General features: G+C 65.1%; 29 protein-coding genes and 1 tRNA gene (1 of these 30 only partly in view). 3 read left to right on the top strand and 27 right to left on the bottom strand.

The window, feature by feature from the left end; translation table 11 throughout:
- The 4 genes from ACVOLO_RS03245 to ACVOLO_RS03230 form a co-directional block, all read right to left on the bottom strand.
- Positions 1-18,161 (bottom strand): leukotoxin LktA family filamentous adhesin (locus tag ACVOLO_RS03245; RefSeq protein ID WP_481568838.1); only part of this gene is annotated, 18,161 nt, incomplete at its 3' end.
- A 99-nt stretch (positions 18,162-18,260) separates the two neighbouring features.
- On the bottom strand, positions 18,261-19,016 hold the full coding sequence (locus tag ACVOLO_RS03240; protein ID WP_481568837.1) for a SapC family protein: 756 nt from the start codon (positions 19,014-19,016) through the stop codon (positions 18,261-18,263).
- A gap of 201 nt (positions 19,017-19,217) precedes the next feature.
- Positions 19,218-22,037, bottom strand: a complete 2,820-nt coding sequence (locus tag ACVOLO_RS03235; RefSeq protein WP_481568836.1) for a protein kinase domain-containing protein — start codon at positions 22,035-22,037, stop codon at positions 19,218-19,220.
- Positions 22,013-22,564 carry an ECF-type sigma factor gene (locus ACVOLO_RS03230; RefSeq protein ID WP_481568835.1) on the bottom strand — a complete coding sequence of 184 codons (552 nt, stop codon included), beginning with the start codon at positions 22,562-22,564 and terminating at the stop codon, positions 22,013-22,015. Before ACVOLO_RS03230 ends, ACVOLO_RS03235 begins: the two co-directional genes overlap by 25 nt.
- A 217-nt stretch (positions 22,565-22,781) precedes the next feature.
- Between ACVOLO_RS03230 and ACVOLO_RS03225 the strand changes: the two genes are divergently transcribed.
- The gene (locus ACVOLO_RS03225; protein WP_481568834.1) at positions 22,782-23,498 is read left to right on the top strand and encodes an MgtC/SapB family protein; all 717 of its coding nucleotides are present in this window, start codon (positions 22,782-22,784) and stop codon (positions 23,496-23,498) included.
- Positions 23,499-23,550: 52 nt separating this feature from the next.
- On the opposite strand, the gene ACVOLO_RS03220 is transcribed toward ACVOLO_RS03225, so the two are convergent.
- The 18 genes from ACVOLO_RS03220 to aspS form a co-directional block, all read right to left on the bottom strand.
- Positions 23,551-23,626 (bottom strand) — tRNA-Lys (locus ACVOLO_RS03220).
- 61 nt (positions 23,627-23,687) lie between these two features.
- Positions 23,688-24,353: a 7-cyano-7-deazaguanine synthase QueC gene (gene queC / locus ACVOLO_RS03215; RefSeq protein ID WP_481568833.1), complete on the bottom strand. Its 666-nt coding sequence runs from the start codon at positions 24,351-24,353 to the stop codon at positions 23,688-23,690.
- Positions 24,354-24,537: 184 nt separating this feature from the next.
- A complete protein-coding gene (queE, locus tag ACVOLO_RS03210; RefSeq protein WP_481568832.1) occupies positions 24,538-25,227 on the bottom strand; it encodes a 7-carboxy-7-deazaguanine synthase QueE in 690 nt (229 codons plus the stop codon).
- 41 nt (positions 25,228-25,268) lie between these two features.
- A complete protein-coding gene (gene ybgF / locus ACVOLO_RS03205) occupies positions 25,269-26,075 on the bottom strand; it encodes a tol-pal system protein YbgF (protein WP_481568831.1) in 807 nt (268 codons plus the stop codon).
- Positions 26,076-26,078: 3 nt separating this feature from the next.
- Positions 26,079-26,597, bottom strand: a complete 519-nt coding sequence (gene pal / locus ACVOLO_RS03200; RefSeq protein WP_481568830.1) for a peptidoglycan-associated lipoprotein Pal — start codon at positions 26,595-26,597, stop codon at positions 26,079-26,081.
- Positions 26,598-26,661: 64 nt separating this feature from the next.
- The gene (gene tolB, locus ACVOLO_RS03195) at positions 26,662-27,981 is read right to left on the bottom strand and encodes a Tol-Pal system beta propeller repeat protein TolB (protein ID WP_481568829.1); all 1,320 of its coding nucleotides are present in this window, start codon (positions 27,979-27,981) and stop codon (positions 26,662-26,664) included.
- A gap of 156 nt (positions 27,982-28,137) precedes the next feature.
- Positions 28,138-29,208 (bottom strand): cell envelope integrity protein TolA, encoded by a 1,071-nt coding sequence (gene tolA / locus ACVOLO_RS03190; RefSeq protein WP_481568828.1) that lies wholly within the window; start codon positions 29,206-29,208, stop codon positions 28,138-28,140.
- Complete coding sequence (tolR, locus tag ACVOLO_RS03185; protein WP_481568827.1) at positions 29,198-29,626, bottom strand: protein TolR; 429 nt, start codon at positions 29,624-29,626, stop codon at positions 29,198-29,200. The genes tolA and tolR overlap by 11 nt, the downstream gene beginning before the upstream one ends.
- Before the next feature lie 39 nt (positions 29,627-29,665).
- Entirely contained in the window at positions 29,666-30,445 is a 780-nt protein-coding gene (gene tolQ, locus ACVOLO_RS03180; RefSeq protein WP_481568826.1) for a protein TolQ, read from the bottom strand.
- Between the two features lie 20 nt (positions 30,446-30,465).
- Positions 30,466-30,888: a tol-pal system-associated acyl-CoA thioesterase gene (ybgC, locus tag ACVOLO_RS03175; RefSeq protein ID WP_481568825.1), complete on the bottom strand. Its 423-nt coding sequence runs from the start codon at positions 30,886-30,888 to the stop codon at positions 30,466-30,468.
- Complete coding sequence (ruvB, locus tag ACVOLO_RS03170; RefSeq protein WP_481568824.1) at positions 30,881-31,918, bottom strand: Holliday junction branch migration DNA helicase RuvB; 1,038 nt, start codon at positions 31,916-31,918, stop codon at positions 30,881-30,883. The genes ybgC and ruvB overlap by 8 nt, the downstream gene beginning before the upstream one ends.
- Before the next feature lie 427 nt (positions 31,919-32,345).
- Positions 32,346-34,262: a potassium transporter Kup gene (locus tag ACVOLO_RS03165; protein ID WP_481568823.1), complete on the bottom strand. Its 1,917-nt coding sequence runs from the start codon at positions 34,260-34,262 to the stop codon at positions 32,346-32,348.
- A gap of 39 nt (positions 34,263-34,301) precedes the next feature.
- Complete coding sequence (gene ruvA / locus ACVOLO_RS03160) at positions 34,302-34,889, bottom strand: Holliday junction branch migration protein RuvA (protein ID WP_481568822.1); 588 nt, start codon at positions 34,887-34,889, stop codon at positions 34,302-34,304.
- Positions 34,890-35,022: 133 nt separating this feature from the next.
- A complete protein-coding gene (gene ruvC / locus ACVOLO_RS03155; protein ID WP_481568821.1) occupies positions 35,023-35,544 on the bottom strand; it encodes a crossover junction endodeoxyribonuclease RuvC in 522 nt (173 codons plus the stop codon).
- 67 nt (positions 35,545-35,611) lie between these two features.
- Positions 35,612-36,340, bottom strand: a complete 729-nt coding sequence (locus ACVOLO_RS03150) for a YebC/PmpR family DNA-binding transcriptional regulator (protein WP_481568820.1) — start codon at positions 36,338-36,340, stop codon at positions 35,612-35,614.
- A 65-nt stretch (positions 36,341-36,405) separates the two neighbouring features.
- Complete coding sequence (locus tag ACVOLO_RS03145) at positions 36,406-37,056, bottom strand: esterase/lipase family protein (RefSeq protein WP_481568819.1); 651 nt, start codon at positions 37,054-37,056, stop codon at positions 36,406-36,408.
- A 283-nt stretch (positions 37,057-37,339) separates the two neighbouring features.
- Complete coding sequence (locus ACVOLO_RS03140; protein WP_481568818.1) at positions 37,340-37,870, bottom strand: N-acetyltransferase family protein; 531 nt, start codon at positions 37,868-37,870, stop codon at positions 37,340-37,342.
- Positions 37,871-37,873: 3 nt separating this feature from the next.
- On the bottom strand, positions 37,874-39,631 hold the full coding sequence (gene aspS / locus ACVOLO_RS03135; RefSeq protein ID WP_481568817.1) for an aspartate--tRNA ligase: 1,758 nt from the start codon (positions 39,629-39,631) through the stop codon (positions 37,874-37,876).
- A 186-nt stretch (positions 39,632-39,817) separates the two neighbouring features.
- Here aspS and ACVOLO_RS03130 point away from each other — a divergent pair, with 186 nt between their 5' ends.
- Positions 39,818-40,549, top strand: coding sequence for a DUF3011 domain-containing protein (locus ACVOLO_RS03130; RefSeq protein ID WP_481568816.1), 732 nt, complete (start codon positions 39,818-39,820; stop codon positions 40,547-40,549).
- An 80-nt stretch (positions 40,550-40,629) separates the two neighbouring features.
- On the opposite strand, the gene ACVOLO_RS03125 is transcribed toward ACVOLO_RS03130, so the two are convergent.
- The 5 genes from ACVOLO_RS03125 to blaCESS all read right to left on the bottom strand — a co-directional run bounded on the left by ACVOLO_RS03125 (position 40,630) and on the right by blaCESS (position 46,940).
- The gene (locus ACVOLO_RS03125; protein WP_481568815.1) at positions 40,630-41,256 is read right to left on the bottom strand and encodes a hypothetical protein; all 627 of its coding nucleotides are present in this window, start codon (positions 41,254-41,256) and stop codon (positions 40,630-40,632) included.
- A 101-nt stretch (positions 41,257-41,357) separates the two neighbouring features.
- On the bottom strand, positions 41,358-41,996 hold the full coding sequence (locus ACVOLO_RS03120) for a hypothetical protein (RefSeq protein WP_481568814.1): 639 nt from the start codon (positions 41,994-41,996) through the stop codon (positions 41,358-41,360).
- 42 nt (positions 41,997-42,038) lie between these two features.
- A complete protein-coding gene (locus ACVOLO_RS03115; RefSeq protein ID WP_481568813.1) occupies positions 42,039-44,681 on the bottom strand; it encodes a serine/threonine-protein kinase in 2,643 nt (880 codons plus the stop codon).
- Between the two features lie 72 nt (positions 44,682-44,753).
- A complete protein-coding gene (locus tag ACVOLO_RS03110) occupies positions 44,754-45,980 on the bottom strand; it encodes a cation:proton antiporter (protein WP_481568812.1) in 1,227 nt (408 codons plus the stop codon).
- Between the two features lie 69 nt (positions 45,981-46,049).
- Positions 46,050-46,940 (bottom strand): CESS family extended-spectrum class A beta-lactamase, encoded by an 891-nt coding sequence (blaCESS, locus tag ACVOLO_RS03105; RefSeq protein ID WP_481568811.1) that lies wholly within the window; start codon positions 46,938-46,940, stop codon positions 46,050-46,052.
- Positions 46,941-47,107: 167 nt separating this feature from the next.
- Here blaCESS and ACVOLO_RS03100 point away from each other — a divergent pair, with 167 nt between their 5' ends.
- Positions 47,108-47,895, top strand: partial view of a LysR family transcriptional regulator gene (locus ACVOLO_RS03100; protein WP_481568810.1) — the 5' portion only. It continues 91 nt past the right edge of the window; only the first 788 of its 879 coding nucleotides appear in the window; the start codon lies at positions 47,108-47,110; its stop codon lies beyond the right edge, outside the window.

The following is a 47,895-nucleotide window of genomic DNA, read 5'->3' as shown; positions in this document are numbered from 1 at the left end:
CCGCCGCTGCTCAGCGTGCTGTTGCCTGCGACATCCAGCGTGGTCGCGGTCAGATCATTGGCGGCATTGACTGCCAGCGTCTTGCCCACGGCGGCCTGCCCGATCACCACATCAGACTGGCCGTCGATAGCTGCATTGCCGGTCACCTTTGCGTCGGCGATGGACAAGGTGCCCACCGCATCTGCCGTGAGATCAGCGCCGCTGCTCAGCTGCTGCACATCCAGCGTGCTGCCGGATGCAAGCGTCATCGCCGCACCGGAGGACAACACGCGCGCAGCCAAGGCTGCACCGGAAGCCACATCCAGCGAGCCCTGCACTGCCAGCGAATCAACCGTGGTGCCACCAACGCTCGACAGCGTGGCGTTGCCGCCGACCGTGCCGATATCCAGCACCAGATTTCCGCCAGCGTTCGCCGACAGATCACCCTGGCCGTTGAAGGTGGTCACGGAAGTATTACCGCCGCTGCTCAGCGTGCTGTTGCCTGCGACATCCAGCGTGGTCGCGGTCAGATCGTTGGCGGCGTTGACTGCCAGCGTCTGGCCTACCACCGCTTCACCCAGCACCACATCAGACCGGCCGTCGATGGCCGCATTGCCGGTCACCTTTGCGTCGGCGATGGACAGTACGCCCACCGCACCTGCCGTGAGATCAGCACCACTGCTCAGCTGCTGCACATCCAGCGTGCTGCCGGACGCCAGCGTCATCGCCGCACCGGAGGACAACACACGTGCGGCCAAGGCTGCGCCGGAGGTCACATCCAGCGAGCCCTGCACTGCCAGCGAATCAACCGTGGTGCTGCCAGCGCTCGACAGCGTTGCGCTGCCACCGACCGTGCCGTTGTCCAGCGCGAGGTTCCCGCCGGCGTTCGCCGACAGATCACCCTGGCCGTTGAAGGTGGTGACCGAAGTATTGCCGCCGCTGCTCAGCGTGCTGTTGCCTGCGACATCCAGCGTGGTCGCGGTCAGATCATTGGCGGCATTGACTGCCAGCGCCTTGCCCACGACGGCCTGCCCGATCACCACATCAGACTGGCCGTCGATGACCGCATTGCCAGTCACCTTTGCGTCAGCGATGGACAAGGTGCCCACCGCATCTGCCGTGAGATCAGCACCGCTGCTCAGCTGCTGCACATCCAGCGTGCTGCCGGACGACAGCGTCATCGCTGCGCCGGAGGACAACACGCGTGCGGCCAAGGCTGTACCGGAAGCCACACCCAGCGAGCCCTGCACTGCCAGCGAATCAACCGTGGTGCTGCCAACGCTCGACAGCGTGGCGTTGCCACCGACCGTGCCGCTGTCCAGCACCAGGTTTCCGCCAGCGTTCGCCGACAGATCACCCTGGCCGTTGAAGCTCGTCACCGAAGTATTACCGCCGCTGCTCAGCGTGCTGTTGCCTGCGACATCCAGCGTGGTCGCGGTCAGATCGTTGGCGGCGTTGACTGCCAGCGCCTTGCCCACGACTGCCTTCCCGATCACCACATCAGACTGGCCGTCGATAGCTGCATTGCCGGTCACCTTTGCGTCGGCGATGGACAAGGCGCCCGCCGCATCTGCCGTGAGATCAGCACCGCTGCTCAGCTGCTGCACATCCAGCGTGCTGCCGGACGCCAGCGTCATCGCCGCACCGGAAGACAACACACGTGCGGCCAAGGCTGCGCCGGAAGTCACATCCAGCGAGCCCTGCACTGCCAGCGAATCAACCGTGGTGCTGCCAGCGCTCGACAGCGTGGCGTTGCCACCGACCGTGCCGTTGTCCAGCGCCAGATTTCCGCCGGCCTTCGCCGACAGATCACCCTGGCCGTTGAAGCTCGTCACCGAAGTATTGCCGCCACTGCTCAGCGTGCTGCTGCCTGCGACATCCAGCGTGGTCGCGGTCAGATCATTGGCGGCGTTGACTGCCAGCGCCTTGCCCACGACGGCCTTCCCGATCACCACATCGGACTGGCCGTCGATAGCTGCATTGCCGGTCACCTTTGCGTCGGCGATGGACAAGGTGCCCACCGCATCTGCCGTGAGATCAGAACCGCTGCTCAGCTGCTGCACATCCAGCGTGCTGCCGGACGCCAGCGTCATCGCCGCACCGGAGGACAACACGCGTGCGGCCAAGGCTGCGCCGGAGGTCACATCCAGCGAGCCCTGCACTGCCAGCGAATCAACCGTGGTGCCACCAACGCTCGACAGCGTGGCGTTGCCGCCGACCGTGCCGTTATCCAGCGCCAGGTTTCCACCGGCCTTCGCCGACAGATCACCCTGGCCGTTGAAGGTGGTCACCGAAGTATTGCCGCCGCTGCTCAGCGTGCTGTTGCCTGCGACATCCAGCGTGGTCGCGGTCAGATCATTGGCGGCATTGAATGCCAGCGTCTTGCCTACCACCGCTTCACCCAGCACCACATCAGACTGGCCGTCGATGACCGCATTGCCAGTCACCTTTGCGTCAGCGATGGACAAGGTGCCCACCGCATCTGCGGTGAGATCAGCGCCGCTGCTCAGCTGCTGCACATCCAGCGTGCTGCCGGACGCCAGCGTCATCGCTGCTCCGGAGGACAACACGCGTGCGGCCAAGGCTGCACCGGAGGTCACATCCAGCGAGCCCTGCACTGCCAACGAATCAACCGTGGTGCTGCCAACGCTCGACAGCGTGGCATTGCCGCCGACCGTGCCGTTGTCCAGCACCAGGTTTCCACCGGCGTTCGCCGACAGATCACCCTGGCCGTTGAAGGTGGTCACCGACGTATTGCCGCCGCTGCTCAGCGTGCTGTTGCCTGCGACATCCAGCGTGGTCGCGGTCAGATCGTTGGCGGCATTGACTGCCAGCGCCTTGCCCACGACGGCCTGCCCGATCACCACATCGGACTGACCGTCGACGGCTGCGCTGCCGGTCACCTTTGCGTCGGCGATGGACAAGGTGCCCACCGCATCTGCCGTGAGATCAGCACCGCTGCTCAGCTGCTGCACATCCAGCGTGCTGCCGGATGCAAGCGTCATCGCCGCACCGGAGGACAACATGCGTGCGGCCAAGGCTGCATCGGAAGTCACATCCAGCGAGCCCTGCACTGCCAACGAATCAACCGTGGTGCTGCCAACGCTCGACAGCGTGGCATTGCCGCCGACGTTGCCCGTCGTTAGATCCAGATTGCCGCCACTGACCAGTTGGGCATTGCCCGTCACCTGGACATCGACCACCTCCAGATCACCCGCCGTGCGTGCATCAAGATCACCACCTGCGACGATGGTGTCCACGTTCGCCGAAGCCGCATCCAACTCAACCGCGCCATCCGCACGGATGGCAGCGACCTGGACGTGCTCGTCCGCTGCCAGCACCACATCACCTTCGGTTGCCTCAAGGTGGCCAACAAGGCCGCCCTTGGGCAGGGCCAGAACCACGTCACCCTGTGCAGCACTTGCGGCAACCAGATTGCCAACGTTGACCGTCAACGCCTGTCCACGCGTACCAATACCTTGCCCTGCCGTCAGGGTGGCCTGGACATTGCTGCCACCGCCGACATTGACGGCCACATCGCCGTTGGACTGGATACGGCCATCGGCGATCAGCGTGAGCGTGCTGCCAACCTGATTGCCACTGACTGCCACGTGGCCCAGTGACATATCGCCCGCAGTGCGAACCGAGACCACCTTGCCTGCACTGAGCTGGCTGCCCGCGCCCATGCTGAAGCCAGCGGCGTCGATGTGCACCTCGCTGCCACTGTGCACCACCGCACCGGCTTCCAGCACCGCGGACTGCAATGCCAGAATCCTGAGGATCTGCTGGATGTCCGCGTCACCAAGCGTCAGCTGCTTGCCTGCATTCAGATCCGCCGAATCCGCCACCAGGCTACCCACCGTCACATCACCCATCGGCGCACTGATCGTGGCCTTCTGGCCTGCGGTGGCTTCCCCGATATCAACGCCGGCATAGCCGGTCACCGCGAGCCCGGCACCTGCGTCCAGCACCTCCGCCGACAGCGCCCCGGCAGTAGTTGCCAACCGCAGCTCGCCACCAGCGGTCAAGGTGCCGATCGGCATCCCGGTCTTGCTGGAAAGGCCAACATCGCCACCTGCGGCGCCGTTGAGCTGACCGCCGGTGATGATCCGCACGGCAAGCATCGCGCCGCTTTCATCCTGGATGTCATCACGGACCACCAGTTGGATATCGCGGCCGGACACTGCCGCCACATCCTTCAGATAGGACAGCAAGCTGCCGCCGGCGACATCCAGCACAACATCCTGATTGGCGTTGACGACACCAATGCGCAGGTTGCCGCTTTGCTGTGCAAGCTTCACATGCTCCCCGGCATCGGCCAGCAGCAGCGTGCCGTTGACCTGCACCCGCAATGGCTGGCCGTCATCACCCATGATGCTGCGCAACGCGCTCAGGCTCAGGTCCTTGCCCACAGAGATCGATGGCCCAGCAACACCCGAAACACCCAGGATGTCCCCATCGCTGCCGATGCGTGCATTGCCACCACCGGAGAAGCGGCTGAAAGCCAGCGTCGAACTGCCGTGCAGATAGGTGTCGGCGCCCACAATCGCGTCCACCTTGCCCCTGGCATCCACCACCACGGGCGCAGTGCTCTTGATCCGCAACGAAACAACCACACCCCCATCGCGAACCTGCTGTGCAGTAAGCACGTTACCGTTGGCGTCGAGCATTTCAACGTCACCCGGCGTCGTAGCCAAGCGCATGGCCAGCGCGGCGTCATCGCTGATGGCTCCGCTGTTCACATCCGCAAGACTGACGGTGTACTCATTGGCCAAGCGGCCCAGGTTGTTCTTGGCCCGCAAGCTAATGTTGCGGCCCACGATTACCGGCTCCGCATTCAGCGCCGAACCTGACGAGGGCTCCAGCGCATTGGCATTGAACACGTATTGCAGTTGATCCCGGGTCCACTGGGAGTCGTTGGTCAGGCTGTCGTACAACGCCCCCTTGCGCGCCGCTACTTGTGCGCTATCGCCCACATTGCCGGCCAGCCTATAGCGGAAGGCATCGTCGAAACCGGAGGCGAAGACCGTTTCCTGTTCCCAGGTGCTACCGAAGGCATCGGCAAACACCACCGTGAGCCGTGCGTAGCGCTCGGCCAGATACGCGGCCACGCCCGCGTCATCCAGACTCTGCTCCCTGGCCGCCTCGGCCATGGAGCGATACAGCGTGATCGCCTTGCTGCCCGCGACAAACTGCCCGCCGGACACACTTCCCAGGCCGAGCAACTGGAAATACTCGGCGTAGCTGGCATCCACCTGGCTCTGGTAGCCGAGCACCGACTGCTCACCGGCACCCTGGTAGAGCTTGAGGTTGTCACGCAGGCTGTTGAGTTGTGCCTCGCTGAGGAAACTCGCCGCCCCGCGCTGGGATGCGCTGAATATCGAACCGTCCCGGGCATCGACCAGCACATCACCGGCGGTGGACTCAATATGCTTCACCCAGAAGTCACCGGCCAGGTCGCCCAGTGCAATATCATCGGCGGCCTTGGCAGTCACCAGGCCACCTTCCATTGCGCCATCACTGCGCAGGAATTCATTTGCCCTGAGCAGCAAGGGCTTGCTCAGTGAGCCGATGCCACCGTACGTGCTGTACAGCGTGATGTCGCCGCCGGTGATCGATGCTGTGCCAGTGTTGACGCCTTCGATGTTGTACTTCGCACGCAGCCACACATTGCCCGCGGCAGTGCCATTGCCGGCACTGATCAGCACCTTGGCAGCCGAATCCACGTCCAGAGCGACGTCGCCGCCTGCCCTGGCGGTAATGCTCCCAGCCTCCACCGTGGTGTCATTGGCATCCTTGTACGCCACCATCTGGATGTCGATCGGGTTGGCCGCATCCCCGGGTTGGGCACCCACAAGGGTGCCAATGGAACGGCCGGCTTCCAACGTCAGTTTGTTGGTGATGATGCGGGCATCGTTGGAAACACTTTCGATGCTGCCGTAGACGCTGGTCAGGGAGGTACTGCCATCGGTGTTCTTCAGTACACCATTGATGCGAATGGTCTGCCCCGAATCAATGTCCAGCACGCCGGCATCATTGGACTTGAAATTGATGGCGATGGCGTTATCGGCCTTGACCGTGTTGGTCACCGTCAGCCGCCCGCTGGTTGGCGCCTTCAAACCCCAGAAAGTACGCCAGGTCTCGCCATCCTTGAACTGATTCTCACCCGGGAAACCGTAGTTGTAGCGGCAGCCCTGCGAGTTCCCCTTCTCGCAACGGTAGTTCACCCCTGTACTAACCTGGTTGTAGAACTGACCGCTGACCTTGGAATCGAACAGATTGCCGTTGCCCATGCCATCGTAATACTCCATGCCCGAGACAGCCCACTGCTGCCCGTCATAGAGCGTCTTGCCATTGGCATCCACCCAACGCCAGTTCTCGGCGCTCATCGCACCACTGTCCGCCCAGTTGATGTCCCGCCGGATGTTGGCTGTCTGTGTCCAACGCCCACGCATACCGCCCTGCGGGTTGTAGGCATCCGTCGTGGTCAGCGGGCTCAGCTCAGTCGACGACCAGCCCGATGCATTAACAGCCCCGACGCGAGCGCTCACATTGCCGTGGGCGTCCCGCTGGTACCACGTCGACACATTCCGCAGGCGGTCACGGATGGTGATCTGGCCCGGCGCTCCGTTGCCGACAAGAATATTGCCCAGCTGCAGCCCCACATCGGCCAGCTTGTTGTCGATCACCACCGAGCCCTTGCCGCTGATGACGTTCAACGAACCTGATGTCGAGGTGCTGACGATCTTGCCGTCCAGCGTGATCGAGCCACCACCATTGGCCCAGATATCCGGGACGATGAACTGACGGTTCAACGAGTCGTACTTCAGGCGAATCTGCTGTGAATCGCCACTGGTGCGACTGACATACTGGACCGGGACGTCGAATATTCCCTTGGTGCCCTGTGCGTCCTTGGCATCAATCCACGCGCGCAGCCCTTGGCTGTCGGACACGATGGCCGAGTAGTCCACCGGCTTGCCGGCCTTCAGTGCCACGTTTACGTCGATGTAGTTGGCGGTGATCTTGATGCCGCTACCAGCATTGATGCCCGGCCCGGTGTTGCCCGCGCCGTTCTGTGCCGTCGCGGTGACATCCCCCGGCTGCTCGTTCAGCACCTCCTTGCCCAGGACCCTTTCATTGACCCTTGGCACGAAGTTGGTGCTTTCATGGCTGTATTTCGACACCTGACCGCCGTCGTAGAACTGCCCCTTCAAGCTCGATTGGGTGCAGTCCTTGTCCCCCACCCGGTAGTTGCAGGCACCATAGACAAAGATGCTGCCGCCGCCGCTGGATTTGCTGGTGTCATAGCCCTTGTACAACAGGTAGTCGGTCAACGTCATGCCCGCTTGCTTGGCGGCCTGGCCATACACGGCGTTGGCGATGAAGCCCGCTGCATCATCCGCATTGGTGATGCCCCAGGCCAGGCTGTGCTGGCGCCACAGCGAACTGGCGATATTGCCGTACCAGGAGCCGGTCCCAAGGTTGTAGCCCACCTCGCCCTTGGGCGCATTGATGGTTACGTTCTCGGCAAGCTGTTCGCCCCAGCCATAGATGCTGCCCTCGGCGTTGTATATGTTGAGCTTGCCGCCGGTCACCGAGATGCGGCCGCCGGTTCCAATCGCCGAGCCCTTGTTGCCAAGGTTGCTGATGTCCACCAGGGCATTGCCCAGCCCCGGATTCTGGCTCAGCCCGATGCCAACGGCCTTGTCACTGTTGCCGGTGAACAGGATGTTGCCACCACTGTAGTCCGGCACCAGGATATCGCCGGCCAACAACAGGTTGTGGTTGCTGTTGTTGACGATGGTGATACGCGGTGCGCCCTTGGCCGTCATCGACCCGGTCCCGCGGATGTTGTTGCCGAACAGGATGATGTCGCCACCGGCGGCGTACAGGTCGCCGATACTCCAGGTCTTGGCTGCCTTGCCCGCCGTTTCGTCGAAACTGTGGATGCCGTCGGCATTCAGCACTGCCTTCAGGGCGTTGCTGTCCCACAGTGAGCTCTCGAACTCAAGCACATCACCACCCGCACCACTCTTGCTCAGCGTGCCATCGGCATTGATGACGATGTCCAGCACGTTGTAGCGCCCGGCAACCACGGTGCCGTCAACCAGGACGTCTCCGGTCGTGGTACCGGAAGACTTGTTGTCACGTACCGTGACCGGAATGAAGCCCAGGTTGTAGCCGGTTGCCGCGCCATCGGCGTTGCGGAATACGTTTTCGCCATAGGAGCCAAGCGAGACAAACGCGCCGCTGAGCAGGCTGCTGCCAGCGGCCAGGCGAGTGCTCGCGCCGCTGTTCAAGGTGGAACGTGCCGACGAATCCGGGATGGCGATCAAGCCACGGCTGTAGCCCAGCGCAACGGCATTGGTTGCCAGCCTGGAGGTCCAGCCATTCATGCCGTCCTGGCCAGCGGACACAAATGCATTGTGCAGCGACTCCAGTGCGGCGCCGCTTTCCACGTTGACCTGCTGGTCCATGTCCAGGGTGACGTCGGCATCGGATTTGCCGACCGCCGCCAGCACACCCCAGGTGTTCACCAGCGCGCTGGCACCAATATCGGTATTGGCATAGGTACCCACATTGAGCATGTAGCTGCTCTGCAGCTTGGCGTTGTTGGCAATGTTGACCTTGTTCTGCAAGGCCGCATTCGTACGGGCCTTGACCACGGCCACATTGATGGCGCCGCCTGTGGTCAGGCCAGCACGGTCATCGGTGTTGGCGCGCGTGGCGGCCACCACATCCAATGCGCCGGTATCACCTTCGCCCGGCTGCTGGCCGGTGCGCAGCAGGGCACCGCTGCCCACATCGATCACACTGGAACCCTTCAGCTCGGTGGTGACCTGCGCCGCACTGCCGGTCAGTACACCACCGCCGGCCGCGCTGACGGCCAGCGCGCTGCCCAGTGTGCTGTTGTAGTTGTTGTCCGTGCGCAGGGTTGTGGATCCCGCGGAAATCAACCGGGCATCCTGCCCGATCTGGATATGCACATCCGAGGCGGCAACGTTGGAGACATTTGCACCGCTCGCGTTGAGTACACCCGCACTGGTGCTGTCCGCACTGCCGCCGTAGCGTGCATCGTGTTCGGCCCGGGCATCCAGGCGGCTGACGTCCATCACCGCGTTCCTGCCGATGAGCAGCGAGGTATCGCTGCGGGAGTCGGTGGATGCAAGCGCTGCATTGCCTGCCAGCAAGCCACCAGTGCCGGCCTTTGCCTTTGCAGTGTTCTCATCCGTACCGCTGGCGCCAAGTACAACATCACCGGCAAACAGCACTGTTGAATCGCCGATGCGCAGGTCCGTGGTGGAACGCGAGGTGGCCTTGGCCTCGACCACACCTGCGGCCAACAGCCCAGCGGCACTGATACCTCTTGCGTCTGCGCTCTGGTGGCTGTTGTTGGTCGCCTTGACCGATACGTCGCCCCCTCGCCCGTAGCCGTTGGTGCCGCCCTGTGCCGTGGCCTCACCATGGACCATGACACCGTCCCGGATCTCGGCATCCACGGCATTGCGGCTGTCTGCGGTGGCAAACGCACCGGCGCCGGCCAGGTACATGCCGCCGGAGCCGGCAAAGGCGCTTGCATCAACCGTACCGTCTTCCACCGCGGCCGATACGTTCAGGCCACCCCGGTTGGCCAGCACACTGCTGTTGCCCACCCAAGCGCCCACCGTCGTGTGCGAGGTCGCATCCGCCACCGCGGCACCCACCGCCAGGCCAACCGCCACTGCCGCACCCTCAGCTTCGGCTGACACATCGGGCCGGGCACTGGCGCTCACAGACACATCGCCGCCGACACCGGACACCTTGCTGCGATCGCCCAACCAGGCATTGGCCCGGGACGAGTCGTCGGCCAGTGCCACCGCCGCGCTGGCACCGGCCAGCACACCGCCGGCTGCACCACTGGCCTTTGCCTGCGCACCACCTGACGAGGCGGCATCGATGATCACATCCGAGAAGCCGCTGACGATGCTGTCGTTGGCCAGCCAGGCCGCAACGTTGGCATCACGCTCTGCCTTGGCAACCACCACACCCGCCGCCGCGGCACCTACGGCCATTCCGGTAGCAAACACGTCAAGTTCGCTGTCATCGGCAGCGCGCACGTCCAGCGCCCCGGCCTGGCCAGTCACCGCGACGTCGCCCTTTACCGAAGCGGTTACGGTCTGTTCCAGATTGGCAATGCCAACTGCCGCGCCCACGCCAACCAGCCCGGCCGCGCCGGCATACACATCCAGCTCGGCCGCCTTGCCACCGGCCCCATCCCCTGCACGCGCCACTACCTCTACCGACGATGCACGGGTTTTTGCCGCCGCCAGGCTGGCCTCGGTGGTGCCATACAGGCCGGTCATGCCGAATGCACCGCCGACCCCCAGGCCACCCACACCCACACCGCCTACCGTGTTGCTGCTGCGCATGCGGCTGTCGGCCGTAATACCGACATCGCGGGCGACGAGGCTGCCACCGCTTACCGTGGCCTGCACCCGGTCTCCCCGACCCTGCAGGCTGCCCAGGTTGACCGAGCCGCGGGCATTCAGTGCCGATGCCCCCTGCGTCCCCAGCGTGCCCTGCAACGCAGCGCTGTTGACCTTCTCACCGCTGCCCAGCTGCTTCAGGCTGCCGAAGGTACCGCCCAGTTCCGAGCCACTGTCGCCAGTGCTGCCGACACCTGCCAGGAGCAGTGACGCCGCACCACCGATGCCGGTGCTCAAGCCTGCGCCACCTGTCATGGTGACCATGTCCACGGCGCGGTCGGAAGCAGCGTTTACCGCCACTTCACCACTGGCCGTGATGTTGCTGTCCAGCACATTGGCGCGAACACTGCTGCCCAGGATGGCGACCGATGCACCCGCTCCCACGCCGCTGCCTGTCACGCCCACGCCCAATGCACCGGAGTACGAAGACAAACGCAGGATTTCATCTGCGACCACCGACGTGTCGGTGGCAGAAACCGTTGCGTTCTGAATGACCGCCTGGGTGTCATTTTCCAGCAGATGCACCTGCGCCATGCCCGCCACGCCCGCACCGCCGGCCAATGCACCGCTGATCGCCACGCCGTTGAAATCCGAGCGGCTGCGTGCAGCGACATCCAGCGTGCGGCTGACCGACACATCCGTGGCCCTGCCCGCCTGCCCCACGCGTGCCTGCGTGCTGCTGCTGCCAACGTTGACCAGTGCGGTACCGGCCACTGCCGCCCCCAGCCCTGCGCTGCCCGCACCACCGACAAGCGAAGCGGCGTTGTCGCTGTTGGCCGTCACATCCAGTGAACCACTCCGGAGGGTGCCCCCCACCACACTGGCCCGGGTGTTGGTGTTGAAGTCGTTCACCACCCCCGTTGCGGCACCGCCGACCAGGCCTGCCGCCGCACCGACGACAATGGCCAGGGCGTTCTGGCTGCCATTGGCCGCAACCGTCGTTGCATCGGCGGCGCTTACGTTGGCGCCATCAATGGAGGCTGCACTGCTGCTGTCGAACAGGTTGGTGGACAACGCGCCCGCACCGGAGAACACGCCCGGGCTGCCGGCAATACCGGCCACATAGCTGGCCGAGGCAACATGGTGGCTGGCGCGGACATCCACGCTCTGCGCATTGTTGGCAAGGCTATCGGACGCTGCCTCCGGATCAGAGGACGCGCTTACGCCATGCTGGTTGATCTTGGCATCCTTGATGGTCGCCACGGTCTGACCTGCAATCTGATTGACCGCAGCCATCACCGCTACCGCGCCACTTGCGATGGGCGTGGTGCCCAGCGCACCACTGAAGCCCAGCGTGCTGACCTGCTGGCGGGTCGCAGCATTCACCGCCACACCATGCACATCGATGGAACCCGTGCGCAGATCAATCTTGTCGAAGTTCATGCCCGCGGTATCGGTACGGCTGCTATGCGTGTTCGCCGCAGTGCGCGCACCGCTGTTGATCCCCTTGAGCGCGTTCCCGTGGCCCAGCGCGGTCACTTCGGTGGTGCTGCCGTAGATGCCCGCTTCGGTGGTGCCATCGACCAGGTTGACTACCGTGCCCAGGCCGATGCCTGCAGCAGAGCCGCCGCCAACGCTGCCGGCGAACACGTCGATGCTCTGTGCCTGTGCGGCCAGCACACCCACATTGTTCTGCGCGACGACATCTGCCCCGCCCTCGATCCGGGCACTGACGGTTCCCTGCATCCGGTTGACCGCAACCGAGGCGGCACCGCCCACCGTGCCGCCACCGCCAAGGCCGGCCGCAATGGTACGGATGCGGTTGCCATTGCCCCCCGCCGCGCCGGACGCATCCGCGCTGACCAGGAGGTTGCGCACATCCAGATCCAGCGCGTTGCCCTTCACCACCGCCGAGGTACTGCCACCGATATCGTTGTAGGCCACTGCGGCACCCACACCGACACTGCCAGCCACTGCTGCGGAGCCGGCCAGCGAATCGATGTTGCGCTCATCACGGGCACGCACCACGACATCGGCGGCGGCGTTGTTCACCACGCTGTCGACCAGGCTGGCGCCGGTCGTGGAGCTGATCAGATTGGTAGTGACGCTGCCCGCCACCGCCGCGCTGCCGGCACCCGCGCCGGAAACCGCAGCGGTGCGGATCAGACTGCGGTTGGCCGCTTCGATCGCAAGACTGCTGGCGTTGTGCAGCGCAGCCTTGTCCACCACGGCCGAGGTGCTGCCAGCAATGCGGTTGACGCTCGTCCCCGCGCCGACGCCGGCCGAGCCACCCACCGCCAATGCGCCGCCCAGTGAGTAGGTCTTGCCCTTTGTGTCGGCACTGACCGTAACGCCGCCGGTAACACCGCCGCCTTGGCCAGTCACGCCGGTGATACGGGCCTCGGTGGTGCTGTCGATGAAATTGCTGGTATTGCTACCCGCAATCGAGGCGGTGCCGGCCAGTGCGCCGGCGATGGCCAGGGTTTTGGTGGTCGCATCGGCAACGGCGGTGACATCGAGCGTGTCTGACACCGCCAGCGCGGTTTTATCCACGCTCGCGCGGGTCGTGTCGCCGATGGTAGCCACGTTGATCGCCGCACCGATGGCGGCCGTGCCACTGCCTGCAACCGCGCCGGCCAGCGTGTAGACCTTTGAACTGTTGCTGGCGTGAACGCCCAGCCCGCCCGCTTCCAGCGTGCCACCCTTCAATGCGGCTTCGGCAGTGTTGGCAATCGTGCTCCAACCCACCGAGCCCTGGATCGCCACGTTGTTGGCGGCGCCGGCAGCCACCGCGCCAGAGAGAATCTTGGCCTTGTTGGCCGCCTGCAGCTTCACATCGCCACTGTCCACATCCAGGTTGGCGCCATCGGCCAAGGCCTGCGTGTTGTTGCCGATATCGTTGATGGTCAGCGCCGCGCCCACGGCGACCTTGGAGCCGAGCGTGGCAGCACCGGCAAACGAGCCGATGAAGGCGTCATCGCTGGCATCCAGTGTGATGTTGCCTGCATTGAGTGTTGCACCGGCCTTGCTTGCCGCACCCACGCCGGGAACGCTGCTGCCCACCAGCACTGCCGTGGTATTGCCGATGGCGTTGTACGACGCGCTGCCTACGCCGGTGAAGTTGCCGGTGCTGCCGCCGATGCCGGCGCTTACCGCCAGAATGTCGGCCTTGTCTGCCGCCGTCAGTGCAATGTCGCCGCCGCTGGTCGCGTTCAGCGTCGCGCCGTTCACCGACACCGCATGCGTGTTCTTGATGGTGTTGTAGGCGAAGGCGACGCCAGCATTGTTGCCGCCCACCTGCACCATGCCTGCAACGGCAATGATCGAACTCTTGCCGGCATTGCGGCCGGCCGCGTCGACCGTGGTGTCTTCCTTGCTGCCCTTGTCGGCATTGGCATCCACCTGGATACCGCCGATGGCGGCGCCGCAGTAATCCATGCCCGCGCCGGATTCACAGCCATCAGTGGTTGAGCGCACATCGTCGATGCTGGCAGTGCCGGCAAACGCTTCCAGATCACCTGCGAAGCTGATGCTGGCGCCGTCATTGATGCTGGCGATGGTGATGTTGGCGACCTGGTTGACGAGGACCGAGCCGGCAACTGCCACCCCATTGTTCTGGGTTGACGCGCCACCGCTGGCTGCGGCGGCGATGATGCGCGATGCATCAGCCGCACGCACACGCACATCATTTACGCCACTGATGACACCGCCGCTGATACCCGCACGCGTATCGTCCTTGATCTCGGCATACGTCACCGCCGCGCCCAGGCCGGCCTTGCCGCCGGCGTAGAGCGCGCCGCCGCCATTGGCGATCTTCGATTCATTGACCGCCTTGACGTCCACATCCGCGGACGCACCAGCCTTGCCTTGAATGGTGGAACCGCGCAGGTTTGCGGCGGTCTCGTTCTTGGACATCGCCACCGTGGCGGAGATCGCACCCGCCGCGGCGGTGGTCTGGTCGCTGGAGGCATTGACGCCCACGCTGATGCCGACGTTGACCTGTTCGCTTTCATTGCGCGCGGTGACCGTTACATCACCGGCATCCTGCACGGTGCTGTTCAGCAGCCCGGCCGTGGTGGAATTCTGGATGTCGCCATAGGCCACGCCACCGGCCAGCGAGGCGCTGCCCTGGCTGTTGTCCGAGCCGGCGGCGGTCACCGACAACGCACCGCTGATGCTGACCAGCAGGGTCTTGTTGACCGCAGCGATATCCAGCTTCACGCCATGGCCACTGGTGTCCTTGATCACCGCACCACTGATATCAGCCTTGGTGTTCTGCCGTGCACGGTTGACTGTGGCGCTGCCAGACACGGACACGCCGAACTTCGGCTGCGGCGTCTGCGCACCCTGCCCGCCCTGGCCACTGCCTGAGCCAAGCACGCCCTTGGCCTTGTCGAAGTACTGGGTGAGCCCGGCGTTGCCATCGCTGTCGGCCTTCTTGGCCATGCCTTCCAGCGCCGTCACCTTGCCCAGTGCGCGCGTCTTGAGCGAATCCAGGAAGCCCGGGTTCTCCGCGTTCTGCTTTTTCGCCAGTGCATCCTGTTGCTGCTTGAGCTTCTCGGAGCTGCTCTTGGTGATTGCACCGGCCGCCGCCACGGCTCCGGACAGGCCCTTGCTGAGCGCGTTGACCGACAACTCCCCGGTGTTGACCTGGCCAGTCACAGCGCTGGTGCCAGTCTTGAAATCTGCAGGCACATCACCGATGAAGGCGCGCGTGTCGGTATCCATCTGCTGATAGGCGACGCTGGCGCCTACCGAGATGCTGTCACTCATCGTCACCGCACCGGCCACCGACCAGACGAACATGTCCTCGTCAGCGGAAATGCCAATCTTGTCTGCGGTCAGCGTGGCGCGCTTGCTCACGCCAGCCAACGTATGGCTGTTCAGATCCAGTGCCGACGCGGTGCCGTTGACGCCGATGCTGCCGCCCTGGCCGGACTGCAGTGCCAGCGAGATGAGCTTCTCCTGGTTGGTCGCGCCAATGGCAATCGAACCGGCACCGGCGTTGATCTGCACACCATCGTTGACGATGGCAGCGGCGGTGTTGTCGTAATCCATGTAGCCGACACTGCCGCCGAGGGCAGTACCGCCATCGCCGACATTGGCGGTCTTGAGGTTCTTCAGCGCCAGGTCGCCCGCCGCGTGCAGCGCGGTGATCGCAGTAGTGGCACCGATATCAACGGCGGCGGCGAAGGTGCGCGTCCGTGCCTTGCCGGCATGGTCCTCGCCCTCCAGTGCCACGCTCCACGGCGTGCCGCTGGTGTCACGGGTCTTGAGCGACGCACCGCTGGCCACATCGGAGCGGGCGCTGTTGGTGGCCTTGAAATAGCTCACCGCGCCACCGATGGCCACTTCCTCGGCCGAGCCCTTGGCGGCGGAATAGGACGTGAACAGGTCTGACGGATCGGTGATCAGATCCTTCGCCTTGCTCAACGAATCCTTGAATTTGTCGAAGCTGTCGAAGTTGGGCACCGCGCCGGTAAGCGCGCTGAAATCACGCGGCAGGCGTACGTCCGATGCCAGGCCAATGTGGTCGGCCTCCAGCACGGCGCCCTGGCCCACCAGGGTCTGCGCATCGTGTTCGAGGTTGGCGATGCTGACCGCACCGGACAGCGCGAACGCCGAACCATCGGCACTCTTGCCCTTGGCCAGCACGTTGCTGATGGCATGGTTGCCAATCTGCGCATCGACCACCTGGCTGTCGACGACGATGTCACCGGCGCTGGTGATACGGGTACCGGCACCGATCGTTGCCTTGGCTGTGTGATCACCGTCGACAAAGCTGATGGAACCGCCCAGTCGGAAGGGCGAAGCCTTCGGCGGCGTGGTCGGCGTGGTACCGCCCCCTGTTCCACCCCCGGCATCGTCGCCGGTGAGCTTGGCCAGCGCGCCGGCAAAGCCGGCACCCACCAGTGATTGCGCCATGTTCATCAGGCCGTCGCCACCACTGCTGATCGCCTCCACCTGCTCCTGGCCCGGCAGCGGCGGCGTCTTGGGTTTGGCCACCAGGCTCGCGGTCTTGTTCAAGGCGGTGATGCTGGCCGCCTGCACGGTCACATCGCCGCTGCGCCCACCCGTTGCATGGGTGGTGACGTCGCGGTCCAGGCGCGCTTCGGCGGCAATGTCCTGCAGGCTGATCGCGCCGGCCAGGCCAACCTTGCCCTGGTTGTCGGCACGCGCGGTGGCGGAGGTCTCGATCGACGAGGTGTTTACGGCAGAAACATCGACGCTGCCGGCAGTCAACGTGTTGCCAGCTTCGATCACCGCACGCGTATCCACGTTCACGTTGCTGATGGCCGCGGTGAACGCGGCCGTGGTGTTGTTCACCGCAAACGATTCGGCCGCCAGCTTCAGCGCCGTGTCCGCGTCGGCCTTGACCGACAGGTCACCACCGGCCTTGACCGTGGCGCTGGAGCGGATGATGGCTTCGCTGGTAGCGTCGATCTGCGCGTACGCCGCACCGAGGCTGAGCAGGTGCTTCTTCGGCACGGGATTGCCGTTGCCGTCCTTGACCGGATTGCCCTGCGCATCCTCGACGTACTCGCCCTTTTCGTAAGCCTGGCCCGCCGCCGAGTTGTCGATGCTCTGGCGGGTGCTCGCATGCAGGGTGATGTCGTTACCCGCATCCAGCGTTGCCGCGCCCTTTACCTCGACCCGTGCGGTCGTGGCCGCCTTCAGGAAGGACACCTGCTCGCCCAGCACCTTGTCCACACCCAGGTTCACCAGCGCATCGCCCAGATCACCCAGCGTGGACATGTCGGTGAGGCTGCCGGTGAGGTCGGCCTTCAGTTCGTCGAACGCTGCCGCGTCCTTGTCATAACCCGAATCCACCACCGCCTTGGCGGTCAGCTCGATGTCATCGGCCTTCAACTGGCCACCGTCCACGACGACGGTGGCTTCGGCATCACGCACACCCAGCCCCGTGTCGGAAATGGCCGCCGCGCGCAGCTGGATCTTGCCGCCATCAGCGACCAGCGCCAACGGCGCACCGGCACCGCCGGTATTGACGGCGGTTTCGTCCACGCGCTGCAGGCTGGAATTGGCATCGCGCCCGTTCTGCGGTGCCACGGCCACCAGGATGGTGCCGGTGACATCAATCGCCCGCGCCTGCACCCGCACGCCGTTGCTGGCGTTGATGTGTCCTGCAATGCTCACTTCGCCGGTGCGGCTGAGTTGTTCCGGCTTCAGCGTGCCGTACATCAGGCCATCCAGGCCTTCACCGGCGGCAAGAATGTCATCCATCACCGCGCGCGTGGGCGTGGCCACCGACAGCGAGCCCACATTGACCACACCACCGGCGCCGACCAGCAGGCCATGCGGATCGACGAAGAACACACGGCCGCCAACGGCACCGCTGCCCTCCAGCAAGCCGTTCAACGTGCCGTTGATGTAGGCCTTTGAATCGCTCACCAGATTGACCAGGTTGTGTACCTGGTTGCCACCCTTGGTCGGCAGGATCAGATCAACGGTCTGCCCAGCCTCGATACCGAATTCCTTGAACGAGTTGAACGCCACCTGGTTGCCCGGCTGGCGGCCCTTGACCGTCGTGGTGGCGATTTTCCAGCGATCCTGCGCGGTCAATGACACCGTGGTGTCGGTCTTGCCATCGGTGGTGATGGAGCTGCCCGCATCCCCCGCCCATACCGTCAGCGGCAGTGCGATGCCAAGTACTGAACCGATCGCAGCAGCCAAACCAGCGGGACGAGGATGCGCCTCCGTGCGCGTCGCAGTCGTGGCGGCCAAAGGGTGTTTGCGGGTGGCGGTGAGGCGTTTCATGGCAGGCTCCGGGCAGCATTGATGGCGCGGCTGCAACACTCCGGTATGCGGACGCGCGGCTGCAGGCGCCGCCGCGCGGGTGCGGTATTTCGCTATGAGTTAGTGGGTGGCTGCCGGAGCAATGGTTTTGTCCAGCGCACGACTGAGCTGTTCCACATTGCCCAGCGACAACAGGTGCGCGTAGATCCAGCCCAGGTCGCCGGACTTGGCCAGCTCCTGCAGCGCCTTGCCCTTCAGCTCGCGCAGCTTCTGCTCGTCAACCACAAAGAAGCCATCCAGCGAGGACATTTCGCCCTGCGCGCTCTGCACGTTGATCTGCTTTGAGACCAACAGGCCATGGGTCGCCAGGGCGGCGCTGAATTCCCGGGTACGCGCCAGGTGCAACTGGTATTCCTGCAGGAACTGCAGTGCATTGGTCAGCAGTGCGCTGTCCTTGCCGTCCTCGTCAAACAGCGGCGTTCCCTCCTCGCCACCCTCACGGAACCCGTCATAGGCCGCATCCAGGCATACGGTGAAGTCCTCACCTTCGGCTTCGCGCTCGGCCAACACAAACGGATAACGCCGCAGGAACGCCGGCACATAGGCACCTTCTGCCCAGCGGCCTTCGGCATCGACCATCAGGTTCTGGCCGTTGCGCAGGCCCAGCAGTGCCGCCGGCACCACTGCATCGGCACTGTTGCCGGCAAACACGATCGGGTACTGGCGCGCCACCTGTGCAAACTCCACACAGGCCAGCGGTACCGAGTTCACCGCATCGGCAAAGCGAAAATCCCCCTGGCTGGGGACAACCCGATGATTGCGATGCGCAATACGGTTCAATTGCACCGGGCGCTCATAGATAAGCAACTGCTTCATTGGGTATCCCCCTGGTAGTGACGGAAAAAATGCTCCCTATCTGATAAACCGTGGAAAGCAGGAGATTCCGATCACGCACAGGCAGGCGCAGGCCACGGCAGGCCTGAACAAGTTCATAAACATGGCCGAACTCGGTCGCCGGGCATTGCCCCCACGAACGCCGGCCACATCACTCAAACGCCAAGCGGCTCAAGCGATTGCTTACTTGGCCGGCCTGTTCGGCCGCCCCTCCAGAGCGGAAAGGGCAAGCAACATCAGCCCATCCAGCTGGCGCCGTTCCGGCGATGTTTCCCGCTGCAACTTCCTGAGCACCGGCTCGGCCTTGCGCAACTCTTCCAGCGCCAGCTGCGCATGGCCCAGCAGCAACAGGGTTTCAGCCAATGCCAGGCGGCTGGTTGCCGCATCACCGCTGGCTTGCCCATAGTGGCTGCCGGCAAACTCCAGTGCCGCGCGCCGCAGCGCCAGCGCCTGCCCGCCTTGCCCCAGCCTCCAGGCCAGGGCCGAGCGCACCTGCAAGGTACGCAGGTGGAAGCTGGTGGGCACATGCGTGGCCAGTTCCTCAAGCAACTGGCCTGCCTGCTGGGTCTGGCCCATGCGCACCAGCCAATCGATCCGGTTCAAGCGCGCCTCGACGCGGCCAGGCGCATCCACCGGCAACGCCGCCGCCAGGCCTTGGTCGGCATGCAGCAGCAAGCGCCCGGCCTCCTCCATCCGTCCATCGCGCATCAACAACCGGCCCAGCCCGGTCTCCGCGCGAAGACTGGTGGGTGAATCGCGGCCGAGTTGCTCGACCCGGATTTCCAAGGCCTGCCGATACAGCCGCTCGGCGGCCACCAGGTCACCGCGCAGTTCGCGCAGGCTGCCGTGGTTGAACAGGCCCATCGAATACTCCACCGAATCAGGGCCATCCAACTGCGCACTGAGCGCATGGCGCAGCTCGTACTGCCTGTCGGCGGCGGCGTAGTCACCCGAGTCACTGTAGAGATCGGCCAGCCCGTCGTGCTGGATAAGCACAAAGCGGCTACGCGGGCCATAAAGGTCCAGCGCATGGCGCATGCCCGATTGCAGCAACGGCAATGCCTGCTCGTACCTGCCACGCTCACGCAGCAACTGCGCCAGGCGCACTTCCGCTGCCAGGGCCATGCTGGTGCGGCGCCCGTGCAGGCTGGCCAGCACTTCGCCGAACTCGCGCTCGGCGGCTTCCTGCCGCCCCCAGCGCAGGTACATCAGCCCCTTGTGATAGGTCAGCTCCAGGTGCTTGGCCGCGGACGTTGCGTCCGCCTGGCTGGCGTACAGGTCGGTTGCCGCATCCAGTGCCACCTCCGCCTGGTCGTAGGCCTGCTGATTGACCAGCGCCAGGCCCTTCGCGCCCAGCAGTTTTGCCCGTGTTTCGGGCGATTCACTGCTGCCCAGCAATGCCAGGCCCTGGTCGGCCATCTGCAGACCGAGGCGGCCGTCGCCATCCAGGGTTTTCTGCACGGACAGATCAGCCAGCACCGACGCCGCATCCTGCCTGCGGCCCACGCGCGGGTCCATGAAACCGTTGTAGGCCTGCTGCAACAGCGACTCGGCCTGATGCGACACGCCCGAGTTCTGATACGCCACGCCCAGCACCGCGCGCATGCGCGCCAACTGCGCGGGGGCATCGGCAAGATCGTGCGACACCTGCAGCGCCGCCTTGTCCAGCAACTGCCGCGAGGTCAGCTCTTCCTCGCCGCGCTCGGTACGCAAGAAGGGGTCGGCCGTTTCAAAGACGCCGACCATGAAATTGCTGACCTGCCGCGCCACCTCGGCTTCTTCCTGTGCCTGCTGGCGCGTGCGCAGCAAGCCGGTGACGAAGAACAGCGACACCGTGATCACGCCCGCGGCCAGTGCAACAGCGTGCCAGTTGCGGCGCAACCCCTTGCGCAGCCGGTACAGGCGGCCACCGCGACGGGCCAGCACCGGCTGCCGTTTCAGGTAACGCCGTACATCGGCGATCAGCGCTTCCACCGTGCGGTAGCGCCCACTGACCTCCAATGCGCACGCCTTGCTGGCGATGGCATCCAGATCACCCCGCAGCTTGTTGCGCCACGGCACCTCCGCCGTCGCATTGGCACTGGGCGAGGCGACCGGCACCGTGGTGTCCTGCGCTTCGCGCGTGCAGGGCTGAAGGGACAGCAGCTCCACGAGCATCACGCCCAGGCTGTACACATCGCTGGCCGCACCCACCGCTTGCCCGGCAATCATCTCCGGGCTGGCGTATGCCGGCGTGCAGAAGCCTGCGTCCTGGCTGTCACGCGCGTCGTTGAGCAGGCGTGCCAGGCCGAAGTCCAGCAGCACCGGCTGGCCATTGCCCATCACCAGCACGTTGTTGGGCTTGAGGTCGCAATGCAGCACCAGTTGTTCATGCGCGGACTGCACGATGCCGCAGACCGCCAGGAACAACTGCAGGCGCTGCGTCAGCCCCAGCTGGTGCTCGGCACACCAGCGGTCCAGCGGCACGCCGTCCACATACTCCATCACCAGGTAGGGATGGCCATCGGGCGTGGTGCCACCGTCATACAACCGCGCCACCTGCGGCAGTTGCAGGTTTGCCAGCACCTGCCGCTCTGCTTCCAGGCGCTCCACTTCGATCGCACCCGGCAGGCCGTGCAGCAGCTTGATCGCGACCGTGCGCTGGTACACGCCATCGGCACGGATGGCCTTGAACACCGTCCCCATGCCGCCCTGGGCGATGCGCTCGGTCAACCGCCACGGCCCCAGCCGTTCCCCCACCCCGAACTCCGGCATCAGCGCCTGCGCCAGTGCGGTATCCAGGCGATTGCTGACCCGGCTCAACCCCACCGTCTGCGAACGCAGCAGTTGCTCGACTTCCTCGCGCAGGGATGCATCGTCGCAGCGTTCGCGCAGCGCGGCCTGCCACTGCTCACGCGGCAGCTCGCACACCGCATCAAACAGATCACGGACCTGCTTCCAGCGCTCCTTGCCCATGGGGTCGTTACTCCCCGCGCCGGTCAGCGCAACTGGCGGTTCAACCATGCCCGGGCAAAGCGCAGATCACGGTCCACCGTGGGCGCGGACACCCCCAGCACCAGGGCGATTTCATCGCGGCTCATACCGCCGAAGTAGGTCAGCTCAATGGTGCTGGCCGCGCGCGGCTCCATCTCCGCCAGTTGATTGAGCGCCTGGTGCAGGGCCAGCACGTCATAACCAATGGCGCTGTCATCCTGCAGCTCGACTGCATGCGACAGCGTCAGCTGCTCGGCATTGCCACCGCGCTTGTCGGCAGCGCGTGCGCGCAGGTGGTCCACCAGCACCGAACGCATCTTCAACGCGGCAATGGCAATGAAATGGGTGCGGTCGTTGTAGTCGGCGCTGCTGCCCAGCAGGCGCATCAGCGACTCGTTCACCAGCGCAGCCGGCTGCAGGGTGCCATTGGTGTGATTGGACAGCCGGTGCCGCGCAATCTGCATCAGATCCGCGTACAACGCTTCGAACAGGTGTTCGCGTGCATCCAGGTCACCCTGCTGCCAACGATGCAGAAGTTGGGTTATCTGCTGACTCAAACCTGCCCCCGGGCGCCGGAAAACATGCCCCGCCCTGCGCGGTGCATGCGGCGGCATCGGGCAATGTTAGGCCGGCTTATCGCCCAGCACCAGCAGAAATGGCTCATCCGCCGCGCGTTCCACGCCTTGCCCTGGCCGAAGCCCCACGCCACAAAACGCGCTTGTCACGCGCTGCGGGTACACTCGGGCCGCTCTCGTGCGGCAACCCGGATCGCCCATGCGCTTCATCGAAACCTTCCAGGCCGGCCCCTTCGCTGACACCGTGGTCAGCCTGCTGGCGGCCTTTGTCCTTGGCACCCTGATCGGCGCCGAACGCCAATACCGGCAACGCACCGCCGGCCTGCGCACCAATGTATTGGTCGCCGTGGGCGCGGCGGCCTTCGTTGACCTGGCCATGCGTATCGCCGGCAGCGTCGAAGCGGTGCGGGTAATTTCCTATGTGGTTTCCGGGGTCGGCTTCCTCGGCGCCGGCGTCATCATGAAGGAAGGCATGAATGTGCGCGGTCTCAACACCGCCGCCACCCTGTGGTGCTCTGCCGCAGTCGGCAGTTGCACCGGCGCGGACATGCTGGCCGAAGGCGTGCTGCTGACGGTGCTGATCATCGCCGGCAACACCTTGCTGCGGCCGCTGGTGAACGCGATCAACCGCATCCCGATCAACGAAGCCGCCACCGAAGCCACCTATGAAGTGCGCCTGAGCGTGGATGCCGAAGCGGTGCCGCGCGTGCGCGAGCGTCTGGTGGATGCGCTGGAGGCGGCACAGTACCCGGTCAGCGATATCCAACTGGTCGAATACGCCGACGCCCCCACCGACGTGATCGCGATACTCGTCAGCACTGCCGTCAGCGCCGACGAACTGGACACGGTGCTGGCCAGGATGGAACAGGTGCCCGGCGTGCTGCACGCGACCTGGGAAGTCAGCACCCGCGATTGAAGCCGCGCGGAAAACAAAAAGGCTCCGGATCGCTCCGAAGCCTTTGAAACGCTGGTGGGCCGTGAAGGATTCGAACCTTCGACCAAAAGATTAAAAGTCTTCTGCTCTACCGACTGAGCTAACGGCCCAAACAACGACCCGGTCGTAACCGGGGCGCGTATTCTAGCGCAAGAATCGGCAAATCGGAATTCACACGTAATGGGTGGGGTCCGCCATGCCCGCGGCGCTGAATCCCTGTGCGCGCAGATGGCAGGCATCGCAGTGGCCGCAGGCGCGGCCGGCCTCATCGGCCTGGTAACAGGACACCGTCAAGCCGAAGTCCACGCCCAGGCGCTGGCCTTCAGCGGCGATCTGCGCCTTGCTCAGGTACTGCAGCGGTGCATGGACGACGATGCCCGCCCCGTCCACGCCCGCCTTGGTGGCCAGGTTGGCCAGCGCCTGGAAGGCCGCCACGAATTCCGGGCGGCAATCCGGGTAGCCGGAGTAATCCACTGCGTTGACGCCGCAGAAGATGTCGTTGGCGCCCAGCACCTCGGCCCAGCCCAGCGCCAGTGACAACATGATGGTGTTGCGCGCCGGTACGTAGGTGACCGGAATGCCTTGACCGCCAGCATCGGGCACGTCGATGTCATCGGTCAGTGCCGAGCCGCCGATGCTGCGCAGGTCGACATCAACCACCTTGTGCCCGGCGACGCCGAGCGCGGCAGCCACCTTCACGGCCGCCTCCAGTTCAGAGGTGTGCCGCTGGCCATAGCGCACGCTCAATGCGTACACCTGGAAACCTTGTTCCTGGGCAATGGCAACGACGGCGGCCGAGTCCATGCCGCCGGAAAGAAGCACGACTGCTTTCTTCATGGGATTTCATCCGGTTGGGGGATCAAAGCCAGCACGCTGTCCCGCGCCGGGGTAGTCATCACGGGCATCGGCCCGCGGGTCTGCGGACAACATCGGCAAGCAGCCGTTGCTCCGCAGGAAACAAAGTGTACAAGGCAGGCCCGGCTTGCCGGTCAACCTGGCCGGGCAGGTCAAACTGCCTGCATCAGCGGCCGGGTTCGTCGTCCCACAGCAGCTTGTGCAGCTGCATCTGGAACCGCACCGGCAAACGGTCGGCAACAATCCAGTCCGCCAGCTCGCGTGCGCTCACCTGCGATTTGCTCGGCGAGAACAACACCATGCAACGCTCAGGCAGGCGATGCTCGACCAGCATTGCCTTGGCCCAGTCGTAGTCGCTGCGGCTGCAGATCACAAACTTGAGCTGGTCACGCGCGGTCAGCAGCGGGATGTTCTCCAGCCGGTTGCGTGCCATCTCTGAAGAATCCGGCGTCTTGAGGTCCACCACGCGCGAAACGCGCGCATCCACTGCGGCGATGTCCAGCGCGCCGGAGGTTTCCAGCGACACATCCAGGCCCGCATCGCACAACTTCTGCAGCAGGATCAGGCAGCGCTTCTGCGCCAGCGGCTCGCCGCCGGTCACGCAGACATGGCGCACGCCCTGCTTCAGCACCTCGGCGACGATGTCATCAATGTCCCACCAGGTGCCGCCATGGAAGGCGTACTCGGTATCGCAATAGCTGCAGCGCAACGGGCAGCCGGTCAGGCGCACGAACACGGTCGGCCAGCCAACAGTGTCGGCCTCGCCCTGCAGGGACAGGAAAATTTCGGTGATCTTCAGCCGCGGCAACGGCGACTGCACGATCTCGCTGGGAACAGCGGCGGCGGGAGAGTTCATCTGCACTTCAACCGCACCGCGTCTCCGCGGCACGGCACCAATCAACGCAGCTGCTGGCCGACCCGGATCGATTGCAGACGATCCTGGGCAGTACGGGCTGCATCACTGCCGGGAAAACGGGAAACCACCTGCTCCAGCGTCTGCTGTGCCTGCACGGCATCACCTTCGCCGTACTGCGACAGACCCAGCTTCAGCAAACCGCCGGCGGCCTTGTCGTGGGTGGGATAACGGGCGACCAGGTCATTGAACTGCACCTGCGCCATCTTGAAATTGCGTGTTGCGTAGTAGCTTTCGCCCAGCCAATACAACGCATTGGGCGTGTACGTCGCATTCGGGTAGAGCTCAAGGAAACTCTGGAACAACTGCGCCGAATCGGCATAGTTGCCGGCCTTCAACGCATCGAACGCCACGTTGTAGGCCGCGCGCTCATCACCGGCGGCAGCCTGGCTGCCTGCATCGCCGCGCACCGTCGGTGCACGCTCGCTGCCGGCTGCTGGCTTGTTGGCCGCAGGCGCCGGTGTGCTGGCCGATGCCGCAGGGGCATCGGCGCCACCATTGCCTTCCAGGCGGTTCAAGCGCCCGTCCAGATCAAGGTACTGGTCGCGGTTGCGCTGCTTGAGCTGCTCGTTCTCGTGCTGGAGTTGCTCGATCGTGCCCTGCAGTGCCTGCATCTCCGAGCGGAGCTGCTGCAGCTGGTTGAGCATGTCGGTGTTGGCCTGGGTGTTATTGACCTGCTGTTCCAGCGCGCCAACGCGGTCGGCCAGGCTCACTCGCTGTGCATACGCGGGAGCGGCAGCCACCAGGGCTGCCGCTACCACGAGCATCAGTTTATTGATGCCGATACGCATCGATTACTGCGCGGTGTAGACGATTTCGACGCGACGGTTCTGCGACCAGCAGGACTCGTTCGACTCGGTGCACACCGGGCGCTCTTCGCCGTAGGACACGACGGTCAGCTGCGAAGCCGAGCCACCGTTGGCCTGCAGTGCCGAGTTCACCGCGTTGCCACGACGCTCACCCAGTGCCTGGTTGTATGCACGGCTGCCGCGCTCGTCGGTGTTGCCCTGCAGGGTGATGCGCGAGGACGGACGGTCGCGCAGGTACTTGGCATGGCACGACATGATCTGCTGGAACTCGGACTTCACTTCTTCCTTGTCCAGGTCGAAGTAGACAACGCGCTGACGCAGGCAGGCATCGGTATCAAGGTCGCCCGGGCCGTACAGGCCAGAGGTGGACGGGCCGGTCGGCTGCGTGGTCGAACCAGTGTCGACCGGCGGCTGTGCCGGCTGTTCTTTGACCTTCTTCGAGCAGCCGGCCAGCGCGGCGACGGACAGCAGCGAAACGAGCAAAACACGAGTGGATTTGTTCATGGCGATACCTAGAGGCTCCTGGGCCAATTTTTGGGATTAATCCGAGTCGGATGTTAACACTTTATCAACGCGCGGTGCGGTATGGGCCCCATGCGGGTTCCCGTACATCGCCATCGGCGAGAACCAGACGCTGACGCACACGGCCGTCAGCAGACACTTCATACAAAACACCACGTCCGCCTTCGCGGGCGGCATACAACACCATGCTCGCATTGGGCGCGAAGCTCGGTGATTCGTCGAGCGAACCCGGCGACAACGTACTCCAGCGCGGCGCCCCCAGGCTGCTGTCCATCATTGCGATCTTGTAGCTGCTGCCCGCGCCCTGCGCCACGGCGATCTTCTTGCCGTCGAAGGACACGGTGGCCTTGGCGTTGTAGTTGCCCTGGAAGGTCACGCGGTTGGCGCTGCCACCGCTGGACGAGACCTGGTAGATCTGCGGGCGACCGCCACGGTCGGAGGTGAAGTAGACCGAGCTGCCATCGGCGGCCCAGGTCGGCTCGGTATCAATGCCGAAATGGTTGGTCAGCTGGGTCAGCTGCTTGCTGCCCAGGTCCATGACATAGATTTCCGGGTTGCCGCTGCGCGACAGCGACAGCGCCAGGCGCCGGCCGTCCGGCGAGAACGACGGCGCGCTGTTGATGCCGCGGAAGCTGGTCAGCAGTTCGCGGCCACCCGTGGCAATGTCCTGCACATAGATCGCGGAGTTGCCGCGCTCGAAGCTGACGTAGGCCAGCTTGCGGCCATCCGGGCTCCAGCTCGGCGACAGCAGCGGCTCGGCCGAGCGCACGATGGTCTGCGGGTTGTAGCCGTCGGAGTCGGCCACCATCAGCGCATAACGCATGTTGGCGCCGCTGCCGCTGGCGGTGATGTAGGCGATGCGGGTCCAGAACGCGCCGCGCACGCCGAGGATCTTTTCATAGATGGCATCAGCCATCTGGTGTGCAACATCGCGCATGGCATTGGAACGGGCGGTCATCGCCAGGCCGAGGATGCGCTCACCCTTGGCGATGTCGAACAGCTCGTATTCCACGCGGTAGGCGCCTGCGCCGGCGTCCAGCACGCGGCCGGCGACCAGGTAGTCCTGCTTGAGTGCGCGCCAGGTGGGGTACTGCACTTCACTGCCACGCGTCGGGCGCTCGACGATCTGCGCCTCGGGCAGGTTGCGGAACTGGCCCGAGCGGTCCAGGTCAGCACGGATCACCGCCGCCACGTCGGTCTGCGGAGCACCGGCCGAGCCCTGGTAAGGCATGGGCACCACGGTGATCGGTGTGGCCGAGGCGTTGCCACCTGTGATTTCAATTTCCAATGCCCCCTGCTGCGCAGCAGCCGCGAACGGCAAAAGCAGAACAGTGAGGACAGCCAGCCAGCGTGACAAATTCTTCATGAGGCGCTCAGCAGTACGAATGAATATGAAAGAGGGATAGCAGCACGCAGATGAACATTTTCGCAATCGTGAACGAAAGTCATGTGAAATCCGCCCACCGCCACCACAAATAATAAATTTCCAATGAAACCAGCCAGATACACGGCTAGTCAACGCTTAGTTCTGGGCAGTAAACGTAAACAACAGCTCGCGCCGGAATACCGTTTCGTAACCACGGAAGGGCAGTGGCTGGGCTCTCAAGACAGCACGCTCGATCGAATCCCGTGCTGCCGCGTCCATTGCGCAACCCGATTGCACCTCAGCACTCATCACCTCGCCCCCCGGCAACTGCTTGATCAGTATCCGGCACCGAGTGCCATTGGCGACATTGTCAGGCCGATTCCACTGCGCAACCACGGCCTGCTGGATCGCGGCTGCGTACTTGGCGGTCAAATCATTGCTGGTACCGCCCTGCCCCGGCGACGGCGAAGCCGGGCCGCTGCTGGCGGTGGAACTGGACGACGCCCCCTGCGCGCGTGCGCGCGCATCGGCAACCTGACGCAGGCGCTGCTCGGCCAGCTTGGCTTCACGCTCGGCCTGCTCACGCTTGCGGCGGATCTCGGCGATCTTCTGCTGGCGCTCCTGCTCGGCCGCGTCGGTGGCGCGGCGCTGCTCGTCGGCCAGCTTCTTCTGGCGGTCGGCTTCTTCCTGCTGTTTTGCCAGGCGCAATTTCTGCTCGGCCTCTTCCACGCGCTTGCGCTCGGTGAGGTCGATCTGCTCCTGGCGGCGCTTGGCTTCCTGTTCCTGCCTGGCCTTTTCCTGCGAGATGGCCAGGGCGCTGACGCGTTCCTGGTCCACGGTGTCCGGCTGGGCGATGCGTTCCTGCGCGTTGTGCTGCTGCGGCGTGGGCGCGTCCTGCGGACGGGGCTCGGGAATGGGCTGCGGCGGCGGCACGGTGTCTTCGGGCGCCGGCTCCGGCGGCACTTCTTCAACCGGCTCGGGCAGGTCCGGCAGTTTTTCCGAAGCACGCAACGCCTGGCGCGCGGCGGCGGCTTCTGACGAAGACACCTGCAGGCTCGCCTCCACCGCAGGATCACCCGCGGCGGCCTCGGTGCTGCGGGCCGGTGACCACAGCCAGGCAATGATGCAGATCGCCGCCACCAGCAGGTGCACCAGCAACGCGAGGACAACCGGCAGGCCCCACTCGTTGCCGGCCTGGCGCGGCGGCGGGAGGGATTCAGCGTGCATCGGTCGCCAGACCCACCTTCTCGATCTTCGCGGCCTTGATCACGTCCATGGCGGACACGACTTTTTCATAGGCCACGGTCTTGTCGGCCGCCACGATCACCCGCAGCTCCTTGTCCTGCGACGCCAGCGCGCCCAGCTGTGCCTGCAGCGCAGCGGCGTCCATGGCCTGCGGCTCCTTGGCCTCGGGCAGCTTGAGGCTGAGCTGGCCATCGGCGCGTACCGAGACGATCACGGGGTCCTGCCTGCTCTCCAGCGCCTTGGCGGTGGAACTGGGCAGGTCGACTTCAAAACTCAGCGTCAGCAGCGGCGCGGTCACCATGAAGATGATCAGCAGCACGAGCATCACGTCGATGTACGGCACGACGTTGATCTCGGACTTGAGCTTGCGGCGCTTGCGGCGGGATATGGCGGCAGTCATGTAGGAGGCTCCTGCGGTCAGAGGAAAGCGCGGACGCGCTTACTCGTCAGCGCCGCTCTGGCGCTGCAGGATGGAGCTGAACTCTTCGGCGAAGGTTTCATAACGCACCGACAGGCGCTCCACGCGAGTGGTGAAGCGGTTGTAGGCCCACACCGCCGGGATGGCCACGAACAAGCCGATGGCGGTAGCGAACAGCGCTTCGGAAATACCCGGTGCAACCGAGGCAATACCGGCCTGCTCGCCGCTGCTGATCATGTCGTGCATGGTCACCATGATGCCGAACACGGTGCCGACCAGGCCCACGTACGGGGCGGTGGAGCCGATATTGGCCAGCAGTTCGAGGTTGCGTTCCAGGCCGTCCACTTCACGGGCGTAGGTGGTACGCATGGCGCGCTGCGCACCTTCCAGCTGGCTGCGGCCGTCCAGGCCGCGGCGGCCCTGCATGCGGGTGTACTCGCGGAAACCGGATTCGAAGATGGCTTCCAGGCCGTCAACCGAGCGATTGCGGTCGGTGGCGGCGGAATACAGCTTGCCCAGGTCGGCACCGGACCAGAAGCGGTTTTCGAAATCGCTGGCCTCACGGTCGGCGGCCTTGAACACGCGCGCCTTGCGGAAAATGATCACCCAGCTGATGAACGACCCTGCCAGCAACAGCAGCACGATCAACTTGACCGGGATACTGGCCTTGATCATCAGGTCCAGATAATTGATGCCACCGCCATGGCTGGCCTGTGCCACGGTCTGCGCGGCGGCGGCGCTGACGTCTGCCGGCAACGCCTCGGTCACGGTGGCCTGCAGGGCCAGAAGCAAAGCGATCATCCGATCTTCCTCAGTCTTACTTACGCGGGTTTGGTTTGTAGGGGGTGGAGCGTTGCATACAGCGTGTCATCAATGGCCTGCGGGCGGAAATCGGCCGCGCCGACCGCTGCCAGGCGGACCTGCGCGGTGACCAGCACCTGCTCGCCCCGCAGCACGGACTGCTGCATCAGCAGACTTGCGCGCCGGCATTGCAGCAGTTCCACCGTGGTGGTCAGCACATCGTCCAGCTTGGCGGGCTTGAGGAAATCCAGGGTCATGGCGCGAACCACGAACACCTGCCCCCCACCCATGCGCATGGACTCCTGCCCGTAGCCCAGGGCCCGCATCCATTCGGTGCGTGCCCGTTCCATGAAGGCCACATAGCGGGCGTGGTAGACCACCCCACCGGCGTCGGTATCTTCCCAGTAAATGCGTGTCGGCCAACTGAACCGGAGCTCACTCATCCGATTGCTCCGCGAACAGATCCGCCGGCGCCGCCTTGGGCTTGAGCCCCATGTGGCGGTAGGCCTTGTGCGTGGCCATGCGGCCGCGTGCGGTGCGCACCAAAAAACCCTGCTGGATCAGGTACGGCTCAACCACGTCTTCCAGTGTGCCGCGCTCCTCGGAAAGCGCTGCGGCCAGCGACTCGATGCCGACCGGGCCACCGTCGAAATATTCCACCATGGTGCGCAGCAGGCGCCGGTCCAGCTCGTCGAAGCCTTCCGGATCGACCTTGAGCATCTGCATGGCAGCCTGCGCCACCGCATGGTCGATATGGCCGTTGGCCTTGACCTGCGCGTAATCGCGCACGCGTCGCAGCAGGCGGTTGGCGATACGCGGGGTGCCGCGTGCGCGGCGGGCGATTTCGCCGGCGCCGTCGGCACTGCAGTCAATGCCCAGGATGCCGGCCGAACGCCGCACGATGCGGGTCAGTTCCTCGGCCGAATAAAACTCCAGGCGCTGCACGATGCCGAAACGGTCGCGCAGCGGCGCGGTCAACAGGCCGGCACGGGTGGTGGCGCCGATCAGGGTGAACGGCGGCAGGTCCAGCTTGATCGAGCGTGCGGCCGGGCCTTCGCCGATCATGATGTCGATCTGGAAATCCTCCATCGCCGGGTACAGCACTTCCTCGACCACGGGCGAGAGGCGGTGGATTTCGTCGATGAACAACACATCGTGCGGCTGCAGGTTGGTCAGCAGCGCAGCAAGGTCGCCGGCTTTTTCGATCACCGGGCCGGAGGTCACGCGCAGGCTCACCCCCAGTTCGTTGGCGATGACGTGGCTGAGCGTGGTCTTGCCCAGGCCCGGCGGGCCGAAGATCAACACATGATCCAGCGCCTCGCGACGTGACTTGGCCGCCTGGATATAGATGTCCAGCTGCTCACGCACCGGCGCCTGGCCGAGGTAGTCGGCAAGGCTGCGGGGGCGGATGCTGGCATCGGCCACCTCGTCTTCGCGGGTGGCGCCGGCGCCGATGATGCGGTCGTCAGTCATCGGGTTATGGTACGGGCAGAAGTGAGGGAAGAGGAGTCAGTAGCGAGAAAAAGCCGGACAAAAGCGCTTCGCCTTCATCTTCAGCGGCGTTTCTGCCGCCGCGCGGCGAATGAAACGGAAGTACCGCCGCGTCCTGTCTTTTCCTGCGTCACCCTACCCCTCTCCCCAACCCCCGCTCCGCGCCCCGGCCCTTGCGCTGGCGCAAGATCGCTCAAGGAGCAGCGAACCAGTGGTTCGCAAGCTACTCCTTTCACCCCGCAAGGGGAGAGGGGCTCGATCCACGTCGAGTTGATGCATTTCCCGCAATTGCAGCTTCAAAGCCCCTCTCCCCTTGCGGGAGAGGGGTTGGGGAGAGGGGGAAGACAAGCGGAGAGGGGCTCAATGCGCAGCGCTGAAGCATGGCTTGCGGTTGCTCCCCGGCCCGTCCTCAGATCTCCACCTGCGCGCCCAGCTCCACCAGCCGGTTGCCCGGGATGCGGAAGAAGCCCGTCGCCGGGGCCGCATTGCGGTGCATGAAGGCGAACAGCTTGTCGCGCCAGATCGGCATGCCACGGTTGGCGCTGGCCACGATGGTCTCGCGGCTGGCGAAATAGGTGGTGTCCATCGGGTCGAAATAAATGCCGCCGTGGTCACAGGAACGCATCAACGCCAAGGGCACGTCCGGGGTTTCCATGAAGCCGAAGCGAATGTAGATGCGGTGGAAGTCATCGCCCACCGATTCAATCTTCAGGCGCTGGCCTTCCGGCGCATACGGCACCGGCCAGGTTTCCACATGCAGGAACACGTTGCGTTCGTGCAGCACCTTGTTGTGCTTGAGGTTGTGCATCAGTGCGTGCGGCACCACCGTCGGGTCGGCGGTCAGGAACACCGCCGTCCCCGGCACGCGCACCGGCGGCGCCAGCATCAGGCCCGGCAGGAAGGTATCGATGCGGATGCCGTCCTTGCGGATTTCGTCACGCAGCAGCTCGCGGCCACGCCGCCAGGTGCGCATCATCGTGAACAGCACGATGCCCAGCACCACCGGGAACCAGGCACCCTGCAGCAGCTTGGCGCCGTTGGCGATGACGAAACACAGGTCGATCACGAAGAACACCACGCACAGCGCGAGGATGCCGTGGTGGGCACGCGGCCACAGCGCGCGGGCCACCAGCGCCAGCAGCAGGGTGTCGATCAGCATCGTGGCCGACACCGAGATGCCATAGGCCACGGCCAGGTTGCTGGAACTCTGGAAGGCCAGCACCAGCCCGAACACCAATACCGCCAGGCCCCAGTTGATGCCGGGGATGTAGATCTGGCCAATGGTGTCGTGCGAGGTATGCAGGATGCGCATGCGCGGGATGTAGCCCAGCTGCATGGCCTGGCGCGACACCGAGAACGCGCCGGTGATCACCGACTGGCTGGCGATCACCGCCGCCATCGTGGCCAGGACGATCATCGGGTACAGCGCCCATTGCGGCACCGCCTCGAAGAACGGGTTGGCCACGGCGTCCGGGCGATCCAGCACCAGCGCGCCCTGCCCCAGGTAGTTCAGCACCAGGCAGGGCAGCACGAAGAAGTACCAGGCATGGCGGATCGGCGGCACACCGAAATGGCCCATGTCCGCGTACAGCGCCTCGCCGCCGGTCACCGCCAGCACCACTGCGCCGAAGATGAAGATGCCGTGCCAGCCGTGTTCCATGAAGAAGCGCGCCGCCCACATCGGGTTGAACGCCTTGAGCACTTCCGGCGTGCCGACCACGTTGTAGATGCCGATGGCCGCCAGCGCCAGGAACCACACCACCATCACCGGCCCGAACACCTTGCCGACCTTCTCGGTACCAAAGCGCTGCGCGGCGAACACCGCGGCCAGCACCACCAGGGTGATCGGCACGATGAAATGCTCCAGGCCCGGTGCGGCGACCTTCAGGCCCTCCACTGCACCCAGCACCGAGATGGCCGGGGTGATCACACCATCACCGAAGAACAACGAGGCCCCGAAAATACCCAGGATGCCCACCACATAGGCCGTGCGCGAACCGTTGCGCAGCGTGCGCTGGGCCAGCGCCATCAGCGCCATGATGCCGCCTTCGCCATCATTGTCGGCGCGCATGATGATGGTCACGTACTTGAGCGTGACCACCATGTTCAACGCCCAGAACGCCAGCGACAGCACGCCCAGCACGGTGTCGTGATCGCTGTTCAACCCGTAATGCGGCGAAAACGCCTCCTTCAGGGTGTACAGCGGGCTGGTGCCGATGTCGCCGAAGACGACGCCGATGGCACCGACGACCAAGGCCATGGCGCCGGCGGCACCGGGAACATGACCGTGGCCGGACGATTCAGAAGAAGCAGGAACTTGGGACATGGCGTTCTCGGGTTGGCGTCGGGCAGCCGTGGAAAGGGGTCAGCGCAATGCCGACTGCAGCGCCTTGCGAATCACCGTGGCGACATCGTCGCCCTCGGCCCCCGCATCGCGCGCCATCTTGGCCGCCTCGGCCGGTTTATAGCCCAGTTGCTGCAAAGCCACCGTCGCCTCGGACACCGGGTCGTTGCCCAACTGCCCGGCGATGGGCGCCCCGCCCCCTGTGAAGTTGGCCGCACGGTCGCGCAGCTCCACCACCATGCGCTCGGCGGTCTTCTTGCCGATGCCGGGGATGCGGGTCAGCGCGGTGATGTCGCCGCTCTGGATCAAGCGCGCAAACTCATCGACGCTGACCCCGGACAACACTGCCAGCGCGATCTTGGCACCGATGCCGGAGACCTTCTGCACATCGCGGAACAGACGCCGTTCACCCTCGCGCAGGAAGCCGTACAGCGAGACGCTGTCTTCCTTCTGTGCGTAATGGGTGAACAGGATGACCTCACGACCGACATCGGGCAGGTCGTAGAACGTGCTCATGGGCGCCTCCAGCTCATAACCGACGCCATTGACGTCGATCACCAGCCACGGCGGCGCCTTGTAAGCGATGATGCCGCGCAGCCGGCCGATCATGGGTTTGCCCTCCGGGCAAGGGAATTGGGAATGGGGAATGGGGAATCGAAACGCGATTCCGTCCGCCTGCGCGAGCCCTGCACTGCTTTGCCCTTGCTTTCCCGATTCTCCATTCCCGACTCTCTACTCCCGGTCATTTCCGACTCCATGCCTGTCGCACGTCCACGCCCAGCCGGTTGGCCGTGGCGCGTACATGCGCGTGGGTAATGGCCACTGCCAGCGCATCGGCGGCATCGGCCTGTAACTTGCCTTGCAGGTTGAGCATCAAGCCGACCATGTGCTGTACCTGCTGTTTTTCCGCGCCACCGCGGCCGACCACAGCCAGCTTGATCTCGGTGGCGGCGTATTCGCTGACCGGCAGGTCGCGCATCACCACCGCGCATACCGCCGCGCCGCGCGCCTGGCCCAGCTTCAACGCCGAATCGGCGTTCTTGGCCATGAACACCCGCTCGATGGCCACTTCCTGTGGCTGGTATTCCTCGATCAGCGCATGCAGCCCGTGCGCCAGCAGCTTCAGCCGCTGCGGGAAATCCGCCGCCCCCAGCAACACCAGCGGGCAATGGTGGACATGCCGTGCCCTGCCGCTGGCATCAATGTCGATGATGCCGACGCCGGTGCGCTGTGAACCGGGATCGATGCCGAGGATGCGGGTCATGAAAAGGCCTGTGGAAAAAAGACGGCGCACAGCATTGCAGTGCGCCGTCTCATCTGCCGGGACGGGCTCAGCCTTCCAGGCTGCCCTGGTCGACGTTGGAGTACACGTCCTGCACATCGTCCAGGTCTTCAAGCATGTCCAGCAGCTTTCTGACCTGCACCGCGGTGTCGCCGTCCACGGCGATGTCGTTCTCGGCGCGGAAGGTGATTTCAGCGTGGCCGCTCACCAGACCGGCCGCTTCCATTGCATCCTTTACCGACTGGAAAGCCTCCGGTGCGGTGATGACGTCAATCGAACCATCCTCCGGGTACACCGCAATATCGTCCGCGCCGGCTTCGATGGCTGCTTCGGTGATCTTTTCCTCATCCGCACCCGGTGCGTAACTCAACACGCCCAGGCGCTTGAACATGAACGCCACCGAGCCTTCGGTGCCCATGTTGCCACCGCACTTGCTGAAGGCATGGCGCACATCGGCCACGGTCCGCACGCGGTTGTCGGTGAGGCAGTCAACAATGACCGCCACGCCGCCGGGGGCATAGCCTTCGTAACGGACCTCTTCGTACTCGACGCCTTCCAGTTCGCCGGTGGCCTTCTTGATGGCGCGCTCGATCACATCCTTGGACATGTTGGCGCTCAGGCCCTTGTCCATGGCCACGCGCAGGCGCGGGTTGTTGTTTGGGTCGCCTCCACCGCCACGAGCGGCAACGCCGATCTCACGGATGATCTTGGTGAAAATCTTGCCGCGCTTCGCGTCAGACGCGTTTTTGCGGTTCTCGATGGAGGGGCCTCTACCCATGGGATTTACCGTACATCTGTCAGGAACAGGGCGCCAATTCTAGCCGATCTCCCGGCCCGGGCCCGTCAAGGCACGCGACGGATGGCCGCATCGGGAAAGCGCCCCTGCCGCAGAAAAGCAGCGGTCAGCAGGGCAACGTCGTGGGAAAGCACCAGCCCGCTGTGGCTGGCTGGCACGATGCAGTGGTCGGCCAAGCCACCCAGGCAGGTTTCGGACAAGGCCACCGTGCCATCGGAATCACCGTGCAATGCCCCCATCAGCGCGCCCAGACCATGGGCCACCGAGCCTGCGATCAAGCCCACCTGCGCCGGGCCATGCCAGTCCGGCAAGCCCTGCAGCAGCAGATCGCCGCTGCGGCCCAGCGCGGCTGACCAACCGTGGTCGGCCAGGCTGCGCGCGGTTTCACTGCCACACAGCGGCGAACCAAGGCAGACCACACGCGGCACTTCCAGCTCGGGCGCCTGACGCAGGGCTTCCAGTGCAACCAGGCCACCAAGGCTGTGCCCGACCAGGTTGATCGGCCCACTGCCACGCAGGCGCTCCAGCAGCTGCGGCACTGCAACTTCCGGGCCGCCGGAGACACTGGGATAACCAAAGATATCGACGCCAAACCCCTGCGCGCGCAACCGCCACGCCAGCGGAAGCAGCCAGGAGCGGGTATTCCAGATGCCGTGCAGCAACAACACACGGGGATGACGCTTGGGGGATGGCGACATGCGCGCAGTCTGTCTGATTGCCGATGCGGATGCCAAGCCGGGACCGGGATTGGGGAGTTGGGATTGGGGATTCGCAAGGGCTCCCCCAACCCTCCCCTCCGCCTTCGGCGCAAGGAAGGGAGCAAAAGCACTTCGCCACGAACCGAGCGAAGGCATGATCCACCCCCTCCCTTTCGCGCAGCGAAGGGGAGGGTTGGGGAGGGGTGCTTTTAGGACCAACTCAACCGCCCCGGCCGCGCTGCGCTAATACCGCCAAGGACTGCAGGCCGAGCATGGCCCGGCATTACCCGGCTTGCGCGGGCCTGCGCAGGATGAGCTCCTTGTCGCGCACCCGGCCTACCGGGAATTCATAGGTGCCCGCCTGCTGAAAACCGTGGCGCGCATAGAAGCGCTGCGCACCGAGGTTTTCCGACCACACGCCAATCCACAGCGTGCGATCGCCACACGATTCCAGCCAATGCAATGCCTCGGCGAACAAACGCCCGCCGTTGCCGCCGTTCTGGTGCGCGCGCAGCACGTACAAACGTTTCAGTTCGCCATCACCCGGCTGCACCTCCGCATGCGGCAAACCACACGGGCCTGCAAACGCAAAACCCACCGCTTCGCCGCCCACTTCCAGCAGCCACGCGGCGTAATCACCGGCTTCCAGTTGCTGACGCTGCAGCTCCAACGGATAGGCACTGGCCAGGTAATCGGCCAGGTCCTGCGGCGGATACAGATGGCCGAACGTTTCCACGAAGGTCCGTTCGGCCAGGCTGCACAGCACGCCCGCATCCTCGGGCGTGGCGCGACGGATGCGGGCGTTGCCGGGCAAGGTTCAGGCCTTGTCGGCGCGCGGACGCACCTGCACGTGCACTTCGGCCAGCTGCGCGTCGGCAATCGGCGACGGTGCGTCGGTCATCAGACACTGCGCGCCGGTGGTCTTCGGGAACGGGATCACGTCGCGGATGGACTCGGTACCGGCCATCAGCGCGGCAATACGGTCGATACCGAAGGCGATGCCACCGTGCGGCGGCGCGCCGTAGTTCAACGCATCCAGCAGGAAGCCGAACTTGGCGCGGGCCTCTTCGGCACCAATGCCGAGCAACTCGAACACCGCGCTCTGCATTTCCGGACGATGGATACGGATCGAGCCGCCACCGATCTCGTTGCCGTTGAGCACCATGTCGTAACCGCGCGACACCGCCGTCTTGGCATGCGCGCGAAGCTCGGCCACATCGTCCACCGCCGGTGCGGTGAAGGGGTGATGCAGGGCCACGTAACGCTGTTCTTCCTCGTCCCACTCGAACATCGGGAAGTCGGTGACCCACAGCGGCGCCCAACCGTCGGCAACCAGGCTGAAGTCCTTGCCGGCCTTCAGGCGCAGTGCGCCCATGAAGTCGGACACCTTGTTGTAGCCACCGGCGCCGAAGAACACGATGTCGCCATTGCCGGCACCGACGTGCTTCAACAGCGCGGCAAAGGCCTCCTCTCCGAAGAACTTCTGGATCGGCGAGCTGATTTCGCCGTTGTCGCCGATCTTGATGTAAGCCAGGCCCTTGGCGCCGTACTTGGCGGCATGCGCGGCGTATTCGTCGATCTGCTTGCGCGACAGCGAGGCACCACCCGGGATGCGCAGCGCCGCCACACGGCCGTCGGCGTCATTGGCTGCCGCAGTGAACACCGGGAATTCGCTGGCCTTGACCAGCTCGGCCACGTCCACCAGCTCCAGCGCGATGCGCAGGTCCGGCTTGTCCGAACCGTAGCGACGCATCGCTTCGGCCCAGGTCATGCGCGGGAAGCTGGCAGCCAGGTCGACATCGACCACTTCCTTGAAGATGGCGCGGATCATGTCCTCGACGAAATCCTGCACGTCGCGCTCGCGCACGAAGGCGAACTCCATGTCCAACTGGGTGAATTCCAGCTGGCGGTCGGCACGCAGCGCTTCGTCACGGAAGCAACGGGCAATCTGGTAGTAACGGTCGAAGCCGGCCACCATCAAAATCTGCTTGAACAGCTGCGGGCTCTGCGGCAGGGCGTAGAACTCACCCGGGTGCATGCGCGCCGGCACCAGGAAGTCGCGGGCGCCTTCCGGGGTGGCCTTGGTCAGGATCGGGGTTTCGATGTCCTGGAAGTTGCGTGCGTCCAGGTGGCGGCGCAGCGCCTGCACCAGCTTGATGCGGGTGCGCTGCATGCGCTGCATTTCCGGGCGGCGCAGGTCCAGGTAGCGGTACTTCAGGCGGGTTTCCTCGCCCGGGTTTTCATGGGCGTGGAACGGCAGCGGCGCGGCCTTGTTGAGGATGGTGATGCTCGTGGCAATCACTTCCACCTTGCCGCTGCGGATCTTGTCGTTGACGGCATGGCGCGCGCGCACCACGCCTTCGACCTGCAGCACGTCCTCGTAGCCCAGGCTGGCGGCAACGGCGAACACTTCGGCGTTGTCGGGCTCGACGGTGACCTGGACGATGCCTTCGTGGTCGCGCAGGTCGATGAAGCAGACGCCGCCGAGGTTGCGGGCAACGTCAGTCCAGCCGGCGAGGGTCACGGTTTGGCCGATCAGGGTCTCATCGACCAGGCCGCAGAAATGGGTACGCATGGAAAACTCCGCAGGGGATGCCGGCACGCCGAGCGCGCCGGAAAGGTTTTACGCCAGCCCAAGGCCGGACAAGCCCGGTATTTTGCGGCCGCACGGGGGCTGGGGCAAATCCTGCGGATAGTCACGTCGCCTTAAGCGGGATTCACCCTATAGTTCGCCGTCCCAAACCTGAACAGGGCCGCCGACATGAACCGTCCCTTCCTGCTCGCCTGCCTGCTGGCCGCCCTGCCGCTGGCATTGGTCGCCTCCCCGGCTTCGGCACAATCCAGCGCCGCAGGCTTTGGCGGCACGATCCGCTGCGAGAGCAACAGCAACCGCCACCAGACCTGCCGCACCGGCTGGCGCCGCGACGCGGTGCTGGTGCGCCAGCTCTCCGACACCCGCTGCATCGAAGGTCGCAACTGGGGCAGCGGCAACGGCTCGATCTGGGTCAACGGCGGCTGTCGCGGCGAGTTCGCCGAGGGCCGCAACGGTGGCGGCTGGGGCGGCGGAGGCCCCGGCGGCAACAACGGCACGATCCGCTGTGAGAGCAACAGCAACCGCCACCAGACCTGCCGCACCGGCTGGCGCCGCGACGCGGTGCTGGTCCGCCAGTTGTCCGACACTCGCTGCGTCGAAGGTCGCAACTGGGGCAGCGGCAACGGTTCGATCTGGGTCAATGGCGGCTGTCGCGGCGAATTCGCCGAGGGCCGCAATGGAGGCGGCTGGGGTGGCGGCAGCGGTGGCTCGAACTACATCGTTGACTGTGGCAGCAACAGCCATCAGCTGCGTTGGTGCGCCTGGGACCGCCGCCAGGGCCGGCCGGTCATCGTCCAGCAGCTGTCCAGCACGCAGTGTGTGGAGGACCGCAACTGGGGTTACAACGGCAACAGCCTGTGGGTGAACGCCGGTTGCCGCGCCCGCTTTGGCGCGCGTTGAGCATTCAATGGTCCAGAAAAGCCAAGGGCGCCTGATCGGCGCCCCCGGTTCCTGTCACTGCAGCGCGTGACAGTGCCCGCTTACTGCGCGCCCCACGGGGCCGGCGGCAGTTGCACCGGCTGGCTCAGGTCGAACTCGACCTGGAACAAGCGGCCGCCCGGGCGCGAAAGTTCGTAGACAAAACGCTTGCCCTGCTCCACCTCCATCGCCCAGGTGTTGCTGAGCGATGCATTCATGCCCTCGCGCTCGAACATGGCCACCGACTCGGCATCCACCGGGAACGCCTGGCGCACCGCCGTGCCCGCCTCTGCCGTGTCACCGCCGTACATCGTCACCGCATCCGGGCTGCCGTCTTCGTGGCGATGGTCGTGCTTCAGGCGCAGGCCGTTGCCGGTACGGGTCACCACCCAGGTGCGTGAGTGGTCGTCACCGACATGGAACGGCACCCGCAGTTCGCGCTCGGGCGTATCGCAGCCGCGCACATGCATCACCAGCGCCTTGCCTTCAAAGGCGTCCGGCGTGGCCGACACGGGCTGGTTGTTGATGATGCGCCCGGCAAATGCCTGGCCGCAGTGGCTGGCCAGTGCCGCCATGAACTGGTCGGCCGCTGCCGGATCGGCAGTGCCTGCTGCGTTGGCAGGCGTGGAAACAAGCGCGCCGGCAGTCGCCAGCGCACACAGCACTACGGAGAAAGGTTTGAGGTTCATGGCCCGACCGTAGCCGTTGGCTTGCCCGCAGGCAAGCCGGCTCAATGCGTGCAGCGGCCGGCGCGTTCGACTGCTGGCGTGCTGATCAGGCAATGCACGGCTCAGGCGCCTTCGGCGGTCTTGCCCCACGATGCCGGCGGCAAAGCGACGGGCTGGGAGAAATCAAACTCCAGGCGGAACACGCGCCCGTCCGGACGCGACAACTCATAGGTAAGGCCCTGCTGCGGATGCAGCTCCACCGTCCAGCTGTTTTCCAGCGATGCCGGCAAACCAATGTTCTTGAACATCTGGATCGATTCGGCATCCACCGGAAACACTTGTCGAACCGCGGTACCCGGCGTCACCGTCGTGCCACCGAAAAAACTGACCGCGTCGGGGGTGCCATCGGCCCGCCACTGATGATGCCGAAAACGCAGCCCGTCGCGGGTGCGGGTGAAGGTCCACGCACGTGAGTGATCGTCTCCCACATGCAGCGGCATATGGATTTCGCGCGTTGGCGCGGCACACTCGCGCACATGCAACACCGGCGGCTTGCCTTCAAACGGATCGGGCACGCTGGAGGCAGGTTCATTGACCGTCACCTTGCCAGCGAAGGCCTTGCCGCAATGGCTGGCCAACGCCGCCATGAACTGATCGGCGGGGGCGTCGGCCTCTTCAACCGGCGCCGTGCAGGCGCTGACGGCCAGGGTGCTGGCGATGGCGAGCACACGCAGTTTCAACACGTGGGGGATGTTGTCCATGGCCGCGAACGTAACGGCTGCCCGGAAGGCTGACAAGCACGCTCATGGCGCTGCGATTTGATTTTTCCGCGCAGTTTTCAAGGCATTCCCCCACTCCACCGTCAGCGCGGAATCCTTGCCGTAGAGCGCTTCGGCCGATGTCACCACCCGTTCCCAATGTCTTACGGCTTCGGCATTTTCACCGCGCAATCCGGTCAACCGCGCTTGCAGTATTTGCTGGTTGATTGCGGCATACGGGCTGCTGGCGACGACTGGCTGCACCGCTGCCAAGGTTGCAGCGGCCTCATCCAGCCGCCCCTTGGCCAGCAGCCATTCGGCCCATGCCTGGCGGACACGGATGCCGTTGGCGCTGTCGGCCGGAATGCGGGCCAGCCACTGCTGATGTGCGCGTTGCACCAGGGCATCGCCCTCGGCCTTGCCTTGCCGGGTGAGGAACAGGCCCAGCTGCAAGGTCGCATCCAGCGTGTCCGGGTGGTCGCGGCCAATCGCTGCGGCACGAATGTCCAGCATCCGCCGGTAATTCTCTTCGGCAGCGGCAGTGTCACCCGTGGCTGCCGCCAACATGGCGGCGGTTTCCAGCATCAACGAATAGGTGTAACTGTCCTCACCCATCACCTGCGCCGACAACCGCACCGCCGTGGCCACATGCGGGCGGGCCTGCTCGAACCGCCCCTTGCGTATCAACGCCAATGCAAGCCGGTTGTTCTCGCTGATGAAGTAGGCGCTGTGCTCGCCGAATATCCTCGGCGCGCGGGCCAGGTTGGCCTCCAGCGTGGCGATGGCCTCGTCCAGGTCGCCACGATCCAGCAACAACAATGCGCGCTCGGTATTGCTGGCCCAGAACTCATAGGACAGGTCGCCGAACATGCGCCTGAACATCGGCGTGGAGCGGTCAAATGCAGCGGCCGAAGCCACCAGATCGCCCTTGCGGCGGTACATCATGCCCAGGTTGTCCAGGGTCACGCCGATGAACTGGTCGCGCTTGGCCAGCTCATGCCGCTGCAGCGCCTGTCGAAAGGCCGCCTCGGCATCGTCATAGCGCTGCTCGGACAGGAACGACAACCCCAGCGAGTTGTACGACTGTGCAACCCGGAAGCTGTCGGCCGGTTGTTTGTCGCCCAGCAATGCCAGCGCATGCCGTGCCAATCGAGCGCCCTCCGCGCCGTTGCGATCGTTGGCAAAACTGCCGGCCATCAGGTTGAACAGCTTGGCCGCCTCATCAAGATTGCGCTCACCACCGTTGGCGGCCAACGCTTCGGCTGCTTCCAGCATCAACGGCTCGGCGCGTACCAGATCACCACTGTTGCGGTACGCCAGGCCGATGGTGCCCTTCAGCCGCGCACGCACTTCCGGGGAGGCATCCAGCTCTTCATCCACACGGCTGGCGGCGCGCTCCAGCACTTCACGGGCCGAGATGCTCTCCCCACCGCGTGCGCCCTTGGCGCGCGGATCTGCCGCCTCGAACATCGACACCAGGAAGGCACTCACCTGCTCGGCGACACGGGCCTCACGCTCGGCCGCGGCATGGGCCTTGGCCAGGTGCCAGACAAACCAGGCGGCAATCAACAGCGCTGCAAGCAACACACCCAGGCTGCGCCAGTTGCGACGCAGCCAACGCCCGCCGCGATACCCATAGCCACCGCCGCGCGCCAGCACCGGGCGATGCTGCTGCCAGCGCGATACGTCCGCAGCCAGCGCTTCAACGGATGGATACCGCTGCTCGGGCGGCAAGGCGCCGGCCCGGACCACGATGGCATCCAGATCACCGCGCAGCGCGCGGGTCCAACTGCAGTCCGCACCGGCCACCGTGCTGGGCGGCGCGACGGCGCGCCCTGCGTCGCTGCTGTCCCGCCGGCCACCCTTGCCTGCCAACAGCTCGGCCAGCACGGCGCCCAGGCTGAAGACATCACTGGCGACCCCCACCGTCTCCCCAGCCTGCAACTCCGGGGCCGCATACGCCGGCGTGAAAAACTGCGCGCGCGCCTGGCCCTCGGCACCGTCGAGCAGGCGCGACACACCGAAGTCCAGCAGCACCGGCTCGCCATCGGCGCGCACCAGGATGTTGGAAGGCTTGAGATCGCAATGCAGCACCAGCCGCGCATGCGCGGCCTGCACCGCATTGCAGATTTTCAGGAACAGGCCCAGGCGCTGGCGCAGATCCAGCGTGTGCCGTGCGCAGTACACATCCAACGGCTCACCGTGGATGTACTCCATCACCAAGTAAGGATGCCCGGCCGGAGTGGTGCCGCCGTCATACAGACGGGCGATGTTGGGATGCTGCAAACCGGCCAGGATGCGCCGCTCCGCCGCCAGCCGTTCGGCCACGCGCGGGCCCGGCTCCCCCTGCAGGAACTTGATCGCCACTTCCTGCGCATACAGGCCATCGGCACGCTCGGCACGGAACACAATGCCCATGCCGCCGCTGGCCAGGCGTCCACACAGGCGCCACGGACCAAGGCAATCGCCTTCGCTCAGTTCCGACGCCATGGATGCGGTCAGCAGGCGCTCCAGCGGCGCACGCGCATTGCCCAGTTCGCGCGTCTGCGCCCGCAGCAGCTCCAGCGTTTCGGCGATGACGGCAGGGTCGATGCTTCGTCGCGCCAGCTCGGCCTGCCATTGTGTCGGCTCAAGCTCACACACCGCATCGAAAAGCTCGCGCACCTGCTGCCAACCATCACGATCCATTACCACCCCCTGTACACGCGGCATCCTCGTACCACGCTTGCCGGGGCGATGATAGCGGGCGTTCGGCCCCGCTCAGTGCGTCGGGCGCAGTGAATCGTCAGGAGTGTGTTCGGCGCCTGCATCTCTTACGACCTGCGCCTGCTGCTGCGCGTCGGCGGCCTCGTTCTGCAGCGGGTCCACGTCCATCGGCCGGCGGAACACCAGCGACGGCAACAGCGTGGTCAGCGCCGCGTACAGCAACAACGCGCCGAACAATACCGCCGGCACCTCGAAACGCTCACGCATGATCGCAGCCAGCACCAGGGTGAAGATCAAGGTCGGCGACAAGGCCAATGCCACGCGCAGGCTGGAACGGAAGCTTTCGCCGAACATCACCCGCCGCTGCAGCCACACCACCGCGATGCGCAGCGGCAGCACCACCAGGGTGATGACGACACCCAGCCCCAGCGCCTCGAAACTCAGCGCCTCGCTCGGCACCTTGGTGCCGGAATTGAAGAAGTAGAACGGCACGAAGAACGAGGCGAACAAGCGCAGCGCGTGCAGGTTTTCATGCGAGGCCAGCGACGGCATGCGCTGCTGCAGCAACCGCGCGACCAACCCGGCGATGAAGGCGCCCACCAGGTAATACACGCCCAATGCATAGGTGATGTAGGCCGCGAGCATGCCGACCATCACCAGCAGCGAAAACTCCGAACCCGGCGCGTGCGGCGCCACCCAACGGCCCAGGCCGATGAACAACAGCGGCAAGCCGACCATCATTGCCAGCAGCGCCATGCTCGACAGCGCCATATGCACCGGATCACCGGCCTGCAGCACCACGAACAAGGCCGCCAGCGCGAGCAGCTCGCCGGCGATGGCCTTGCTGCTCACCCAGAAGCGCTCGGCCTCATCCAGCCCCAGCTGCGACAGCGAATCCATGATGAAGCCGGTTGACGGGGTCAACAGCGCCAAGGCCAGCAAGGCAGCCGCCTGCCACTGCAACTGCCCGTAACGCCAGGCCAGCCAGGCCACGCCGGCCAGCGTGGCACTGCGGATCACCAGGTGCGCCAGCAAGGGCCACATGCCCTTGCGCAGGTCCGCCAGGTCCACCTCCAGGCCGGCAAACAGAAACAGCGAAGAGATCCCCAGCGTTGCCAGCAAACCGACCACCGGGTCGTGCGAGCTGTCGCCCAGCCACAACATGGCGCCAATGCCGAACACCAGGCAGGTCAGTGGTGCGGGAATGCTGAAACGCTGCAGCGCGCGCGGGATCACCAGCAACGCGAAGATCAGCAACAGATAGATCAGTTCCTTGCTCATTACAGCCTCGATGACAAACGGATACGCGGCGGTCCGCGCACCCGCTCGCTGCACGGGCGGGCGTACCCGTCAGCGCAGTCGGGCGCTGGCAAGCTCCCCCACTCTGCGCAGAATGCCATTACGGCTGTCATCGTCCAGTGCAGAACCCTGCAGGAAGCTGGCCAGCAGCCACGGGGCGCCTCCCGCTTCAGGCCACAGCACGGCGACGTCGTTGGTGGCGTCCTTGCCGTTGCTGCCGGTCTTGTCGCCCACCCGCCACCCCTGCGGCAGGCCTGCGCGCAGCCGCGCATCGCCGGTTTCGTTGTCGATCAGCCAGTCCGCCAACTGCTGGCGCGAGCCCGCGCTGAGCGCCTGGCCCAGTACAAACCGCTGCAGGTTGCCGGCCATCGCCGCCGGGCTGGTGGTGTCACGCGGGTCGTCCAGCGCGAAGCGATTGGCTTCCGGCTCATAGCGCGCGGTCAGGGTGATCGCATCCCCCTGGCTGCGCAGAAAGGCGGTCAGCCCGGCCGGCTCGCCCACCAACGGCAGCAGCAGGTTGGCCGCAGCGTTGTCGCTGGTGACCATGGTGGTGCGGCACAGATCACGCACCGTCATGTCCTTGCCAACGTGGCGCTCGGTACCCGGCGAGTGGCTGATGATGTCCGAGGCGCGCACCGGCACGCGCTGGTCCAGCGACAGCTGGCCGTGATCGGCCCGGTGCAGCACCGCTGCCGAAAGCAGGAATTTGAAGGTGCTGCACATCGGGAAGCGCTCATCCATGCGATGGCCATAGCGCGCCCCGCTGCCGGGCTGCCACAGGCACACGCCCAGGCGGCCACCACTTTCCGCTTCCAGGGCGGCGAAGTCCCGCGCCGTTGGCGCAGCCGCCGGGGTAGCGGCCAACCGCGCCAGTGCCGGCACGGCAACTGCGCTGGCCAGGGCGGCACCACCGAATTTCAGGAACTGGCGTCGGGCGAACATGCGGACTCTCCTTGGCATTGGGTAGCAGTGATGGTGGAAGCCACGGCCCGCTTCGACCAGCGCGAAATTCCATCGGGAGCCATTAGTTTTATTTGCGCATCAACCCACAGCAGGGGCATTAAAGCCGGAATAATGCGCCCATCCATCATTACTCGTAATGGCTTGGCATGATCCGCCCCCAGCTCCCGCTCAATGCGCTGCGTGCCTTCGAGGCTGCTGCGCGGCACCTGAACTTCACCCGCGCCGCGCTGGAGCTGTGTGTCAGCCAGGCGGCCCTGAGCCACCAGATCCGGGCGCTGGAAGACCGTCTGCAGGTCGCGTTGTTCCACCGCCTGCCGCGCGGCGTTGCCCTCACCGATGAAGGTGCGGCGCTGTATCCGGTGCTCACAGACGCCTTCGACCGCATCGCCATTTCGCTGGACCGCTTCACCGGCGGCAAGCTCCGCGAAGTGCTCACCGTGGGCGTGGTCGGCACTTTCGCCACCGGCTGGCTGCTGCCACGGCTGGCCGATTTCGAGGCCCGTCATCCGGATATCGAACTGCGGCTGCAGACCCACAACAACCGCATCGATCTCGCCGGCGAAGGCCTGGACTTCGCCATCCGTTTTGGTGACGGCGACTGGCAGGGGCAGGAATGCAGCGCCATTGTCGATGCACCGTTCGCACCGTTGTGCGCACCGGCGTTGGCGCGCAGGTTGCAGCAACCGCGGGATCTCGGCGCGCTGACGTTGTTGCGTTCCTATCGCAATGACGAATGGCCACGCTGGCTGCAGGCCGCGGGCGTGGCAGGCGTGGAAGCACGCGGGCCGGTATTTGATTCGTCGCTGACCCTGGCCGGTGCAGCGTACGCCGGGGCCGGCGTGGCGCTGTTGCCGCTGCGCATGTTCGAGCAGGACCTGGCCGAAGGCCGGTTGGTGCAGCCATTCGCGCAGACACTGGAACTGGGCCGGTATTG

The organism is Stenotrophomonas sp. STEN056 (assembly GCF_056759635.1).
Note: the sequence above shows the minus strand (reverse complement) of the source record. Positions and strands in the feature narration are given on the sequence as shown.

What these genes read in the sequence shown, in the direction of transcription:
- ACVOLO_RS03240 (WP_481568837.1), bottom strand. Translation starts at nt 19,016, where the DNA reads ATGAAGCAGTTGCTTATCTATGAGCGCCCGGTGCAATTGAACCGTATT.
- ACVOLO_RS03235 (WP_481568836.1), bottom strand. Translation starts at nt 22,037, where the DNA reads ATGGTTGAACCGCCAGTTGCGCTGACCGGCGCGGGGAGTAACGACCCC.
- ACVOLO_RS03225 (WP_481568834.1), top strand. Translation starts at nt 22,782, where the DNA reads ATGCGCTTCATCGAAACCTTCCAGGCCGGCCCCTTCGCTGACACCGTG.
- queC (WP_481568833.1), bottom strand. Translation starts at nt 24,353, where the DNA reads ATGAAGAAAGCAGTCGTGCTTCTTTCCGGCGGCATGGACTCGGCCGCC.
- queE (WP_481568832.1), bottom strand. Translation starts at nt 25,227, where the DNA reads ATGAACTCTCCCGCCGCCGCTGTTCCCAGCGAGATCGTGCAGTCGCCG.
- ybgF (WP_481568831.1), bottom strand. Translation starts at nt 26,075, where the DNA reads ATGCGTATCGGCATCAATAAACTGATGCTCGTGGTAGCGGCAGCCCTG.
- pal (WP_481568830.1), bottom strand. Translation starts at nt 26,597, where the DNA reads ATGAACAAATCCACTCGTGTTTTGCTCGTTTCGCTGCTGTCCGTCGCC.
- tolB (WP_481568829.1), bottom strand. Translation starts at nt 27,981, where the DNA reads ATGAAGAATTTGTCACGCTGGCTGGCTGTCCTCACTGTTCTGCTTTTG.
- tolA (WP_481568828.1), bottom strand. Translation starts at nt 29,208, where the DNA reads ATGCACGCTGAATCCCTCCCGCCGCCGCGCCAGGCCGGCAACGAGTGG.
- tolR (WP_481568827.1), bottom strand. Translation starts at nt 29,626, where the DNA reads ATGACTGCCGCCATATCCCGCCGCAAGCGCCGCAAGCTCAAGTCCGAG.
- tolQ (WP_481568826.1), bottom strand. Translation starts at nt 30,445, where the DNA reads ATGATCGCTTTGCTTCTGGCCCTGCAGGCCACCGTGACCGAGGCGTTG.
- ybgC (WP_481568825.1), bottom strand. Translation starts at nt 30,888, where the DNA reads ATGAGTGAGCTCCGGTTCAGTTGGCCGACACGCATTTACTGGGAAGAT.
- ruvB (WP_481568824.1), bottom strand. Translation starts at nt 31,918, where the DNA reads ATGACTGACGACCGCATCATCGGCGCCGGCGCCACCCGCGAAGACGAG.
- ACVOLO_RS03165 (WP_481568823.1), bottom strand. Translation starts at nt 34,262, where the DNA reads ATGTCCCAAGTTCCTGCTTCTTCTGAATCGTCCGGCCACGGTCATGTT.
- ruvA (WP_481568822.1), bottom strand. Translation starts at nt 34,889, where the DNA reads ATGATCGGCCGGCTGCGCGGCATCATCGCTTACAAGGCGCCGCCGTGG.
- ruvC (WP_481568821.1), bottom strand. Translation starts at nt 35,544, where the DNA reads ATGACCCGCATCCTCGGCATCGATCCCGGTTCACAGCGCACCGGCGTC.
- ACVOLO_RS03150 (WP_481568820.1), bottom strand. Translation starts at nt 36,340, where the DNA reads ATGGGTAGAGGCCCCTCCATCGAGAACCGCAAAAACGCGTCTGACGCG.
- ACVOLO_RS03145 (WP_481568819.1), bottom strand. Translation starts at nt 37,056, where the DNA reads ATGTCGCCATCCCCCAAGCGTCATCCCCGTGTGTTGTTGCTGCACGGC.
- aspS (WP_481568817.1), bottom strand. Translation starts at nt 39,631, where the DNA reads ATGCGTACCCATTTCTGCGGCCTGGTCGATGAGACCCTGATCGGCCAA.
- ACVOLO_RS03130 (WP_481568816.1), top strand. Translation starts at nt 39,818, where the DNA reads ATGAACCGTCCCTTCCTGCTCGCCTGCCTGCTGGCCGCCCTGCCGCTG.
- ACVOLO_RS03125 (WP_481568815.1), bottom strand. Translation starts at nt 41,256, where the DNA reads ATGAACCTCAAACCTTTCTCCGTAGTGCTGTGTGCGCTGGCGACTGCC.
- ACVOLO_RS03120 (WP_481568814.1), bottom strand. Translation starts at nt 41,996, where the DNA reads ATGGACAACATCCCCCACGTGTTGAAACTGCGTGTGCTCGCCATCGCC.
- ACVOLO_RS03115 (WP_481568813.1), bottom strand. Translation starts at nt 44,681, where the DNA reads ATGGATCGTGATGGTTGGCAGCAGGTGCGCGAGCTTTTCGATGCGGTG.
- ACVOLO_RS03110 (WP_481568812.1), bottom strand. Translation starts at nt 45,980, where the DNA reads ATGAGCAAGGAACTGATCTATCTGTTGCTGATCTTCGCGTTGCTGGTG.
- blaCESS (WP_481568811.1), bottom strand. Translation starts at nt 46,940, where the DNA reads ATGTTCGCCCGACGCCAGTTCCTGAAATTCGGTGGTGCCGCCCTGGCC.